The organism is Peribacillus frigoritolerans (genome assembly GCF_030676415.1).
In the GTDB taxonomy this organism is placed as follows: Bacteria; Bacillota; Bacilli; order Bacillales; family DSM-1321; genus Peribacillus; species Peribacillus frigoritolerans_A.
The window spans coordinates 230,686-288,356 of sequence record NZ_JAUUTW010000003.1; the positions used below are offsets into that span (position 1 = coordinate 230,686).

General features: G+C 37.8%; 39 protein-coding genes and 2 pseudogenes (1 of these 41 running past the window's edge). 26 read left to right on the forward strand and 15 right to left on the reverse strand.

The features are described from left to right. Positions 1 to 91: 91 nt before the first annotated feature. The 3 genes and pseudogenes from Q8G36_RS04805 to Q8G36_RS04815 all read right to left on the reverse strand — a co-directional run bounded on the left by Q8G36_RS04805 (position 92) and on the right by Q8G36_RS04815 (position 1,060). Positions 92 to 304 (reverse strand): hypothetical protein, encoded by a 213-nt coding sequence (locus Q8G36_RS04805; protein WP_305159219.1) that lies wholly within the window; start codon positions 302 to 304, stop codon positions 92 to 94. Between the two features lie 140 nt (positions 305 to 444). Further along, the gene (locus tag Q8G36_RS04810; RefSeq protein ID WP_336622949.1) at positions 445 to 687 is read right to left on the reverse strand and encodes a GRP family sugar transporter; all 243 of its coding nucleotides are present in this window, start codon (positions 685 to 687) and stop codon (positions 445 to 447) included. Between the two features lie 5 nt (positions 688 to 692). Continuing rightward, positions 693 to 1,060 (reverse strand): annotated as a pseudogene (locus Q8G36_RS04815) (GRP family sugar transporter). 214 nt (positions 1,061 to 1,274) lie between these two features. Between Q8G36_RS04815 and Q8G36_RS04820 the strand changes: the two are divergent. Further along, the gene (locus Q8G36_RS04820; RefSeq protein ID WP_305159221.1) at positions 1,275 to 1,835 is read left to right on the forward strand and encodes a thioredoxin family protein; all 561 of its coding nucleotides are present in this window, start codon (positions 1,275 to 1,277) and stop codon (positions 1,833 to 1,835) included. Between the two features lie 198 nt (positions 1,836 to 2,033). On the opposite strand, the gene Q8G36_RS04825 is transcribed toward Q8G36_RS04820, so the two are convergent. Continuing rightward, positions 2,034 to 2,579 (reverse strand): helix-turn-helix domain-containing protein, encoded by a 546-nt coding sequence (locus tag Q8G36_RS04825; protein WP_251435558.1) that lies wholly within the window; start codon positions 2,577 to 2,579, stop codon positions 2,034 to 2,036. 404 nt (positions 2,580 to 2,983) lie between these two features. On the opposite strand from Q8G36_RS04825, the gene Q8G36_RS04830 reads away from it, so the two are divergent. From Q8G36_RS04830 to Q8G36_RS04895, 14 genes are all read left to right on the forward strand, one after another. Beyond that, a complete protein-coding gene (locus tag Q8G36_RS04830) occupies positions 2,984 to 3,223 on the forward strand; it encodes a PLD nuclease N-terminal domain-containing protein (protein WP_034305547.1) in 240 nt (79 codons plus the stop codon). Beyond that, positions 3,220 to 4,125, forward strand: a complete 906-nt coding sequence (locus Q8G36_RS04835; protein WP_305159222.1) for an ABC transporter ATP-binding protein — start codon at positions 3,220 to 3,222, stop codon at positions 4,123 to 4,125. The genes Q8G36_RS04830 and Q8G36_RS04835 overlap by 4 nt, the downstream gene beginning before the upstream one ends. Next, positions 4,122 to 4,910, forward strand: a complete 789-nt coding sequence (locus Q8G36_RS04840) for an ABC transporter permease (RefSeq protein ID WP_305159223.1) — start codon at positions 4,122 to 4,124, stop codon at positions 4,908 to 4,910. The genes Q8G36_RS04835 and Q8G36_RS04840 overlap by 4 nt, the downstream gene beginning before the upstream one ends. A 48-nt stretch (positions 4,911 to 4,958) precedes the next feature. Further along, a complete protein-coding gene (locus Q8G36_RS04845; RefSeq protein ID WP_305159224.1) occupies positions 4,959 to 5,675 on the forward strand; it encodes an ABC transporter ATP-binding protein in 717 nt (238 codons plus the stop codon). Further along, the gene (locus Q8G36_RS04850; protein ID WP_305159225.1) at positions 5,650 to 7,242 is read left to right on the forward strand and encodes a hypothetical protein; all 1,593 of its coding nucleotides are present in this window, start codon (positions 5,650 to 5,652) and stop codon (positions 7,240 to 7,242) included. The genes Q8G36_RS04845 and Q8G36_RS04850 overlap by 26 nt, the downstream gene beginning before the upstream one ends. Positions 7,243 to 7,330: 88 nt before the next feature. Then, on the forward strand, positions 7,331 to 7,618 hold the full coding sequence (locus tag Q8G36_RS04855; RefSeq protein ID WP_305159226.1) for a transposase: 288 nt from the start codon (positions 7,331 to 7,333) through the stop codon (positions 7,616 to 7,618). Positions 7,619 to 8,000: 382 nt separating this feature from the next. Then, a complete protein-coding gene (locus Q8G36_RS04860; protein ID WP_305159227.1) occupies positions 8,001 to 8,711 on the forward strand; it encodes a 4'-phosphopantetheinyl transferase family protein in 711 nt (236 codons plus the stop codon). Further along, positions 8,702 to 9,361: a hypothetical protein gene (locus tag Q8G36_RS04865; RefSeq protein ID WP_305159228.1), complete on the forward strand. Its 660-nt coding sequence runs from the start codon at positions 8,702 to 8,704 to the stop codon at positions 9,359 to 9,361. Before Q8G36_RS04860 ends, Q8G36_RS04865 begins: the two co-directional genes overlap by 10 nt. A 12-nt stretch (positions 9,362 to 9,373) precedes the next feature. Then, a complete protein-coding gene (locus Q8G36_RS04870) occupies positions 9,374 to 16,912 on the forward strand; it encodes a non-ribosomal peptide synthetase (RefSeq protein WP_305159229.1) in 7,539 nt (2,512 codons plus the stop codon). Between the two features lie 10 nt (positions 16,913 to 16,922). Next, positions 16,923 to 17,189 (forward strand): phosphopantetheine-binding protein, encoded by a 267-nt coding sequence (locus Q8G36_RS04875; protein ID WP_251435583.1) that lies wholly within the window; start codon positions 16,923 to 16,925, stop codon positions 17,187 to 17,189. Between the two features lie 27 nt (positions 17,190 to 17,216). Then, positions 17,217 to 21,935, forward strand: coding sequence for a non-ribosomal peptide synthetase (locus Q8G36_RS04880; RefSeq protein ID WP_305159230.1), 4,719 nt, complete (start codon positions 17,217 to 17,219; stop codon positions 21,933 to 21,935). Positions 21,936 to 22,016: 81 nt separating this feature from the next. Continuing rightward, positions 22,017 to 29,702, forward strand: coding sequence for a non-ribosomal peptide synthetase (locus Q8G36_RS04885; protein ID WP_305159231.1), 7,686 nt, complete (start codon positions 22,017 to 22,019; stop codon positions 29,700 to 29,702). After that, positions 29,699 to 32,602 carry an amino acid adenylation domain-containing protein gene (locus tag Q8G36_RS04890; RefSeq protein WP_305159232.1) on the forward strand — a complete coding sequence of 968 codons (2,904 nt, stop codon included), beginning with the start codon at positions 29,699 to 29,701 and terminating at the stop codon, positions 32,600 to 32,602. Before Q8G36_RS04885 ends, Q8G36_RS04890 begins: the two co-directional genes overlap by 4 nt. 19 nt (positions 32,603 to 32,621) lie before the next feature. Then, on the forward strand, positions 32,622 to 33,353 hold the full coding sequence (locus tag Q8G36_RS04895; RefSeq protein WP_305159233.1) for a thioesterase II family protein: 732 nt from the start codon (positions 32,622 to 32,624) through the stop codon (positions 33,351 to 33,353). 458 nt (positions 33,354 to 33,811) lie between these two features. Here Q8G36_RS04895 and Q8G36_RS04900 read toward each other — a convergent pair whose 3' ends face one another. Next, positions 33,812 to 35,203 (reverse strand): hypothetical protein, encoded by a 1,392-nt coding sequence (locus Q8G36_RS04900; protein ID WP_305159234.1) that lies wholly within the window; start codon positions 35,201 to 35,203, stop codon positions 33,812 to 33,814. A 314-nt stretch (positions 35,204 to 35,517) separates the two neighbouring features. Between Q8G36_RS04900 and Q8G36_RS04905 the strand changes: the two genes are divergently transcribed. The 3 genes from Q8G36_RS04905 to Q8G36_RS04915 all read left to right on the forward strand — a co-directional run bounded on the left by Q8G36_RS04905 (position 35,518) and on the right by Q8G36_RS04915 (position 37,429). After that, entirely contained in the window at positions 35,518 to 36,582 is a 1,065-nt protein-coding gene (locus Q8G36_RS04905) for a C45 family peptidase (protein WP_305159235.1), read from the forward strand. Between the two features lie 203 nt (positions 36,583 to 36,785). Then, a complete protein-coding gene (locus Q8G36_RS04910) occupies positions 36,786 to 37,076 on the forward strand; it encodes a DUF3817 domain-containing protein (RefSeq protein WP_034305497.1) in 291 nt (96 codons plus the stop codon). 191 nt (positions 37,077 to 37,267) lie between these two features. Continuing rightward, complete coding sequence (locus tag Q8G36_RS04915) at positions 37,268 to 37,429, forward strand: hypothetical protein (protein WP_305159293.1); 162 nt, start codon at positions 37,268 to 37,270, stop codon at positions 37,427 to 37,429. On the opposite strand, the pseudogene Q8G36_RS04920 reads toward Q8G36_RS04915, so the two are convergent. Then, positions 37,380 to 37,746 (reverse strand): annotated as a pseudogene (locus tag Q8G36_RS04920) (response regulator transcription factor); the annotation flags it as partial. The gene Q8G36_RS04915 and the pseudogene Q8G36_RS04920 overlap by 50 nt on opposite strands. Before the next feature lie 377 nt (positions 37,747 to 38,123). On the opposite strand from Q8G36_RS04920, the gene Q8G36_RS04925 reads away from it, so the two are divergent. Next, the gene (locus Q8G36_RS04925; RefSeq protein WP_305159236.1) at positions 38,124 to 39,299 is read left to right on the forward strand and encodes an MFS transporter; all 1,176 of its coding nucleotides are present in this window, start codon (positions 38,124 to 38,126) and stop codon (positions 39,297 to 39,299) included. 74 nt (positions 39,300 to 39,373) lie between these two features. Here the strand turns inward: Q8G36_RS04925 and Q8G36_RS04930 are convergent, their stop codons facing one another. The 7 genes from Q8G36_RS04930 to Q8G36_RS04960 all read right to left on the reverse strand — a co-directional run bounded on the left by Q8G36_RS04930 (position 39,374) and on the right by Q8G36_RS04960 (position 46,081). Further along, the gene (locus Q8G36_RS04930) at positions 39,374 to 40,111 is read right to left on the reverse strand and encodes an amino acid ABC transporter ATP-binding protein (RefSeq protein ID WP_305159237.1); all 738 of its coding nucleotides are present in this window, start codon (positions 40,109 to 40,111) and stop codon (positions 39,374 to 39,376) included. Between the two features lie 29 nt (positions 40,112 to 40,140). Then, complete coding sequence (locus Q8G36_RS04935) at positions 40,141 to 40,845, reverse strand: amino acid ABC transporter permease (protein ID WP_305159289.1); 705 nt, start codon at positions 40,843 to 40,845, stop codon at positions 40,141 to 40,143. Next, positions 40,829 to 41,653: an amino acid ABC transporter substrate-binding protein gene (locus tag Q8G36_RS04940; protein WP_305159238.1), complete on the reverse strand. Its 825-nt coding sequence runs from the start codon at positions 41,651 to 41,653 to the stop codon at positions 40,829 to 40,831. Before Q8G36_RS04940 ends, Q8G36_RS04935 begins: the two co-directional genes overlap by 17 nt. 314 nt (positions 41,654 to 41,967) lie before the next feature. Continuing rightward, on the reverse strand, positions 41,968 to 43,557 hold the full coding sequence (locus Q8G36_RS04945; protein WP_305159239.1) for an S-layer protein: 1,590 nt from the start codon (positions 43,555 to 43,557) through the stop codon (positions 41,968 to 41,970). Positions 43,558 to 44,331: 774 nt separating this feature from the next. Then, positions 44,332 to 44,802: a DinB family protein gene (locus Q8G36_RS04950; protein WP_305159240.1), complete on the reverse strand. Its 471-nt coding sequence runs from the start codon at positions 44,800 to 44,802 to the stop codon at positions 44,332 to 44,334. Between the two features lie 516 nt (positions 44,803 to 45,318). Further along, positions 45,319 to 45,732 (reverse strand): GNAT family N-acetyltransferase, encoded by a 414-nt coding sequence (locus tag Q8G36_RS04955; RefSeq protein ID WP_305159241.1) that lies wholly within the window; start codon positions 45,730 to 45,732, stop codon positions 45,319 to 45,321. A gap of 163 nt (positions 45,733 to 45,895) precedes the next feature. Continuing rightward, entirely contained in the window at positions 45,896 to 46,081 is a 186-nt protein-coding gene (locus Q8G36_RS04960; protein WP_305159242.1) for a hypothetical protein, read from the reverse strand. 223 nt (positions 46,082 to 46,304) lie between these two features. Between Q8G36_RS04960 and Q8G36_RS04965 the strand changes: the two genes are divergently transcribed. The 4 genes from Q8G36_RS04965 to Q8G36_RS04980 all read left to right on the forward strand — a co-directional run bounded on the left by Q8G36_RS04965 (position 46,305) and on the right by Q8G36_RS04980 (position 49,787). Beyond that, positions 46,305 to 47,195 (forward strand): TIGR01777 family oxidoreductase, encoded by an 891-nt coding sequence (locus Q8G36_RS04965; protein ID WP_305159243.1) that lies wholly within the window; start codon positions 46,305 to 46,307, stop codon positions 47,193 to 47,195. A gap of 62 nt (positions 47,196 to 47,257) precedes the next feature. Beyond that, positions 47,258 to 48,436, forward strand: coding sequence for an LL-diaminopimelate aminotransferase (locus Q8G36_RS04970; protein ID WP_336622950.1), 1,179 nt, complete (start codon positions 47,258 to 47,260; stop codon positions 48,434 to 48,436). Between the two features lie 402 nt (positions 48,437 to 48,838). Continuing rightward, positions 48,839 to 49,111: a phage holin gene (locus Q8G36_RS04975; RefSeq protein WP_063234789.1), complete on the forward strand. Its 273-nt coding sequence runs from the start codon at positions 48,839 to 48,841 to the stop codon at positions 49,109 to 49,111. Positions 49,112 to 49,307: 196 nt separating this feature from the next. Then, positions 49,308 to 49,787, forward strand: coding sequence for a C40 family peptidase (locus Q8G36_RS04980; RefSeq protein WP_305159244.1), 480 nt, complete (start codon positions 49,308 to 49,310; stop codon positions 49,785 to 49,787). Positions 49,788 to 49,871: 84 nt separating this feature from the next. Here the strand turns inward: Q8G36_RS04980 and Q8G36_RS04985 are convergent, their stop codons facing one another. Both Q8G36_RS04985 and Q8G36_RS04990 read right to left on the reverse strand, forming a co-directional pair. Next, positions 49,872 to 50,408, reverse strand: a complete 537-nt coding sequence (locus Q8G36_RS04985) for a GDYXXLXY domain-containing protein (RefSeq protein ID WP_305159245.1) — start codon at positions 50,406 to 50,408, stop codon at positions 49,872 to 49,874. Further along, complete coding sequence (locus Q8G36_RS04990) at positions 50,401 to 51,459, reverse strand: DUF2157 domain-containing protein (RefSeq protein ID WP_305159246.1); 1,059 nt, start codon at positions 51,457 to 51,459, stop codon at positions 50,401 to 50,403. Before Q8G36_RS04990 ends, Q8G36_RS04985 begins: the two co-directional genes overlap by 8 nt. A gap of 233 nt (positions 51,460 to 51,692) precedes the next feature. Here Q8G36_RS04990 and Q8G36_RS04995 point away from each other — a divergent pair, with 233 nt between their 5' ends. From Q8G36_RS04995 to Q8G36_RS05005, 3 genes are all read left to right on the forward strand, one after another. Then, positions 51,693 to 52,019: a PadR family transcriptional regulator gene (locus Q8G36_RS04995; protein ID WP_305159247.1), complete on the forward strand. Its 327-nt coding sequence runs from the start codon at positions 51,693 to 51,695 to the stop codon at positions 52,017 to 52,019. A gap of 188 nt (positions 52,020 to 52,207) precedes the next feature. Further along, positions 52,208 to 53,404 carry an MFS transporter gene (locus Q8G36_RS05000; RefSeq protein ID WP_305159248.1) on the forward strand — a complete coding sequence of 399 codons (1,197 nt, stop codon included), beginning with the start codon at positions 52,208 to 52,210 and terminating at the stop codon, positions 53,402 to 53,404. A gap of 181 nt (positions 53,405 to 53,585) precedes the next feature. Next, on the forward strand, positions 53,586 to 57,671 hold the 5' portion of the coding sequence (locus tag Q8G36_RS05005) for a hypothetical protein (RefSeq protein ID WP_305159249.1). 585 nt of this gene lie beyond the right edge of the window; 4,086 of the gene's 4,671 nt are visible here — the first part of the coding sequence; the start codon lies at positions 53,586 to 53,588; the stop codon falls past the right edge of the window.

Below are 57,671 nucleotides of genomic sequence, written 5' to 3' on the forward strand. Positions count from 1 at the left end.
AAAATATTGGTTATATAAAGACCTATTCCTAAATTTGGATATAGGCCTCTTTCTTCTTGTTTTGATCAATTAATCGAGATAATACCCAAAATCATTCCGCTTGCTGAGCTTGTACTGTATTGTAAACCTGATTTACGGAAGATTGGGCTAGGGCGATTTCTTGAGCAGCTTGTTTAATGGCTTCTTGTGCCAAAGTTGGATCAGAGGAAGATTTTTCAATTGCTTGTGAAAGTAAGGTTTGTGTAAGGGTAACGTTTGCTTTTGCTTTATTTAATTGAGTGATATCAATTTGTTGTTGAGGCATGCAGTTTCTCTCCTTATGTCATTATTGGAATTACTCCATTAGGATGACCGTTCTTTTCTATTTAATAAGGAGAAAAAAATATAACGTAGACAGGATGGACTGAAACGGCCAAGTCCATTGGGATAAACAATTTAAATAAACTATGTGAAATTTATACACAATCCAAATTCGTGATAGATACGTAGGAGCAGGGCAGCCAGGAACATGCCAATTGCTTGCGGCAGGATCGCCGACCATCCGTCAACTTCATTCCATCTGACAACAATGACATATGTAACATAACCCACCGTTGAAATGGCAAGGTAAAAAACCCCTTTTTTCATGCTTCCTTCTTTTTTGTCATCACCATCGCCGTAGCTCGTCAGCAAGACACCTGTAACCAAACAGATTATTGCGCAACAATGCCGATGATGATTGTCATCTTGTCATTCCATTCCCTGAAAATGATAACCGCAAAAAATGTATTTCCTAGAATTTGCAGTCCTGTTGAGATAGGAACGGTCTTCGATACCCCGATTTCCTTGACGCTATTGAATTGAAATAACTGCCCGAATGCCCAGCCTATCCCGGAAATGATGCCGACAATCCACACTAGACTGCTCCATTCCGGCGGATTGATGAAAGACATCATGATGGCGAACAGCCGATTGTAATGCCAAGTGTTTGATTATAAGAGTTACCTCCGTGTTTTTCGGAAACAAGCACTAAGCTGCCCCAAGTCAAAGCAGGGAGGAGCGCAAAGAGAAAATCTTCCACAAAATTTCATCTCCTAAACTAGAAAACAATGTTTTAATGAATATAAAATAGGTAGTTAGTAAGCTATTGATTGTAATTAGAGTTTTCCCTTTACAAGGGAAAGAAAAACATGGTTTTAATTTACCAATTTGTCATTTTATTTTTCAGGGTGGAAACAATGAAATAATAAGTGGTTTATGGTACTTTTAATTTAAAAATAGTTAGGAGAAATAGTATGACGACACTGAATGAATGGTTTGAAAAGGGGATTCCTGCTAAAGAATTTGTATTTTCGATGAAAGTTCATAAAGAAAACTTACAATCGATTCAGGAGGGTTTTTCCATTTCTGCAGAGGAACAAGGTTTTTTTGATGAACTAAAGACGAAGGAACTTCGAGCCATTGTCATTACTGAAGACTGGTGCGGAGACGCAATGATGAACATTCCAATACTGCTGAATATATCTGAAGCGGCAAATATTGAAACTCGCATGGTTTTACGAGATCAAAATCTTGAACTGATGGATCAATACTTAACGAATGGAACAGCGCGTTCGATTCCCATTTTTATATTCATTGATAAGAATGGTGAAGAAAAAGCTGTTTGGGGACCTCGTGCACCAAAGGTACAAGAGTACGTAATGGAGTTAAGGTCTGACCTGCCGGCCAAGGATGATGAACGTTTCGAGGCAGAGCAAAAAGCAGTTATTAAAAAGATAACTGCGGCTTTTGCTGAAGAAAAACACCTGTGGGACGAAGTATACAGCAGTATCAAGGAAGCATTGGGGAGCTGCTGACAGCGGGTATATCACTTTCTGACCTGTCCAAAAGCGGGTGGTAAGCCCATTTTGGAGTTTCTTCCATTATGAAGGGCTGTTTCAAAACGGAGACTGCAACCTGATTGGTTGGTGAATATATAGATATGTTTCCTAACAGTTTTTTCTATAGTATTCACGGTTCTTGAGTGCATGGTTTTGGAACAGCCTTTTCATTTTTTATGATTCTGGAATAATTGTAACGCCGATTGTTCGAATAGGAGAGTCTTGTTTGGCACTTTGATTCGTAGCTTTGTAGTATTTTAACATTAAATCGTTCAATTCATTTTGGAAGTTAATAAAGCTTTCATCATCAAGCTTTAGTTCTAAAAGGGAAAAGGTTGAACCATCTTCCGCGCAGTCTTTTTCTTCTAATTTAGTAAGATAGTTTTGATATTGAGTCATAAGCGATAATTGATAATAAGAAAAATAGTTCACCTTTTTCTCATTAGAAGATTTTTTCCATTCTTCCCCGCTAAGTCGCGCTTCTTCTTCATTTAAAACATAGTATTTTTCGGATACGGATCTCACTTTTTTCTCTTTTGCAATACGAATGACCCCTGAATCCAACAAAACCTGTATATGTCTATATAATGTTGCTTGGGGCACATCTTTAATGACTTTTAACATTTCTAATGGTGTTAAACCATTTTCCCTGTTTCTCATTAAAGCTTGGGAAATCTTTATTCGTACAGGGTGCATTAAAATTTCAGCTTTATTAATCATCTTATTCTCCTCACATTGGAAATTATAACTGGATAATTTTTAATCAATTTTAATGTTGGTCATGAATAATAAGTTTAATTCGTCATATATTGTAATGTTTGAATCATTTTCATTTAATAAAAATGACACGGTTCGAAAAATAATATTACCGAAATATGTTTTCGAAGTAAATAATAAGCCTTTTTAAATAATTTTAATTTTAAGAAATTAATTTCTTTATGTAAAACTTAATAAAATATCACTATATTTTTATTATTATTCATTATGATAATATTATCATTATAAATAACAATAAAAACTAAAACAATATTTTATTAAAGAAAAAAATAGGTGCAAAATTCCAATTTAGATGTTATCATTATCGATAATGATAATAATATTTCGTTTTCAAAGGAGTGGTATATATGGAATTGCATTATGGATGGAACGAATTGAAAGATATTGATTTCATGTCTATTCTGCCGATTATTTTACCGGTAATTGCTATTGGAATGATTTTAGTCCTTATAGCATTAATTGATTTATACAGAAATCGAAAGACGAGGAAAAATGTTTTATTGTGGACACTCATCATTATTTTTGCAAATACTATCGGTCCAATTCTGTACTTCGTTATTGGTAGAAAGGACAGTGAGAGAATATGAAATTAGAGATTAAAAATGTTACAAAAAAATTCAAAGAAAAAACAGCGGTCAATAATTTTTCAATGGAACTGCAATCAGGGGAATGTGTTGGATTGATAGGGCCAAATGGGGCTGGTAAATCGACACTGATAAAAGTGATTGCAGATATTATAGATCCAAGTATGGGAGAAGTATTGCTTGATGGTAAGAAAATTTCAAAAATGAAAAAGGAAATAGGCTACTTACCACAATACCCTAACTTCTTTCAATGGATGACTGCGAAGGAAACTCTTACTTTCATGGGGCAGCTCTCGGGTATCAAGAGGGAAGAATTATTAAGCGGCATCCCAGAGATATTGTCGAAAGTGGGGTTGAGCGGGGAAGAGAATTCAAAGGTGCGGACTTTTTCAGGCGGAATGAAACAAAGGCTTGGAATTGCACAGGCGCTGTTACATAAACCAGCATTGATTGTCATGGATGAACCGGTTTCGGCATTAGATCCAATCGGCCGGAGAGAAGTGTTAAATATCATAAAAGAGATAAAGAAAGATACGACAATTTTATTATCGACGCATATATTAAGCGATGCAGAAGAAATATGTGAGAGGTTTGTCATTATAAAAAGTGGTAAAAAAATTGAGGATACAACAATATCGGAATTATTAAACAGGAATAGCGGAAATAAAATCAATGTCGACATAACCTCTAAAAGTCAAAAATGGATTGAAAATGTTAAAAGCTTGAACTTTGTCAAAGGTGTAGAGGTAATGGGAAATAAATTGAAGATAGAAGTGGAAAATATTGAGTCAAACAAGAATATGTTACTGGCGAATGCTTTAGAGCATAATGTTGATCTTGTAAAGTTCGAAATAGATAACGATACATTGGAAGAGATATTCTTAAAATTGGTGGTGGAAAAATGAATAATTTTGCCGTTTTAGCTAAAAAGGAATTTGTTCAGATGGTACGTGAATTTAAAGTGATTTGGCTGCCGCTTGTATTTATATTTTTAGGAATAACTCAACCGGTTGTAAGCTATTATTTACCTTCAATATTAGAGGCACTGGGCGGGGGCCAGGGGATTACCATTGATCCAAGTATGGCTGCCCAAAAAGGCGGAGAAGTTCTTGCTAGTACCTTAGGGTCTCAATTTGATCAGCTAGGGGTCATGATCATCATCGTTTCCATGATGGGAGTCGTACAATCCGATAAAGCGAATGGGATGCTGGCTTTCATTCTTACAAGGCCCGTGACGGTTGGATCTTATATAAGCGGGAAAATCATTTCCAATTATCTGTTTGTTGCCAGCAGTGTAGCATTGGGATATTTGGTTTCATATCTGTATGTAGTTTTTTTGTTTACGAGTGTTGATTTTGCGGATTTAATAGTGGCTTTGCTGTTCTATCTGCTGTGGATCCTATTTATCATTTCATTCACGACGATGATCAGTACCATTTTTAATAGTCAGGGTATTATTGCATTAATTTCGATAGTATTTCTCCTCGGCTGTAGAATCATAGTTGGATTAAGTCCGGTAATAGACAATGTGAATCCAGCAAGCATGAGTAAACATGCCATGGAAGTACTGATTTTAGGCACAGTCAATTCACAGGCGATTTGGGGTGCATTAGCAGCACTTGCGTTGACGGCAGTAGCGATATTGGTAACGAACATATGGATTTCAAAAAAGAAATTCAATAACGAGTAAGTTGGGATGGAAATGTGTTAATCATGAAGTGATGGGAGGATGATAACTTTGTTAAGCATCACAGATTTAGAGAAAAGCTACTCGGCCAAGAAGATTTTGAATGGTGTAAATCTAGAAATCAAAAAAGGGGAAATTTTAGGTTTCATAGGAGCAAATGGTGCAGGGAAAACTACGACGCTGAACATTATTACGGGCATTTTAGATTCTGAAAATGGAAAGGTTGAAATAAATGGCCTGACCAATGAAGACGGCATTGAATATAAAAAACAATTTTTCTTCATCCCTGATACTATCAATGTGTTTAACAATGTTTCGGGATTTGATTGGATTCGTTTCTTGATGAACCTATATGGAAATGATGACAAAGAACGTTTGGGGAAATATATCAATCGGTTTGGGATGCAGGAGTCCATTAAAAAGCCTATGGGAAGTTATTCTTATGGAATGATGCATAAGGTATCCCTGATAGCGGCTTTTACCATTAATCCCCCGATCATCATTATGGATGAACCATTAAATGGATTAGATCCAAACGCCGTTTTAGTTTTTAAGGGGTTAATCAAACAATATGTTGAAATGGGCGGTACAGTGTTTTTCTCGACGCATCTGCTGGATGTGGCAGAGAAAATTTGTAATACAGTGGCTATTTTAAAAGAGGGGAAAATCATCCTGCATGATGAAATACAAAATATAATAGGTGAAAGTTCATTAGAATCTACCTTTATGGAGGCTCAGGTATATGAAGGAAAAACTTCAGTTAACTAGATTTTTCGTTGCTTCCTTCTATAAAATGCCCAAGCAGACAATGTTGCAGGCTGTACTGATAATAGCCGTTTTTTATATGTTTTTGCAGCTGACTGCCGTAAACGCCTTTGTTTATTTTCTTGGAGATACCGAGGTCTTCCTGTTTTATAATTTAACGATTTCTAGCATTCTCGTCTTTGCATTGGTTTGCTATTTGTCCACATCACAAATATTTTCTTATTATGAATTTAAAGTATTGGCACCTCTGCCACTCACCTATAAGGAAATATCAAGGGCTAAGGTTTTAAGTAGCTTATGGGTTCCTATCATCTTATCAATGGTAATCCAAGTGCCAACAATAGGCTTCTTGATAGTCGACCTAAAGTTTATGGAAGCGTTTAAATTATTTATATTTTTACCGATTGTAAATGGTTTAACGGCTTTGCTCCTGCTTTTTATCCTATCGTGCATTAATAGGTATTATTATAGATTCAAAAATAAAGTAGCATACTTAATGGTGAACATTGCCGTTATCCTAATGCTTTTGATTATTTCCATTGTATATTTTGCCGGAAAATCATCAATTGCTATATCAAAGGTCATCTCGGAAATAGATTTGGATTCTATTGAAGGGCTAAAAAACTCGTTGGAATTCATAATGAGGCATATGTTTGAAACCGCGAATATGATACCAGTGATTAAATGGCTACTGGATGCTTTTGTATCAAATGAAATAACTGTTCAATTTTTCATTATTTATATTTCGATACTAGTAATTGGTTTCCTATTGTTTTCATTTATTATAGAAAACATTTCTGTTCATTATTTTAAAAACGGATTATTTGGAAATAACAAAACGAATGTAAAAAATTCAAAGGTTAACATATCCAAAAATCAATGGAGCAACTATTTACAAAGAGAGATATGGATCATTAAGTCTGAAGCATATTTTAAGATGCAAATCGCTTTAGGTCTTTTATTGCCGCCGATCTTTTCACTTGTCATGTTATTGCTGATTCAGAATGAAGTGTTCCCGAATTATTTGAATATAACGAAAGAGGGGGTCTTTGATAAATACTTTTCATATTCGGTCCTTTTCTTGTGTTGTATAAATAATATAAGCGGAACCCCATATTCAAGGGAAGGGAAATACCACTATTTATTGAAAAGTGCCCCTTTTGATGAAAAATATGTTTATTTTTCTAAAGTGATATTTTCATCAATAATCAGTATTATAGCCGTAGTGATCAGCTTTTTGATATTTGCACTATTTGGTTATTGGGAAATGGAAAATGCAGTCATGTTATTAATTACTTCTAGTTTAGTGGTTTGCTATAATCTTCTAACACCATTATATGATATGAAAAATCCTAGTATAGAATGGGAGAACCCATCTGCTGCTATTAAATCAAACCCCAATGTATTAATAAGCCTGCTTTATGGATTGCCATTATTAATCATGGTGACAGCCATTCATTTTGGCTTGGTTTGGTTCAGTGTCCAACCCCTGATGGGAGCTCTCATAATTTTAATGATCGCAATAGCGATCAATGCCATTTTGATTAATAGATTGAAATTAAATTTATGAAAGTCTTTATATTAGAAAAATATTTCCGTTTGATAAAGGAAGTACAGAAAATCGGCACTAAATAAATTTAAAAAAGGAGTGTCTTATTATGGGGAAACACCATGATAAAGATTTTAAAATTTATGCTGCTCGATTAGTATTGGAAGAAGGCAGAAAACCTAGAGAATTGGCCGAAGAACTTAATATCTCCATACCTACATTAAGAAATTGGATCAATATCTATAAAGAAACAAATGAAGAGGGATCGGCAGACTTCAGTAATGGTTTTTCAGTTCTCAGTCTGAAAGAGGAAAAGGATAAAATAATTAGAGATTTACAGGAAGAGAATGAAATATTAAAAAAGGCAATGCACATTTTTACGAAACAACCAAAATGATTGAACAGTATTAAAACCATATTTTATTTTTCACAAATTATAGTGAAAAATAAAATATGGTTTTTTTTAATTAGAAAATTTATTCTTTTCATGTGCATTTTTTAAAGTTAAGTTTTTTAGACCGAATTTCACACGATAAGTCCTATGAAAATACTACTAAAGAGGAGACATGATGAAAATTGGTAAAGTTATTATGTAATGTAGATAATTTACAAATTTTTAATGGACTCGGCAAAATTGTTGTGATAAAGTGTTATCGATAATGATAATAGGTAATAATTAACCTAGAAAATGAAATAATTGTTTAAAAAAAGAAATTTTTGAGGAAAAAAATGGGTTAAAATTGCGAGATTCTAAAAAAAAGAGGGGAGGGAAATTATAATTGATTGAATATTTTATGAATAAGAAAAAAATTTATAAATCTTACATCAAGTTTTATGAAGCGGATTCAGTCAATTTGGACTATATTGAAGATATTTTCAACGAAAAAGAATGGAGTTATCTTAATTTGCAAAATGGACCCAAAAGAACCATCGAAGCAAAGAAAAGTTTGTACTGTGCAAAAAAAGCAATTATGGAGTTTTTAGATATAGGCTTGGATGAAATAAAGAATGTATCCCTGTTGAAAGGAGTCTTTGGACAGCCGGTTATTGTTACTAATTTGTTCTTATTAATGAACATGGGCATATCCATCACACATACGGATAAAACATTCGGAATATTGATTTTTGATCAACTGCATCCAATGGGAATTGATATCGAGACTAAAACGAAATCTGATTCTGAATTTTTGGAGACCTATTTAACGGAATCCGAGAAAAAAATGATTAAGGAAAGTGATGGTGTTTTAAGTAAAGAAATTTTCTTTAGTGCAAAAGAAAGTCTATCAAAGATACTAAAAACAGGATTGACCTCTCCACTTGAAATCTATGAGATTTCCAAGGTGGATATGGATCATGATAACATCTCACTTTTCTATAAAAATTTTTCCCAATATAAATCAACGGTTGTAATCGTGAACGAAGAAATAAGAAGTGTTACCTTTCCAATAAATTCTACGAAAATAATTGAGGGGGAATACCAATGGAATTAAAAATGGAAGCAAATGCTGAATTTAAAAACAATAACAAATTAGTACAATATCTTTTTAAAAAAGAGGATAGAGTTCATAAGTTAATCATTTCGTTATTGATACTCAGTTTAATTGCAGGTATCGAAACGACGCTTTTGTTATATTCTGCAGATCAAAAAGGGATGAATGTATTAAATGGCATGTCCATTTCAGAGATCGGAGCCATGAGTTTTGCCATTAACACAATTGTAATGGGGGCTCTAGGATTATTGGTTACATTTCTCATTCAAATATTAATTGTGTGCCTGTTATTTTTAGTTTTAAAAGAAAGGCCGGTAAATATAAAAAGGATTTGCCAAGCTGTCATAAATGCAGGGATATGCATCGTGGTTGGATCTGGTGTTAATGCAATCATCGCATTATTGGTTAAGAGCAAGGAAACGACATTTACTAGTTTATCCTTACTGGTGCATGATAAAAATTCCATCCTTCACACATTCATGGCTGAGTTTGAATTGTTTTACATTATCAGTTTAATTCTATTCAGTTATAGTCTGGAAAAATTAGCGCTCATTAAGAGAAGAAATGCATGGATCATAACGATTGTAATAGCTTTAATTTCTTTAGTTTTTCATATGTTGACAGTTGCATCAGGCACATATTTAAAATAATGGGGGAAAATGATGAATATGAATTCTTTAGCGAATTTATTTGAAGAAAGTGTTAGGGAATATGGAGACAATATTGCAGTAAGAAATAAGGATATGCAATTTACATATAAAGAAACGAATATCTTGGCAAATAAAATGGCGATATACATAAAGGACAAAGGGGTAAATAAAGGAGACAATGTTGGAATCTATATTGAAAAATCCGAGCATGTTTTATTTTTAATCATAGCACTCCTTAAATTGGGTGTTACCTATGTACCTATCGACCCTAAAAGTCCTGATGAAAGAGTAAAGCATATAATAAAGAATTCAGAATTGAAGTTATTAATTGGGGATAAAAGCTGGATTAACGACATTGATTGTAATTATGTATCCATTGATGAAGTGATAGAGAATTCAAAAGATATGACATGTGAGAATGTACATACCTTAATTGACCCAGAGGATCCAGCCTATATCATTTTCACATCGGGCTCTACAGGAAAGCCTAAAGGAGTTTGTGTTTCACATGAAAATGTAATGAACTTGTTTTTAGGCTGCGATGATTTGTTCGAGTTTAATAATAAAGATAAATGGACATTTTTCCATTCCTACGCATTTGATTTCTCCGTATGGGAGATGTGGGGGGCATGGATTTATGGCGGAGAAGTTGTAGTGGTTTCATTTGAGGAAAGCAGAAATCCAATATCCTTTGTTGAATTATTGATAAGTACACAAACAACCGTTTTTAATTGTACGCCAAGCGCTTTCTTCGAGGTGAGTGGTGAGCTCATAAATCGTCAAAATGAATTAAGTTTAAAATACATTATTTTTGGAGGGGAAGCATTAAACTTCAAGAAATTGGCGCAGTGGTTTTCTCCCGAAAATGTCAGGCTGCCAAAGTTAATAAATATGTATGGAATAACTGAAACGACCGTTCATGTAACATACAAAGAAATCTCTAAGGGTGATGTGGAAAAAGGAATGACCAATATCGGAAAAGTCTTGCCTCATCTTGGGTTCAAAGTGATGAATCCAAATGGAGAAGAAGTAACTGGAGATGAAGAGGGCGAGTTATACGTTTCAGGAAAAGGTGTATCGCTAGGCTACTATAAAAATCCCATGATGAATAAGATGAAATTTACGGATATTGATAATGTCCGCTACTATAAGTCAGGGGATGTAGTGAAACTGTTGGACGATGGTGATCTGCAATATATCTCGAGGAATGATGAACAAGTACAGCTAAGAGGCTTCAGGATTGAATTAGGGGAAATAGAGAGCTCGTATAATGATTTGAAAAACATCAAGAATGCAGTTGCAACAATGGATAAAGCGTTTAATGATGATATGCATTTATTTTTATACTATGTTGCTGATGAAGAATTAGCTGCTGATTATTTGAGGGAAAGTGTAAAAAGCTCATTGCCAGCCTATATGATACCAAGCTTTTTTATCAAGGTGGACAACATCCCCCTAACTGTAAATGGAAAACTGGATAAATCATTATTACCAAAATTCATCATAAAAGACTGTGAAGCTCCATCGAATATCAAGAGTCCAGTAAATGAAACGATAAGTGAAAAAGTAAGAGAATTGGTGGTTAGCATCATAGGCAATGGGGTTATAAAAAATAATCAGTCCCTACTTGAAAGCGGAATGAACTCATTATCGATAATGAGATTAATTGTCAATATTAAAAAGCAATTTCATATTGAAATTGTTCCTTCCGTTTTATTGGATAACGATACGATTATGAAATTATCCCAAGTCATAGAAACTCGTCAAAAAGAAGAGGTAAAGCAAGATTATACACCTATCCATATTAATGCCAGAAATACATACCCTTTAACATATGAACAAGAAAATTTGTGGTTCATTCACCAAACCAATGTAGACAAATCGTTATATAACATCGTTTTTTCGTATGAAATAGCAGGTGAAGTGAATGAAGGAAATCTGGAACTATCTTTAGATAAGCTAAGCAATAAACATCAAATTTTAAAAAGTGTCATTAGAGAAGAAGCTGGAATGGGCATCTTGGCTTTCGATGAGTCGATTCATCATTATATTAACTATTTCGATGTTTCGGATCTTCCTTTAGACATGCAGGAAGAAAAAATAAATCATTTGGTGAAGGAAGAAACGGAACGGCAATTTGATTTAGGAAATGGTCCCCTCTTATCAACTGCGTTAGTGAAGACAAATGAATGTGAATATCAATTATTATGTAACATCCACCATATTATTTTTGATGGTTGGTCGATTCCATTAATGATCAATGATTGGTTTGCCATTTATGAGGAAATCGAGAATGGCGAACGAAATGATAGGGGTAACCAATCAATCCAATATGGAGATTATGCTTTATGGCAAAAAAACTCACCAAATTATGTAAGTAGTAAGGATAATGAGTTCTGGAGTAATGAAATACCTGCATTACGGCAAAAATCCTTATTACAATATGATCATCAAAAAACCGGAGAAGGTAAATGCACTTCCGATATTATCAGCTTTTTGTTACCTAAAGAAATTCAAAACAACCTGGAAAATCTTCATAAAAAAACGAAGTCGACTTTGTTCATGAGTTTACTTACCGCCTATCAAACCTTTTTGTCGGTTTATTTTGATGAAGAGGAAGTAGTCGTCGGAAGTCCTTTGGCGAAGAGAAACCATGTGGATACTGAACAATTGGTAGGATATTTCGTCAACACCTTGCCCTTTAAATTACATGTATCTCAGGAAGATTCATTTGAAGAGATTTTGCGAAAAAATATAAAAAATATTGCAGGTATTTTTGACCATCAAAATTTACCTACTAAGGAAATTTTGAAATATTTATCGGTAGAAAGAACCATGGAAAATACGCCATTGTTCGATACAGTATTTGTCCTGCAAAATAACCAAAAAGAAAAGCTGGCATATAGAAATTTCAAGTTAAAACCGAAAAAAATCAATACCTTTAAAGCTAAATTTGATCTGGTTGTTCAGGCAGAAGAAATGGATGAGGATGAATTAGTCATTTCGTTTGAATTCAACAAATCATTATTTAATAAAACGACGATTCAAAGAATGGCTAGTAATTTTCAGTATTGGCTGCAAGAGATTACAACCCAGGAAGGCAAGCGGATAAAGGACATTACCTACTTGGAGCCTGCACAGTTACAATCAATAATCGAAATGGGTACAGGCAATGTAAATCAAGAAGTGGAAGATCATCGTTTTGAAGATGTAATAACTAGGTTTGGGAATAAAGTAAGTACAAATTTCAATGATGTTGCCATTGTTCATGGTGAAGATCAGGTGACGTATAGCGAGTTGAATGCCCGGGCAAATCAGGTGGCACAACGATTATTCCGGAACCATGTAGATGTAGAGGATAGAATTGGGATTTTCATGGATCGATCGATCAATATGGTTACCGCTATTTTAGCCATTATGAAAGTTGGGGCGGCATATGTGCCTTTGGACCCATCACAACCAGAGTCACGGGTGAAACATATGATTGAGGATGCTCAAATCACATATTGTTTATGTAATGAAGAAGGAATTTCAAAGTATCCCGGTGATGAAGGAAACCTAATATGTATCGAAGACATACTAAAAGAACGAGAAATTGAGTGTGTAGAATTCGATTCAAGAAAGATATCGGAACGTGATCTGGCCTATATCATCTACACTTCAGGAACAACGGGAAAACCTAAAGGGGTCATGATTGAACATGGAGGATTGGCTAACCTCTGTAATTGGCATATCAATTATTATTCTGTCGATGAAAAAGATGCAGCAGTACTAGTTTCGAATACATCTTTTGACGCTTCCGTTTGGGAGATATTCCCTTACCTGGCGAATGGGAATAAACTCTTGATACTGGATTACTATGATTTATTGGATGTAGAAATCCTTTCGGAGAAGTTAGAAAAGGAGAAGGTCACACTCGCGTTTTTTTCAACGGGTCTGCTCGAGCAATTATTTATCAACGATATGAAATTTCCAGAATCAATCAGAGCTATTTTGACAGGGGGAGATCGTTTAAAAACGATACCCGATCGTTTGAGTTTTGATTTATATAATAATTATGGTCCGACGGAGGGCACGGTCGTCGCGACAGCATATAAGGTACTTCCAAGCGATGATACAGTGATCCCGATCGGAAAGCCAATCTTAAATGCAGAAGCATACGTGTTCAATTCCAGGATGATGCCTACTCCTAAAGGTCAAATAGGCGAGCTGTATATCGGCGGGAAAGGCATTGCAAGAGGATATATAAATAATCCGGAGAAAAACGGTGAAAGCTTTATTCCAAATCCGTTCAATCCCTCAAGGAAACTATATAAAACTGGAGATTTGGTTAAGTATGCCGAGGATGGAAATCTACTCTTTGCAGGTAGGGCTGATGACCAAGTGAAAATACGCGGATATCGTATCGAACTTGGAGAGGTCAGTGCAGTTCTAAATAAATGCCCTGGTATAAAGGATTGCTTCATAGCGATAAAAGATGAATCTAAATCGAAGAAATTCATCATGGCCTATTATATCTCCGAAAATGACCTTGAAGAAAATTATATCCTGGATTATATGAAGAATCATCTTCCCCCTTATATGATTCCTTCTTATTTCATTAAAATGGAGTCCTTTCCGCTAACCGTTAACGGCAAAGTGGATGCGAAGAGCTTGCCGGATACAAAAACGAACCCGGAAGGAACTAACAGTAAAAGTGTCATGAATGGAACGGAACAAAAATTGTTGAAGATATGGAAAGAGGTGCTGAATAATCAGGAAATAACCATCTTTGATAACTTTTTCGAATGTGGAGGAGACTCCATCCTAAGCATTCAAATTTGTTCACTTGCCAAGAAAGAAAATCTTCTCATCACATCAAAAAACATCTTTGAAAAACAAAGTATCGAAGAGCTGGCAAAGATTGTGGAATGGACGGGTGATGTAACGATAAATCAGTCTGATGTTTTTGGAAAGGCACCATTTACACCTATTCAAAGTTGGTTTTTCACTCAACAAATAAATAATTATAATCATTGGAATCAATCTGTAACGTTAAAGGGCTACCCGCAATTGAATGAGAAACGGCTGCAAAGAATCATGGCCCATATCGTCAGACATCATGATGGGCTTAGATCAAGGTTCAATAGAGAAGAATCATTTTTGCAAGTAGGAAAGCATATCGACCCGACTGAAAATTGGACTTTGAATTACGTAAATCTATCAAACATGAATAAGGACAAACAGGAACGGGAAATAGCTAGACTCGGGATCGGTGCACAACAGGGCATAAACATTTCAAAGGGACCACTGATGAAAATAGTATGCATCCATACAGGCCAAAATGAGCATGTAATCCTTTGGATCATTCATCATTTACTTGTTGATGGGGTTTCCTGGAGAATCTTGATCGAAGATTTTGACCGGCTATATATTCAAGATATAAACAATCAAGAACTAAAACTGGATAATAAAACGACATCATATAAGGAATGGGCGAATAACCTAAATGAATATAAAAATAGCATTCCTTTAGGCATTAAAGAGTACTGGCTGAATGAACATGACACAGTATACGAAAACGCCCTAGTCAAAACAGGGAATGTTTATGATGGAAAATCATTTGAAATGAAGCTGAATAAAGAGATTACAAACAAAATCTATAATGAAATGACAAAAGCGTATAAAGCATCTATCGATGAAATATACTTATCTATTTTCGCAGCGCTAATCGGGAAATATTTTAATAAAAAAGATATTCATTTTACTTTAGAGGGACATGGTCGCGAAGAATTATTTGCAGGTGTCGATCTGTCCAGGACAGTTGGATGGTTTACGACCATGTGCCCGATTTATATAGAAAATAAAGAATCCATTTCGAACACGATTCAAGGTACAAAGAAAAAGTTAAGGACACTGCCTAATAAAGGGATTGAGTATGGAATCATAACCGAATTATGTGGCGAGACACATATGAAACAAAATAGACCGATCATCAGTTTTAATAATTTAGGTAGATTTCATCAAAACAATGAATGGGCTGCAAAAGAGGTCATCTTTTTTAGTGAACAAGATATTCAACATAATTCCTATACCGAACATGAAGTCGATATCGAATTGCTTGTAGTGAATGAGGAGCAAACTATAAAAATAAACTATAACAGACATTTCGTAAGAGAAGATTTTGAGAAATATATTCAACACAATTTGCCGGAATTGTTACGGTCATTGGAAGAAGAAACAAAATTGGGAAAACAGATGTACCGCCCGGAAGACTTTCCATTGGTGGATATGCCTGAAGAGGAACTTAACCAACTATTGCACAAAGAAACAGGAATTGTTGATATTTATGAATTGACGGCTTTGCAAAAAGGGATGTTGTACCATAGCTTGTTTGATAGTGAAAGCAGCCAGTATAAAGTGCAGCTCATTTTTGATATTAAAGGTTTTCTGGACGTCGGGAAATTAAAGAATGCCATTGTGACAACTGCAGGGAAACATGACATTTTAAAAACCAAATTATATTCAAGCAGAAAAGGGGTATTCTACCAACTGTTAATGAATTCCATGGATACCGAGATTGAATATGAAGAAATAATCGATCATCAAGGGAAGTTGGAAAAGTTGTTAGCAGATCAATATAAGATCATAGATATCGAGAACAATAGGTTGAATCGCTTCATGATCGTTAAGCTTGCGGAAAATGAATACCAATTAATATGGACATTCCATCATATTACTATGGATGGTTGGAGTTATTCGATGGTGATTAATGACATTTTTAATTCTTATCATTCAATAACACCATCATCATCCGTGAGTGCTCCATTTAAAAAGTATGTTGAATATATGAAAGATTATACGAGTAATAAGGAGCTGCGGGACTATTGGGCAAGGAAATTGGAAGGTGCTCGCAATTCTGGATCTAGTTTAACGGGAGTGTCGGAAGGCGAGGGATACATTGAGAGTAGCTACTTGAAAGTATTGGATGAGGAATTGAGTGATTCCATTCAACGATTCTGTCAGGAATACAAGATTACCATGAATACTTTCTTTCTAACCATTTGGCTAGCCACTTTAAAAGAAGTAAAAGGTACGGAAAATGTTTGTTGCGGCGTAGTGACATCCGGCAGGAATATCCCTGTCCAAAATATTGAGGCTATGGTTGGTCCATTTATCAATACTGTGCCGTTTATAAAGCATATCAGCCAAGAAAAGACCTACCTGGAAATACTGGATGAAGTTCAAAACGAATTTTTGGAATTAAGTTCTTACGAGAATACACCATTATCAGAGATTTATGAGTGGGCTAATTTGGAAAATCATTTGTTTGAATCATTATATGCTTTTGAAAACTATCCCATGCTATTAGCTAATAATGATGAAATCAATGTGAGTTTGAAAGAAGGAAGGGAAACGACCCATTATCCAATCGTCATTATCGTCACCCCTGGTTCAAGTGTTCAAATTAAGTTTAATGAGGCAGCGGTCAATCAAAAGTTAAGGTCATCAGTCATTTCCATATTTAATCAAATCTTAGGCCAAATGTTAGAAAAAATGAAAGTTAAGTGAGGGGATATATATGGAGACAACAATTGCGGTGAAGGAAAGGTTAATTGAGGAAAAGCTTATTGGATTTTGGAAAGAGATTTTAGAACAAGAAACAATAGGTGCAGATTCCAACTTCTTTGACTTAGGAGGGAATTCCCTTTTAGCCATGCAATTTATTCAAATGGTGAAGAATAACATGGGAGTGAGATTACCAATAAAAGTGATGTTCGAACAATCCACCATCCAGGAACTATCTGTACTCATCAAACAATTGGCCGATATGAATAAGTTAAGTTGAATGGAAAAGAATTGAGGTGTTTTTTCTATGAAAAGGATAATCAGTGAAACGGAAGATAGGCTATTAAACTTGATTTCAATTGTTATCGAACCTTTTAAACTATCACTAGTAGAGGACATGAATGAATCACTAAGCACAAATGAAAAAAAAGATGAGTTTTTGACTTCGATAAAACGGGAGTTTGGTATTCAATTAACACCGGAAATCATTTCAAGTCAATGGAATATAGAAAAGCTGGCAAGTTTTCTGGACATGCTTCTCGACATGAGGGAAGTCGAGGTAAATAAGCCTTATAAACGTGGGAAAAGTGAAGGGATGCTTTCTCATAATCAAGATCGAATGTATCTGTTTGACAGCCTGAATGTAAGGAAAACGCTCTATAATATGCCATTTAAATTCATTTTAAATGGCGTAGTGGACATTGATGACCTACAACAGGCCTTAGATTTCATGATTGAACGCCATGAAACTTTGCGAACTAATTTCAAGGGTGAAGAACATCAAATCTTTCAATTCTTATCAAAAAAAAGGAGAAACATAATTGCCTATGAAGACTGTCGGGAAGTAGATACCGAAGTCAGTAATATAATGGTCACCTCCCATCTTACTGAAGAAATGGAAAGATGCTTCGACCTGGAAAATGATCATTTATTTAATATGAAACTATTTCGAGTTGATGAAGAAAAACATTATTTGGTATGCAATTTTCACCATATTATTTTTGATGGAGTATCGTTTGTCACCTTTTTCGAAGAGTTAATGGAGATTTATGAAAGAATTCAAATGGGCAGGGTTGGGGATATTCCTCCTCTAGACATGCAATATTTAGATTATGCTGCCTGGCATAAGGAGTGGGTCAAGGAAAGTACGCCAAGCCAAAGGAGGTTTTGGGAAAGTTATTTAGATAAAGAGGAAGAAGCATTAGAACTTCCATTTGACTTTCAACGTCCAAAATCACCTTCTTACTCAGGTGGAAGACTGGAAATGACCATAACGGATGAACTTCGTGTATTGATAGACAGGATTTTAAAAGAGAATGGTACGACTTTATATACTTTTATGATGACCGCCTATCAAGTGTTTTTAAGTCAGTATACCGGGAAGAATCAAATCATTGTCGGGAGTACCGTGGCAAACCGCGGCCAAGAAGAATTTGCCCGGACAGTTGGATGCTTTGTCAATACTCTGCCATTGAAGTTAACAGTGGATGCCACAGAATCATTTCATGAAATATTGAACCGAAATCGTAAAGTGATTTTGGATGTATTGGAACATCAGGCTTTTCCATTTGAAAAAATCGTAGAAATCATTAATCCAGACAGGGATCTCAGCCATTCCCCATTGTTCCAAACAGCTTTGGCAATGGAGGAAAGCTTTGATGGGAACTTTAGCAATTCATTCTTCACTCTTGAACAAGACAAATTCGACATTCCTTATTCAAATTATGACCTTACTATAAAGGTAAAGGGTTCTCATGACCTAATCCTGGAATTCGAGTATTCCGATGAACTTTTCAGACGGGAAACGATTGAAAGACTCATGTTGAGTTTCGAAAAATGGTTATTCCAAATTTGCAGAAATGCGGATATACCTATCTGTCATTTGGAGTATTTAGATGACAATCAACTGAATCAATTGTTATTTGAGTGGCAAGGTGAGGTTTCGGATGCACATCAAAATGAGACGATCACCTCCATATTCGCAAGAATCGTCAAGAAGCATTCAAACAAATTGGCCGTAGCTGATAATGGTAAGACCATTACCTATTCGGAATTAGATCAAAGATCAAATGTGATTGCGAAATTGGTTAGAAATAATATCGAAAACGGCTCTAATAAGGTGGGCCTGCATGTAAACAGATCGATTGATATGGTAATTGGCATGTTGGGAATCATTAAAGCCGGATGTGCATACATTCCGCTTGATCCTATGCTGCCAGCTGAAAGATTGGAATATATCATCAATGATTCGAAAATGGATATATGCATTACGAATCAAGTTGAGGTCCCTGCCATTAAAAAAATAGCTAAATTGATTGATCTAGAATCCATACATTACGTGGATACCGAGTGCTGTAACGAATACATCGCACCTTCCGATCTGGCTTACATAATCTATACTTCGGGAACGACAGGAAAACCTAAAGGTGTCATGTTATCTCATAGAGGAGTAGTGAATTTAATAATAAGTCAAAACAAGTACTTACAACTTGATGAGACCTCAAAGGTATTACAATTTGCCACTTTTAATTTTGACGCTTCTATATATGAGATTTTTGGAAGCTTATTAAATGGTGCAGAGCTGCATATCGGGAATAATAAGGAGGAAATGTTTGATTTATTCGCATTGGAAAATCAAATCAAAAGTGAAAAGTTAACGCACCTAGTATTGCCGCCAGCAGTATTACAAGAGCTCAATATAGAGGGATCTGATGTGAAATTCGCTGGTTCAGCCGGATCTGAATGTCCAATAGCTTTGCTGGGTCGCTATCAAAAAATAAATTTTTATAATGCCTATGGTCCAACGGAATATTCAGTATGGACCACGATTGAAATGTTTAAAGCGTTTGAAAACAATGAAACTACTACTAATAAAGTATCGATCGGCAAACCAATCCTGAATACTGACGTCTATTTATTAAGTCCAGAGCAAAGACTCGTACCAATAGGTGCTGCAGGGGAAATATATATTGGTGGTGAAGGGTTAGCTGTTGGATATGTGAATAATGATGATTTAACAAAAGAAAAGTTCATTCAACATCCTTTTAAAGCTGGAAAGCGTTTGTATCGCAGCGGTGACCTTGCAAAATTCACGAGCGATGGTGAGTTGATTTTCCTGGGGCGTAAAGATAATCAAGTGAAAATAAGAGGTTTCCGTGTGGAAGTTGATGAGATTTCGGTCAATCTCAATGCGTATCCGCAAGTTAGTGACTCATTCATTAAGGTTCAGGATCAGCCAAACTTAAATAAACAAATAATCGCTTATTTCACATCAAAACAACAAGTTGATTACGATCACTTAAAAGCATTTTTAAAAGAGAGATTACCAAGTTACATGATTCCTTCATTCTTTATGCAAGTGGACAAATTTCCGTTAAATGCAAATGGGAAAATTGATTCAGCGCTTCTTCCGGTACCGGTAACTAGAAGCAATATATTGGAAGAACCAGAGACGTTCAATGAGAAAGTGCTTCTTCAGATTTTTAAGAGTGTCTTAGGCTTAGATGACATCAGTATCCGAGATAACTTTTTTGAACTTGGCGGCGATTCTATTCAGAGCATTCAAATATGTTCTCTAGCAAGGCAGGAAAATATAATCATTAGTCCAAAATCAATTTTTGAAAATCAAACGGTAGCAGAGCTGGCAGCGATCGCGAAAACCGAAAACAAGGTCATGATTCAACCTATAGCTACTAGAGGGAATGTGGAACTGACCCCCATCCAAGAATGGTTCTTTGCAGAGCACACTGCTTCCATCAATCATTGGAACCAGTCCATTGTTTTTAGTAAAGATTCCTGTGCTCAAATGGAGGACATTGAAAAAATTCTATCACATATCGTGGAACATCATGATGGATTGTTAACCCTATTTGAAAAACGTGACAATAAATATATCGGGCATATAGACTCCGAACACAAAACATGGGAGTTAGTCTATAAGGATATACATCATTTGGATGAGGAAACGCGAATAAGGGTGAGAGATGAATGGGAAAGTAAGGCTCAAGGTTCATTGGACATAAGTAATGGACCGATCATGAAAATGCTTGTTTTAAAAGAACAGCCGAACAAGTATCGCTTCTTTTGGGTAATCCACCATTTATTGATTGATGCCGTTTCCTGGAGGATTTTACTTGAGGATTTCAATACTCTCCATGATCTGGCATTAAACAATCAAACAGGAAGGCTTGCTCATAAAACGTCATCATTCAAAGACTGGTCAAACTTCTTGAAGAAATACAATGAATCTTTGATGGACCCTGAAACACTCCGTTATTGGGAACAAAAAACAAAAAGTGAAATAACGGGATTTAAGATAGCGGAAGACTTTATAGCTAAAGAAGAAAGAACGATGGAGAAATCATTCAGTGAAGAAGAAACTGAATTCTTGATCCAGGAATTATCAAGGCAATCAAAAGCGACTGTAGAAGAAGTATTGTTGTCATTAATTGCAAAGAGTTTGAAACAATCTTTTGAAGTGAAGAACTTCTGGATTGAAGTAGAAGGGCATGGCAGGGAAGTGGTGGACGAAACAATGGATGTTACTAGAACCGTTGGCTGGTTTACTGCGATGTATCCCATATTGCTGCATTCAGATGAAACGTTTGCTAGCACTTTAAAATACACGAAGAATGCAATAAGGGAAATCCCAAATAAAGGTTTTGATTATGGCGTCATCAAGTATTTACGACCTGGGGTCATTCAGGAGCCGGACATATACGTTACTTTTAATTACTTAGGAAGATTGGATTCTCAATTTGAATCATCCAATAGCAGGGACTTTGGTGAGTTTGAAAATAAACCAAAACTGCATTTCCTGGCATTGATCCAGGATGGAAAACTAATCATAAAAATAATTTCAAAATTAGCTGAAGAAAAGATGGGCCTAATAATAGAAGCTATTGGTAAAGTCGTCATGGAAATCAAGGGGACTGAATTTGACCAAGGTTCTTTAATAGAAAGTGATTTCCCGGATGCGATGCTCACTGAGGAAGATTTGTTTCATATATTGAATTCTAATAAATAAAGTGATTACTGGTTTAATAGAAAATGATTGTAATCTGCGGGTATGGATGACACGAAGATAATGGAATCGGGAGGCGCAAAATTGGAGAAATCTATTCAGAATATCTACTCATTAACTCCGCTTCAAGAAGGAATCCTTTATGAACTGGAAATGAACAATTCAACAAAGAACCTTTACATTTCTCAAATGCGAATCAGGATAACGGGCGCTCTTGAAGTGAATGCATTGTTCCAGGCATGGAGTCAGGTAGTGGAACGTCATGAAGCATTAAGAATGAAGGTCATCTCTAAAAAAATAGAAAATAATGTTCAAGTTGTATTCAATACAATGGATTATCAACCAGAAATAATTGATATGACAGGGTTAAGTGAACATGAACAATTAAATGAAATTAAGAGAGTGACTTCCGAATCCCAGGAGATGGATGTAAATAACTCTAATTTGATGAAACTCCAGTTAGTGAAAATTGAAGAAAATCAGTTTATCTTGATTTGGACTCATCACCATATAATTTTGGATGGCTGGAGCACCAGCATAGTCATCGACGAACTCTTTGTTATTTACAGCCGAATTGTAGGAAAAGACTCCAAAGGACTTATTGAAAAGCCAAAGCAATATGGAGATTTTATCCGGTATATGAATAAAACCGATGCGGAAGATCAAAATCGTTTTTGGAAAGAGCTGGCAAAGGATATTGAACAGCCGACGATCACATTTCCCGTCATGAAACATGTGAATGGAAACCAGCAGGAAAATGATCTATTTTGGGAGCTGGATAAAAAACAGAGTAAGCTTTTAAGAGAATTTGCCGCTAAAAACCATGTAACGATTAATGTATTATTGCAGTTAATTTGGTCAATCGTCCTAAAGGAAATGTCCAATCGAAATCGAATAGTCTTTGGAATTGTGAGCTCTGGCAGGTCGAATAATTTATTCAAATCGGAGGAAATTGTTGGGCTGCTCATTAATACGATTCCTATGATAGCTGAAATAAACGAAACAGACAGCGTTACTGATTTACTGAAACGGTTCCAGGAAACATTAAACAATATGCTGGATTACTCCCAAATTTCTTTAGTGGATATCAAAAGGCATACGAAATTAAAGAAGGAAGATCCGATTTTCGAAACTTTATTTGTTTATGAAAATTATCCGGAAGCGAAAGATGAAGGCTTTAGCATTAACTGGGAGGTCGAAGGCGGAAAAGAATCGCATAGCTTTCCGTTATCATTACAAGCCCAGGATAATAAAGAAACGATTAATTGCAAATTGTATTTTAATCCCCGTTTCTTAGAGCATTCACTAGTAAATGATATCCAATCAGCCTTCATGCAGATTGCCCATCAAATTACTAAAGCTCAGCAAATTGATGAAATATACGTGGATGTTGATTTTTCAAAACTAAAACATAAAGTGAGTAAAGACGATCAAGCTACAAGTAACCATTCGATCAGATCCACATCGGTTAATCAAGGACTTAAAGAAATATGGCAAGAGTTTTTCTTGAACAGGAAGATTAATGAGGATTCTGATTTCTTTCAATTGGGCGGGCATTCGATAACAGCCATGAAATTGGTGTCTAAAATAAATAAAAGGCTTGAAGCGAATATGAAATTAGCTGATTTGTTTGAAAATCCTACATTGAAAATGCTAAGTCATAAGGTCTTTCCGGAAATGGTTACACTTCCGAGAAATGAAACGCAGGTAGTATCATCTTTTGTGGAAAAGACATTTTTGGAAGTCTTATCAATAAGTGAAATCGATAAAGATGCCGATTTTTTTGAAATGGGCGGACACTCGATTTTAGCCATGAAGTTATTGACAAAATTAAACAAGGAATACAATCAAATTCTAACTTTGAAAAATATTTTTCAAAATTCAACAATCGATTCGTTGACGGCCTTCATCATTAATGAAATTTCAAATCATGACATTGGGCACATAGAAGTGCAACAAAAAAATCACGTTCTATCCAGTAACCAAGAGGCTTTGTGGTTTAACGAAAAACTCAATGGCAAGACAACCAATTATAATATCCCTCAGAAATATAAAATTACTGGTACAGTGGATACTTCAATACTGGAAAAAGCCCTAAATCATGTCGTTAATAGACATGAGATTTTAAGGACCACCGTCCGTGAAAAATCCGGTAAAGGCTATCAGGAAATCCGGGAAGATTTGTACATTAAAATAGGTGAAATTGACCTCTCTGTGTTAGAGACCGAACAGCAAACGACTCGTATGCTGCAAATCGAAGACGATGTCCAATCGGAAATCCTGGAAATTGAAAAAGGTCCCCTCATGACAGTGAAACTAGTTAAATTAAGTGAAAAAGAGTCTGTTTTATTTGTGAATCTCCACCATTTCGTTTTTGACGGATGGTCAGTGAGTGTATTTTTAGATGAATGGTTATCGTTTTATGACAGTGAAGTGAATGAAAAGGAACTTATCCTTGGAAGCGACTTTAAACAATATAAGGATTTTGCCTTTGAGCAGAAAAGCTGGTTGGAAAATAACATGAAAGAAGAATCGCTATTTTGGGAAACAAACTTATCTGGGGAATTACCTAAATTGGAGCTTCCTTTAGATACGATACGTACAAAAGAAAATCACAACGAAGGCAGTAGTTTTATAGTGGAACTAACAAGTGAAGAGCTCCAGAGTTTAAAGCGGATGTCCCTGGAAAAAAACTCGACATTATTCATGACACTGCTAACGATGTACCAGTCTTTTCTAGCAAAATATACAGGTCAAAACGATATCATCGTTGGAAGTCCTTTGGCGAATAGAATGATTGAAGGAACAGAAAAATCGATAGGTTATTTTGTCAATACACTGCCCTTTAGATTAAAGCTGGGACATGAGGAAACATTTGAAGAGATTCTTCAAAGAAATACAAACCATATCATCGACATCTATGATCATCAGCAAATGACATTGGAGAAGATCGTTGAAGTCATTAACCCTGAAAGAAATTTAGCAAGCACTTCTTTATTTCAAACCGTCTTCATTTTACAAAATAATGCCAAAGCTGCATTTGAAAGTGAATACATAAAGATAACGCCTGAAGTAATAAAATCAAAGGTAGCAAAATTCGATTTGAGTTTAGCTGCAGAAGAATATGAAGATAGGCTTTTATTCGCTTTTGAGTATAATTCAGGGATCTTCAATGAACAAACCATTCAAATATTAGCTGAGAATTTCTTAGAGTGGATTAGGAAAATTACCTATCAGCCTGAACGGTCGATTGACAATGTATCCGTCGTGAGTAAGAAGCAGGAGAAAGTATTATTGGAAGAATGGCAGGGAGAAACCATTCGCTTTGAGGGAATCAATGACACAATCCCACAAGCCTTCCATAAAATTGTTGAGCGATTTCCTGATAAGATAGCCATTGTTGATGGTTCCAGAACCATTACATATCGCGAATTGAATGATAAGAGCAATCGGCTTTCACACTATTTACTAAGCAAAGGGATTTCTAAAGAAGAAAGAATCGGAATTTATGTGAATCGATCAATTGATATGGTGACAGGGATGTTGGCAGTAATTAAAGCTGGTGCTGCGTATGTTCCATTGGATCCTCATTATCCTAATGAACGATTAAGCTACATGGTTGAAGATTCGTCCATTTCCTATTGCTTGAGTCACAAAGAACTCGGAAAGAATGATTTGATTGACCCATCCAAAATAATATATTTTGAAGATATTGAAAATGAATCGGATTTGTTAATGACAGAGAATCTTCACATTGCGGATCAGAGAGACTTAGCATATGTCATTTATACCTCAGGAACGACAGGCAGGCCAAAAGGAGTCATGTTGGAACATAGAGGAATCATTAACTTAGTTTATAACCAAAATAAAATGATGTGTTTAGATACATCAGCTAAAGTGCTGCAATTCGCTACGTTTAATTTTGATTCATCCGTCATAGAGATTTTCAGCACACTATTGTTCGGTGCCGAGCTGCATATAAGCGTAGATAAAGAAAATCAATTTGACTTGAGTAAACTTGTTGAACAAATTAAGCGTGAAGGAATTTCTCATATCATTTTACCGCCTGCTGTGTTGAAGGAACTGCCAATCAATGAATTGAGCACGATTAAAGTGTTGGGATCTGCAGGTTCTGAATGTCCAGTCGAGCTCGTTTCGAAGTTTAAGCATATATCGTTTTTCAATGGCTACGGGCCTACGGAATATTCGGTGTGTACAAGTTTTAAAATGTTTCCCCCGAATGAGGATGCTACAGATGAATTCGTTGTTTCAATTGGGAAGCCACTGACTAACACGGTTGCACTTGTGCTGGATGAAAACCGGAAACTAGTGCCGGCAGGAGCGGTTGGTGAACTTCATGTCGGAGGAATTGGGTTAGCGAGGGGATACCTGAATAATGAGAGCCTGACAAATGAAAGATTCATACTTAATCCATTCAACCCTGCTGAAAAAGTATACAGAACCGGGGATTTAGTTAAGCATAACAAAGCTGGGGAATTAGTTTATATAGGCAGAGCGGACGACCAGGTGAAAATAAGAGGATACCGTGTTGAACTATCGGAGGTTAATGTTTCATTACGAAAACTAGCAGAAATCAAAGATAGTTATGTAACGGCAATGGAAGATGGATTTGAGAATAAAAGGCTAATTGCTTATTATACGGTGAATGATGAGGTTTCGGTGGATTCTATCAGAAGAAGACTGAAAGAAACACTGCCTGCTTTCATGATTCCTGCTCATTTTATGCAACTGGATAAATTCCCTTTGACGCCGAATGGAAAAGTTGATCGGAAATCCCTGCCGAAATGGACGGAACAGTTGGATGAGAGGAAGAAAAAAGTGCCGGATGTGCAAGAACTGTCCAAAACTGAAACAGAGCTTCTGACAATATGGAGAGATGTTTTAAACGATCCCGCTATAGGACCGGAAGATAACTTCTTTGAATGTGGCGGTGATTCAATCATCAGCATTCAAATATGCTCGGCTGCAAAAGAAAAAGATCTATTTATAACGCCTAAAGATTTATTTGAATACCAAACGGTCCGTGAGCTAGGGAATATTGTAAATGAGCTGGAACAAAAACAAGTGGTCCAAGAAAAAATATCAGGTTATGTACCGTTGACGCCTATTCAATCTTGGTTTTTTAATGAAAATCATGACAATATCCATCATTGGAATCAGTCAGTCGTTTTGATGAAGGATAATACGTTGGCGACTGAACAATATAAAAAAATCATCATGAAATTACTTGATCAGCACGACGTATTAAGGACATTATTTGAAAAACATGGTGATTCATATATTGGCAATATTTCAAATGCTGATAAGGCATGCGGTTTTTACGAGTATCATATTTCAAGTTTTAAAGATGAAAATAGTCTGAAAGTAATTAAGGAGCTAGAAGAAAACGCCCAACAAAGTTTAAACATACACAATGGCCCCATGATGAAGTTCCTTCTATTCAGGGGTCAAAGGGAGGTAAGGATTTTTTGGGTGATTCATCACCTTGTGGTTGATGGTGTATCGTGGCGGATACTTCTCGAACATTTCGAAAGATGCTATCAACAGATAAAGAATGAACAAGAACCATCACTCCCTTTAAAAACGACTTCTTATAAACAATGGTCCGAGAAACTGAACGAATACCAGAACACTGACCTACCGGAAGAGGCCGTTCAATATTGGGAAAAGGAAATGAATATTCCAGTTTCTCCGCTGACGGAAAGCTTAGGAGAAACGTGTGATTTTGAAAACATGTACAAAATACAAGTGAATGAGGCCCAAACACAAAACCTCATTAAAAACACTTTAAGAAAACATAAAACGACGATTGATGAAGTTTTATTATCCGTTATCGCACATGCATTTTCCAATCGAATGGGAATCAATGAGTTTTGGCTCGATTTAGAAGGACATGGCAGAGAGGATATTGAGGATGATATTGATTTATCAAGGACGGTAGGGTGGTTCACCTCCATTTATCCAGTAAGGATAAATGGAATGGCGTCTTTGGGCTCAACCTTGAGAAATACAAAAAACAGATTAAGAAGTGTGCCAAACAAAGGGTTTGACTTTGGAATCCTAAAGTATATTTCCACTCGGAATCATAACTATCCAGATAGCCTTGTGAGTTACAACTATCTAGGTCAGTTTAATAACACTGGTGATATGGAACAAACCAATAGCAGCAATATCGATTTAAACTATAAATTTCCATATAAACTCAATTTTGTCGCCAGCATCGTAAATAATAGACTCATGCTGAATATTATTGGCGATAGCAACAATGAAAACTTCCAAATGATATGTAAAGAAGTTGAAGTACACTTAAACAAAATTTTAAGTGGAAGTGCAGATTTGAATGACTCTATTGTCGAAACGGATTTTGAAGCTGAGAAAATAGTCGATGGAAGTACGATCACCCATTTCATTAATAAGTTTCATAACATTGAAGAGATTTACCCAGTGACATCACTTCAAGAAGGGATGTTATTCCATAGTGAAGTAACTCAAAGTCCTGAATATATTTCACAGCTATCCATTGATTTAATAGGTGATCTGGACTTGGTTAAATTAGAAGAAGCCTGGAATGAAACATGTAGAAAATACGACGTTCTAAGATCTGTTTTCAGGCGCAATCAATTGGGGGACCGTTATCAAATCATACTGAATGACATTTATTATGTGTTTAATCATGTGGATCTAACGATGTTTAGTGAAGACGAGTCAGAATCCAAGATAGAAAATCTTTTAGAGCATAGCAAAAACAGACAAACGGATTTAGAGAATGGTCCGCTCATGAACATCACCTTGATCCAGCTCTCGGATCATCGCTATAAATTCATATGGACACATCATCATGCTTTAATAGATGGCTGGAGCCTGCAAATTGTCATGAATCATTTTTTGGATAATTATCGAAACCCATCGAATACAGCAAAAGACAGTGATGAACATAAGAATGCTTATAAACAAGTCATGAATCATGTCAGGAATATTAATAAACAGGATGAAGCAGCTTTTTGGAATAAAGAATTGAGGGATTTCGAACAAGTAAAAGCACTAGTGAGTAATAAAACGGATATGGAAGCTTTTACATCGGATAAAGTTATGGAATATAGCTTACCTGAAGAGCTTACCGAAAGATTAATAGAATTATCCAAGCGGCATAGAAAGACAATTAATACTGTAGTTCAAGGAGTTTGGGGCATCGTTCTATCCTACTTCAGTGAAAGCGACTCAGTATGCTATGGGGTGACAAGCTCAGGAAGGAACCTCAGCATTCCGCATATTGAATCAGCTGTAGGCTTATTGATCAATACTCTACCATTCTCTTTGAAAATCGATTGGGATGATGATTTACAATCCTATCTCACTGCCATTCAAAACAAGCAATTACAAATGAGAGAGTATGAGTTCAGTTCACTTACGGATATAAAGCGATACGCTGAAATTCCATGGGATAAGGAATTGTTCCAACATATATTTGTATTCGAAAATTATCCGGGCACAGAACTGGCAGAGGATTCGCGAATCATGATTAAAAATTCAGTTGGAAGTGAATCGACCAATTTTGATCTTACGTTCTCCGCGGCTGTAGTGCAATCCAAGCTGCATTATAAAATCATTTATAAAGCCAGCAAATTCGATGAAAATGAAATTTTACGTTTTATGGATTCCATGCAAGAAATATTCTTAAAACTAACAGAAGATGAAACACTACTATCTATTGGTAAATTAATAAATCACTTGAAAGTTGGGGCACGATGATAAGTAAATCGATGACGATGAATAAATTGATGTCAATAACTGAAGCTTTAAAAAAAACCGCGGAAGATAATCAATCAAAAGCGGCACTTTGCGAAAATGAACGTCAAATTACTTATAAAGAATTAGACATTCTTTCAGATAATCTTGCCAAAAGGATCATTAATTTGGGGATTCAAGAAGAAACAATGATCGGTATTCCAAGCAAAAGGTCCATTGAACTGATTATAGGGATGCTTGCCATAATAAAGTCAGGCTGTTGCTATGTTCCAATCGACGAAAAGTACCCATTAAAAAGATTGGAATATATGCTTGCAGATACGGATATGAAGTTCTTCTTATCGTTTAATGGTCAAGAAGGGAAGCTAAGTGAATTGGATATTGAACCAATTCATTTTGAGATTGATGAACTAAGCAGGGAAGGGCACATTCCCGTTAACCGTTCTTCGGAGAATGGTCTCGCATATGTTATCTATACATCAGGTACGACCGGTGAGCCAAAAGGCGTAATGATAGAGCATAAGAGTGTAGTCAATTTAGTATTGAACTCTGAAATACTTGAAATAAACGAAAATAATAGAGTGGCTCAATTTTCCAACCCATGCTTTGACGCGGCAACTTTTGAGATATGGGGAGCTTTATTGAATGGCGCAACTTTATTCTTGATGTCGAATGAGTTCACTTCTTTTGATGATTGGAAAGAAGCGATATCCATTGGAAAGGTGGATGTAGCTTTTTTTACGACAGGTCTTTTCAATGCAATGGTTGATGAGGATCCATTAATTTTTGAAGGATTAAAGAAAATCGTTGTTGGCGGAGATAAAATCTCGGTTTCCCATGTGAGAAGATTGAAACAAACAATCGGTCATTTTTCCTTGATTAATGGGTATGGACCAACTGAATGCACAACTTTTTCCATTTGTCATGAGGTCGAAGACAAAGATGTAGATGTTATTCCCATTGGAAAACCATTGAGCAATGTAGAAATCAGGATTCTATCTGAAGGACTAGTCGAAGTAGAAAATGGGGAAATAGGCGAAATCTACATTGGCGGCCAAGGGGTCATGAGAGGCTATTTAAATCAGCCGCAATTAACGGAACAAGCTTTGATCATGGATGGTTTGAATCAGGCGAAGTGGTATAAAACAGGTGATCATGGCATCCGGTTACATAATGGTGAGATCCTGTACAAAGGTCGAAAAGACAGTCAAGTGAAAATTCGCGGCTTTAGAATTGAACTGAATGAAATTCAAGACAAGCTTGATAAATACATGAAGGTTGAAAGTTCAGTAGTTGCTGTTAAAAACATCAATGATGAAAATTATGTTATCGCTTATTACAAACATAAAGATGAAAAAGCGGAAAACGCTGAAAAGGATATTAAAGATTATCTGAACAATGAATTGCCGAATTATATGATTCCCCACTTTTTTGTCAGAGTGGATGATTTCCCGCTTAATGCCAACGGTAAAGTGGATAAAGAGAAATTATTGAAAATGGATATCATGCAAAATGAAACTTCCTTAGCCAATCAAGAAAGTGGAAAGAAAAAAGAAGTATTGGAGATTTGGAGAAATGTATTAGGAAATCAAAGTCTAGGATTGGACGACAACTTCTTTGAAAATGGAGGCCATTCCATTTTAGCCACAAAACTGGTCTATGTAATGAAGGAAACTGTACTTCCTGAAGCCACTTTACAAATATTATTGGAAAATAATACAGTGAATAAATTTGTTGAGTCACTTGAAGTAGATTCAGCTGGCAGCATGGAAGCAGTGATGGAGAAGGATTCAATGCTCGATCAAGAGTTGATGGAGAAAATAAGGGAAATATCCACTAAACCAGTTCAAATTGAAAAAAATATGATGATTACAGGTGGAACAGGGTTTTTAGGAGCACATCTATTAAACAAATTGTTACTGGAATTGGAAGATGTCAAAATCTATTGTTTGGTTAGATTTCCTTCAAGAAATAGATTGAAAGATACCTTAATGAAATATGGTCTTTGGCAGGATGATTTCGTAAGTCGAATCGTTGTAATTGAAGGGGATCTTAGTAAACATCAATTCGGTCTGGATGATATGACATATGAGAAATTAAGCAATGATGTTTCTCATGTGTATCATGTCGGTGCCGAAACGAATTTCTTCGAGCCGTATAGCAAATCAAAAGTTTCAAATGTGGATGGTGTAGTGGAGATCATTAAGTTTGCTTCATCATACAATCGGAAAAACATTTATTATGCATCAACGCTTTCTGTCTTGACCGGCGAAAGGAAATGGGACGAGGAAGACGAATTGGTTTACTCCCCCGATTTAATGATCGGGTACAGCCAGTCCAAATGGGTTGCCGAGAAATTGCTTCTTCAAGCAAGGGAACATGGACTGTCAATCGATATTTTCCGATTAGGCAGGATTTCATCTAATTCAAACGGGGTTTGGAACGAGAAGGATATGTTGTACAAGGTTTTTGAATCATTTATTGAACAAAGGATATTGCCATTTAAAGAGGAAATTCATTTTGAATTGATGCCAGTCGATTTTGTAAGTGAGTTCATTTACAAAATATCAAGATTGAATGGGAATCAGAAGCTCGGGATCTATCATATGTTCAATGATCAGAGAGTTTCAAGTGAATTCGTGACCTCCTTCTTCGAAAAAAATGAAATACCTTACTCCAATATGGAATTGGAAGAATGGTTACAATCTTTAAAAGAAAAGACACAATCTAACGAGATTCATTCATTAAGTGCTTTGTCCCAGTTAATTGATGAATCAACAAAATTAAAAGAGTCGGAAATCCTGCAATCAAAAACCAAGAAGGAATTAGAATGGCTATCAATGAAAATGCCGGAAATTGATTCAATGTATGTTGAAAGCTTTATGAAGTACATGTTGAAATAATTGATCGTGGAGAAGGGGGATGAAACGGCTGAAGAAAACACTTTTTTGTTTCCCTTATGCTGGGGGAAGTGCATCTTTTTATAGAGAATGGAAATTTGATGATGATGTGATAGAGGTAGTCCCGCTGGAATACCCTGGACATGGCAGTAAATATAGTGAACCATTGTGTGACCATATGGCGGAATTGACGGATATATTAATGAAAGAAATGGAAAAGAAACATCAAATGAAATCATTGGAAAACATCTCTTTGTTTGGACATAGCATGGGCGCGATCGTAGCCTATGAAATTGCGGCGAAATTAGAGGAGAGATATGGTAATAAAGTAGAACATATATTCATTTCAAGTAAATCGTCTCCAGATTATAAAGTAGATCAAATCGATTGCTCTAATGCGAAACATTTAAAGCAATCGCTTGAAAAAATCGGTGGAACGAACAAGGAACTCCTAGAAACGGAAGATTTCATGAATATATTCCTACCGATAATACAGTCGGACTTGAATGTATTAGCCAACTATCACCATGAAAAAAAACGCGGGAAAAAGGTGGGAAATAAAGCCGTTTTGCTATTGGGATCGAATGATACCGTGACGAAGGAAAGTATCGAAAGCTGGAATGAATATATTGAACATATTGAAGGATTGCATATATTAAAGGGTGATCATTTCTATATAAAGCAAAACCAGGATTTTGTTTTAAAAATCATTCAAGAGTATTTACTCAATAGTCGTTGTGATGTTCTGATTTAAGTTTGCGGGATGTCTACACAACCGAAATTTGCTCCGCCAATTAATTTCAGAAGTCAAAATAATTTAATATAATGTGAGTTTCAATATCAGCTTGGATAAGCATGAAACCCGATCTTCACCTAAAAAAAGGACTGATTTATTCAGTCCTTTTACACTGTAGACAAATTAAAATAGTTCCAGTTGATTTCAGAAATCCACTCCCTTTCCGCCGACTGTCAGCCAAGCCTCGTCAAAGCAAGCGTCTGTGGGGGTCCCGGCTAGCCAGTTATTCGGCAGGAGTGTCGCAAATTTCTTCAATCTAATAGTTTTCATCCGAATGAAAAAGTGAAAATATGAAGGATATCCAAGTCTTGTTCAGGGTTCGGGGTGAGACCCAATCGAACATCCGTTTAATTATTGGAATGGAAATTGAGATGCCCTTCCGTAATTTAGAGTCCACACAAATCGGCGCAAATCGATTAAATGAGAAACATCGCGACTATCGTAGTCACTGCTAAACCAATGGTTACTGGCAGCAGATTCCGGCGCGCAAGTTCAAAGGGACTAACGTTACATATTGCTGCGGCTGGTATCAGTGCCCATGGAATCAGGGTACCTCCGCCAACCCATATAGCAGTTATTTGTCCGAGTGCAGTCAAGGTGGCGGTTCCGCTTCCGATTGCCGTGCCAAAAAGTTTGGCGACAGATCCCGCTAAAGAAATGCCTGAGAAGCCCGATCCATCCAAGCCAGTAATGGCACCGATGCCCGTTAATGTGACGGCGGCTATTTCTTTCGTTAAAGGAACGGAGGCTGCTAAGGCGGCACCGAGGTCATTGACGATGCCGAGGGATGTTTTTGGTAAGTAGTCACCGATGATCTGGTTGAATCCAGAATCACCTAAATAGAAGAATGCGGCAATCGGAATGACGGGTCCGAATACTTTAAAGCCAAATTGAAAACCCTGAATTAAATAGGCCGTTGATTTTTCAAGTCCTTGTTGTTTATGTGCGACAAGGGATAAAATCAGCAAAATGAAAACGGCTGTACCGCCAACCAACGCGGTTGCATCTCCGCCTTGCAACTTCAAAATCGACAATGCCACAACATCCAACAGAAAGGCAATCGGAATGAAAACGGCAAAAAACTTCTTTTGTGCCAGTGTAAGCAGATCTTCACTCATTGTTTGATCTTGGACGATTCCCTCATTATCTGCCGCCTTGATTCTTCCATGCTTCATATCCCGCTTTAAAAGGATAAAGGCGGAGATGGTGGTGACGACCCCCATTGTAATGACAAGGGGTATGCTCGCAGCGATGACATCACCGACTGGTATGGAAGCGGCATCACCCGTTAGTTTAGGGGCAGCCTGAATGATGAAATCCCCTGATAATGCTATTCCGTGACCAAAAAGGTTCATCGCCATCGCCACACCAAGGGCAGGTAAACCAGCCCGTAAGGCAACGGGGAGCAGAACAGCCCCAAGTAAGGCAACGGCAGGTGATGGCCAGAAAAACCAGGATATCATCATCATGACGATTCCAATTACCCAAAAGGCAAGTGTAGGATTCTTAATGAATTTCGCAAACGGTGCAATCATGACATCATTAATGCCAGACCTCGTTAAAACCGTGCTCATGGCAACGATGATGGAAATGATTAATATCGTGGACATTAATTCCGTGATTGCGAAAATGAAGCTGTTGAATATTCCGCTTATGGAGGATGCCAAACTGCCTGTTGCCACTAAAGCCAAAAGGAAAATACCAATTATGCAGATGAGGGTAGTATCACGACGTTTTACCATAAACCCGATTATCAATGCAATAAATACTACATAAATCCAATGGAGTGCCGTTAATTCCATCTCCATGATCCGTCCCCCTCATAAATGTGCCTAGTTACAGATTATGAGGGAGGGGCGGGGTGGTGAGTTGTTTCATAAATTTAAAGGCTTATCTTATTTTTGATGTCACGAAAATCATTCGAGGAATTTACTAAAATAAAAGAGGACGGCATAAAACCGTTCCTCCTTAACTAACACCGTACTATCACGTAATTGAAGCAGCCCTATCTGGGTCTTCTTATCTGAACTAATGATATGGGAAGATTTAAGGCTTATCTTCTTTATTTTCAACAATTCTTCAAGTATTCTTAATAGCAACTACTGTAAATGAGGGATAAGCCGTGAAGCAAATATATAGTGATGTCATACAATTTCGGGGTACACATTATGAGTTTGGATACATGCAAGGGGAGGAATTAAAAGATTCACTAACGGTAAAAAATCGTGAAGATCAGTGGAAGATCAGGCAGCCGCGGTTTACGGTTGAAGAAGAAGAGGTCAAGACAGCAATTACACAATTCGCACCTGGAGTTTGGGAAGAATTACTTGGGTTGCAAGATGCGCTGAAATGGCCAATCGACCGCGTGCTGCAAGAGTTCGGTGGATACCGATTGGATTATGTTCGGTCGGGATGCTCCATCATGACAGGCGATGATTATCTCATTCGCAATTATGATTACCACCCAAAGACCTATGAAGGACGCTATGTCTTATTCCAGCCAACCGATCAAGGGTATTCAAGCATCGGCCCGAGTCAGCGAGGGACTGGTCGAATGGATGGAATGAACGAAAAAGGGTTGGTGATAGGCTATAACTTCATGAATCGCAAGAACCCTGGTGATGGTTTCATTTGTTGCATGATTGGCAGACTGATTGTTGAATCTTGTGCGAACGTTCAGGAAGCGGTCGCGATGCTGAAGGAAATCCCGCATCGTCATTCTTTCACTTACGTCGTCTATGATAAAAGCGGAAGTACCTATATTGTGGAAACCTCCCCGAGAAATGTAGAGGTGCGCACGTCAAATGCCTGTACCAATCACTTTGAAATCATGAAGAATGAAAACCGGAACCATCTTATCGATTCGAAACGCCGATTGGAGATTATACAAGATCATGAAGGGAGACTTTCATCTGCCTACGATGCTTATAGGTTGTTTAATGATACCAACCAAGGAGTCTTTTCGGATTTATATAGCAGTTGGGCGGGAACGATTCATACATCCGCTTATTTACCTAAGGAGATGAAAGCTTGGATTGCATTGGGAGGGAACCAGGAGCCGACTTCAATAGATTTTGCGAAATGGCTCGAAGGGGAAGATGTTGAGATAGAACGAATCAAAGGTGTAATTGATACGGATATTCCCTTCGTGCACATGGATGAGGGAGCGAATTGGTTTCGGAATTGAAGGTCTTTAAGTAAATTTGAACCTTAAGTTGTTAACAGTCCAATCCTTGGATTGGGTTTTGTTGTTCTATTTTTAGGCAAACCTGGTACTATTTATTAGTGGATGTCACAGGAATATAATATGATAGAGTAACAGATTTTGGATTGGGGACAAGAAGCTGGATTTGTGTGCCGTACTTGTACAATGAATAAGGGGATGAGCGAATGTTTTCTACAGCTATTGGATGGTTTCGGTTTATTACAATAATTGAGGGAATCTCATATGTTCTATTGCTTGCTATTGGTATGCCCATTAAGTACATATTGGATATTGGGGAAGCAACACTCATTTTAGGCAGCATCCATGGTTTCTTATTTGTCGTGTTTGGGCTTTTATTACTTTATGTGAGCATCATATCAAAATGGTCCTTTTTAAAGATGGCGATGATTTTCATCGTTTCATTCATCCCATTTGGGAATTTTGTAATCGACCGCAGGCTATTGAAGCAAAGTTAAATGATAAAGAACCTGATATCGTATTTATTCAGTACTTTTACTTTTGAAAAATCCATAAAAAAAAAACGTCTTCCTATTTAAATGGAAGGCGTTTTTTTATGGATTTAAGCTTGCTGTAAGGTTGGCACAAAGATGCTGTAAGAATGAGCATGTAAAGTATAAGTATCAACAATACTGAAGAGGTGAAACAAATGGAACCATTATTAAAAGTGGAAAATATAAAAAAAACATATGGTAAATCAAGCGCTGCCTACACAGCGTTAGAAAATATATCTTTTGACATTCATGAAGGGGAGTTTGTAGGGCACGCCTCAGCTGCGCCTTTACCCGATATGCGACTTCTTTTGGACTGAATGGTTTGGTAATATAATCATCCCCGCCAATCGCCAACCCTAAAAGCTTATCAATTTCCTCGTCCTTTGCTGACAAAAATAAAATGGGCACATTCGACACTTCACGAATTTGCTTGCATAAATCATAGCCTTCACCATCTGGCAGCATAATATCTAGCAAGACTAGTGATGGGTCGAACTTCTGAAACTTTGCCCACCCATCCAAACGTTCCCGCCTTAACAATATTCGGGATACCTTCTTTATGTAAAACTGTCTCCATGAGACGTGCCAAATCTTCTTCATCGTCAATAATTAAAATCCTCTGATCATTAGACATTCTTCTACCTCCCAAACATCAATCATACCCTACAGTATAGAGTACCCCTTAATAAAAAATAAGGGGAGGGAAAGATTTTTAACGAACTCATTCCATTATTTTCACGAAACAGAGTGGAAAAAACTAAGTACCATGACATGAAAAATTACTGTAGAGATCAGGAGTCTGATGCCTGGTTCTTATTTTGTTAAGGGAGTTTCCGAAAGAAGATCATGCTTCATACTGATTTGGTAAAGGTTGTATGATAAACTGTTTAAAGTATTGTTAGGAAGATTATGCTAAGTAATATGATTAAGGAATTCGTTGCTGTTCTTTTGACCCCAATCTTTCTATAAAAGTATGTAGCGAATGTGGAAGAATAAAAGGAGAAAAAAATAATGGAAACAAAAAAGGTCTTACCCGTTCTTTTTTTAGTGATGTTTTTAGTCATGGTCGGATTTGGGATCATCATTCCCGTCATTCCGTTCCTTGCCGAAAAGGTTGGTGGCAGTCCTACTGAGCTTGGACTTTTAATGGCTGTTTATTCATTAATGCAATTATTTTTTGCCCCGATGTGGGGACGTATATCTGACCGGATAGGACGTAAGCCTGTCATGATAATCGGGATTGCTGGACTGTCCCTTTCGTTTTTCATCACGGCTTCGGCAGATTCCTTATGGGTATTATTTGTAGCCAGGATCATTGGCGGAATTTTGTCATCGGCAAACATGCCAACCGCAATGGCGTATGTGGCTGATATCACGACGCCGGAAGATCGGGGAAAAGGGATGGGAATCATCGGGGCCGCTACAGGGCTTGGATTCATCTTTGGACCTGCGATTGGCGGGGTATTCTCCAAATCAAGTTTGAATTTACCGTTTTACATTGCTGGAATTTCCTCTTTGATTACTTTATTCTTAGTGATTGCGATACTAAAGGAATCACATACAGTTGAAAAAAGGGCCCAACAGTCAAAAAATAAAGAGTCCATGTGGAAAGCCTTTAAGGGGCCTCTTAAAACCATGTTCTTCCTGCAATTGATCGTCACTCTTTCAATGGCAGGACTCGAAACGACTTTTGCCTATTTTGCAGCCAAAAAGGCCGATATAAGTCTTGTCCAACTAGGTTATATCTTTATGATCATGGGGGTTGGCAGTGCGATCGTTCAAGGTGGATTAGTGGGTAGGATGACAAAGAAATATGGGGAAGGCGCGGTCATCCGAATGGGAATCATCGTATCGGCAGTTGGTTTCATTCTCATCCTGTTTTCTTCCGGTTTTTGGACATCGGCGGTCTTCCTGACGATTTTCGGAGTGGGTAATGGGTTCATCCGGCCGGCAATTTCGGCGCTGCTGACCAAAAGTTCCATGACGGGCCATGGCAGTGTCACTGGACTACTATCTTCCTTCGACTCGTTCGGCAGGATTGCAGGTCCTCCGATAGGAGGTTGGTTATTTTCGATTTCAATTGATTTACCATTTATATCGGGCGCGATCCTTTCCGTTTTTGCTTTGATTCTTTATCAGTTATACCATGTACGGACACAGACTAGACAGGTCCAAGCATCTCATTAATTTAATGATTGGCAAAAACCCCCCATTTCTAAAAAAATGGGGGGCCGCGAGCGGTGCTTGAATAGCACCGTTTTTTATTGAATCATATTGAGGAATTTACGTGTACGCGCTTCTTTAGGGTTTGTGAAAATCTGCTCGGGTTTTCCCCGCTCCATTATTTTTCCTTCATCCATGAAAATGACTTCGTCGGCGACTTCACGGGCGAAACGCATTTCATGGGTTACCACGATCATTGTCATGCCTTCTTCTTTCGCCAGGTCTTTCATGACCTGTAATACGTCTCCGACTAATTCAGGATCTAAAGCGGAAGTAGGTTCATCGAATAGCATGACCTTCGGCTCCATGGCCAGTGCCCTTGCAATTCCGACTCGTTGCTGCTGTCCGCCGGACAATTGAAACGGATAAAAGTCGATTTTTTCACCTAAGCCCACTTTCGTAAGCAGGGAAGCAGCCGTTTCTTTCGCTTGATGTTTGGCTATGTTTTTTACAATGATGGGTCCTTCCATTACATTTTCCAATGCTGTTTTGTGGGGGAAGAGGTTATAGCTTTGGAAAACCATCCCTGTCAAACTGCGAAAAGATGTAATCGAATTTTTTCTAACGGTTTTTTTGAAGTCCATTATGGTTTCATCGATTTCAATAGTCCCGTCCGTGGGTACCTCAAGGAGATTCAAACAACGAAGAAAGGTTGTTTTACCTGAACCCGAAGGACCGATCAATACAATGACTTTACCTTGCTCCACTTCCAAATCGATGCCCTTCAATACTTCAAGGTCACCAAACGATTTATGAAGATTCTTAATGTTGATCATTTTAAAATCTCCTTTAACTACTGCGGTTCTTATTTTGCTACATAACGATTTAGTCTGTCCTCTAAACTTCCTTGAATGAAAGATAGAATGGTACACAAAATCCAATATAAAGCAGCTGCTTCCATGTAAAGTAGTAGAAATTCATAGTTTTTTGCAGCGATTTCTTGAGCTTTACGGAATAATTCCGTTACAAGAATGAGTGATGCAAGCGATGTATCTTTTAAAAGGCTAATGAACGTATTGGATAATGGGGGAATCGATACACGGGCTGCTTGCGGCAAAATGATTCGCTTTAAAGCTTGGGTATATGTCATCCCGATTGAATAGCCTGCTTCCCATTGCCCTTTTGGTATGGATAAAATGGCTGCTCTTATAATTTCCGAAGCGTATGCTCCCACATTTAAAGAGAATCCTATAATAGCCGATATGAAAGGATTGATGGTTACACCTAAATTTGGAAGTCCATAGAAAATGATAAATAATTGCACAAGTAAAGGTGTCCCGCGGATGATTGACACATATACACGCGCAATTATTTGAAGAATTCTAATGGAAGATAATCTAGCCAATGCTGTGAGTACAGCAAGAATAAGGCCGAGAACGAATGTAATCAATGTTAGTGGAATCGTATATTGAATAGCTCCCTCTATCATAGGATAGAGGGAGGTTTGAGCGATGGAAACAAGCTGGTTCATACGCTCGGGGTCGGCGAAGATATTACTTAGGAGAAACATCTTCACCAAACCATTTATCCGAGATTTTCGCGTACGTGCCGTCGTCTTTCATTGCTTTAAGTGCTTTGTTTACTTCTTCCACTAATTTGCCGCTGTCTTTTCTGAACATTAAACCACTTGCGACTCCGCTTTCTTCCTCATCAGCCACTTTGATAGGTGCATCCGGGTGTTGCTTTTTATAATCAAGGTACGATAATTTGTCATTGATCGTGGCATCTACACGTTTGGAACCAATAAGCTGTACGGATTGAGAAAATCCTTCAATACCTGTAACTTCAGCACCATGTGATTTGGCTAGATCATTGTAGTTACTCGTTAAAGATTGTGCAGAGGTCTTGCCTTTCAAATCATCGAAGGATTTAATATCCGAATTATCTTTGTGTACAAGCAATACGGCTCCTGATTGAATATATGGGTCAGAGAAATCATATTTCTTTTGACGGTCTTCATCGATGCCCACTTGGTTTGCGATCATATCAAAACGTTTAGCATCCAATCCTGCAAACATGCCGTCCCATTGTGTTTCCTTGAATTCAGCTTTCACTCCAAGGCGTTTTGCCACTTCTTTAGCAATTTCAACATCAAACCCCGTTAGTTTATCTGAATCATCGTGGAATGTGAAAGGAGGGTATGTACCTTCTGTTCCAACAGTTAATACGCCATCTTTTTTGACTTTATCATATAGACTTTCTTGTGAAGAAGATTTATTGTCGTTATCGTTTGCCTCATTTTTAGTATTGGTACCACAAGCGGTAAGTACAACCGTGAAAGCTAACAATAGCGATAAAAGTGCAACCATTTTTTTCATTTGGGTAAACCTCCTAGTAATCTGATAGGGATTGATACACTGTGATACTATACAAGAAAAGGAAAAAAGTCAATGAAAATAACTTATATGATTAGTGTTAATGAAACTTGGTGAATTATACGGATTTTCACGCATTGAAGTGAAATAAAACTAAAAGAAAGGTGCATCGTTATCCGAGGAAGGAACTTAAAGAAAGGGAAGTAATCATTAAGAATCTAAGGGGACAAAAAGCCCCTCATCCACGTCGATAATTAGCTAAGTGGAGGAAGGGCTTGTTAAGGCCGTCCAAGAACTATTGCAGGATTCTTTTTAACTTAGTGTTTATCATGATTTCCATCCTCTACGCTGACGAAAATTGGGTTCGAATAGAACCAAAGGTCTTTATAGTTACGTTTGTTTATTTCTGAAAAACGCGTTTCGTTATCCTCGATTTCAGTCTTTGCATCGATCAGCGGTTCACCGTCCAGCGTTTCTCCAGAGACATTTTCCCCTAGATTCGTGCCTCGCAAACGGAAATATTGATCCTTATTTGCTTTGACTTTGTAAGTGATGGTATGAAAACCATCGCGATCTGTTTTCCAGTCTTTACTTGTAAAGCGTTTAACCACTTTTGTCGTATCATTGGTGGCTTTATTATAAGCAGGTGTTCCAGGCACTGCTTTCCCGGTTACTTCCCCGGAAATTAGATCTACGTGATCCACCTTGACGGGGTCTCCGTTATTGTTCTTTTTGGGGCTCTTAAATCGGATGGTGATCTTGACCATCTGTCCTTCCTTCACTTTCACTTCGCTCCCCATTTCTGCCTTGTTGTTTCCGTTTTTAGCTTGGAAATCAAGGGCATCGATCAAGTCACCAAAAACGGAAAAGGATTTTCCTGATCGCATGCCATCAAGGACAGATTGCATCGATGAACCATTTACCCATGTATAATTCTTGGAATATTCCCCTGGCCAGTAACCGCTGGAGTATAGGCGGTTTTCACTGATTTCAAAATGGGAGTCCGAATTGGAAAAATTCCAGAACTTACGACCTTCCCCAAGAAGCGCATCCCATGCACCGCCTACCTTAGCAAGCATGTAATCGGAACCGCCATAGGTCCGGTTTTCCGGTGTTGTCAGATTTAAACCGCCTCTATCTGGTTCCATCTGGTTACCTGGCATGCCTTCAAATCCGAACATGACATCCGGGGCGATATTGTTGAAGTCGCGAAAATCAGATATGTTGTACACCCTTTTTCTTGATGGGTGGTTCAATATGGCATAACTTGTATTCTTATAATTTTTCTCAAGCCATGCCAATGCTGTTCGAGCATCCTCGGATGTCTTATTTGCTCTTTGATCCTGTGCTTTCCAGACGGCTACATCCGCAGGATCAAACATCTTTTCATCCTGGTTGGTGAACAGATATTCAAACTGATTGCCAGCTTTCAGACTTTTAGGTGAGCCCGGCTGATCTCCTAAAATACCTATGCCGACATGCTCGTATGTAGGCATGTCCCATTCGAAGCCTGAAAAGATGATTTTATTTTTAAATTTGCCCTCTTTTTGCAGTTGTTCCATTTTCGGGGCTTGATATTGAATGATTCCCTGAGACAGCGGTATCGGCCCGCCTGGAATCAAATGTCCCTCATCATCCCTTGAAGACATCCTCAAGTGGTCAGAAATTCCCATCCAATCCATGCCATACTTATCAAATGCGTTATTTAGCAAGCTTTCAAGGCTCTGTGATCCCTCGGCATCATCGGACTGAGTGGTATGGGCATGATATTCCCCCTTCATCCATCTGCCTCCCGGATTTGTCTGATGGTCTTCTGCATCTTTTGCAGCAACCGCGCCCGGAAGACCCTGAAAAAGGATGGCCATGCATAGAACCGATACTGTGAAAGCCCTGAACTTATTAATCATTTTACCGACACCTCCATATATTGAAATAATGTTGAACAAGCTAATTTTATTGTAAAAATATTAAGAATCCGTTTGGGGTGAGTATGGTTTATGTAAATGAAATGATCGGTTCGCTTCCATTATGTATTTTGGGGCGGTGACAGCGGTTTGGAAGTTGAAAGGGAAAGAAGGGGGAGGGGCTTGAAACAAAAAAGGTTGCAGAGAAAACTTCCTTTCTCTACAACCTGCAACAACTATTTTGCCGTAAATATCATTTAGCTTCGAGTAGATTGATATGATCTACAGTTTGATCTTCACCAAAAATGAACCCAAGTTCATAATTTCTTGTCCTTGTAAATGTAGTTGATTTCATTCGTATTGGAAATATGGCTTATTTCGTCAGCATTGCCGAGTTGTTTTCCTAAAACTTTAGGTGTGATGCTACTTTTCCACAATTTTCTTACATGAAACATTTCCTTGATGCTCAATTGGATTGTTTTATTATGGTGGAGCATCAGGGAATATGGTTGGGTTGTCTACTAAAGAGAAACTATTTGAAAACCGCTCCCCGGAGCTCCAGGTTTATGGATCAGGGACAATTCACAGCCTTTCATCATGTGAAAATGGCTGGACTGCGTGACTTACACATTTAGAGAATATATAACCAAGATTATAGATTTGATTAGGGCGGAGCTGTTTTTGAACTCAGGTTATAGTCAATGAGGGATGTTTCATGCAGTCGGAAAAATGAAAAGGGTGCTTCACCACGATGAAGCACCTTTGAAAATGATGCAGTTAATCCCAAACGCTGATTCTAGGGACTCCAGCAGTTCTTAAATAGTCCAATAATTGACCAGTATGTACCGACTCATGATAAGCGATTCTTAGCAACATGTCTCCTAAATCCCTGATATATCCTACATCAGAGCGATCAATTTTAATATTGGATAAGTCGTTTTCGCTGAAGGATATGATTGTTTCCAAAAAATCACGCCTGTAAGGTTCAGCAAAGTTTAATTCCGCTTCTACAGAGATAAGTGGCTGTTTTTCATATGGTGATTCATAAACGGGTAAGCTGCCTTGATTTTTAATAGATAAATGATAGTAATGCTCACTATCAAGGACATGTCTAACCATTTCTAAACAGCTCATTGCCTTGTCGTCCGGTTTCCAATGGAGTGTGCCTTTAGGTATTGAAGTCCATAGTTTAATGTTTCTTCTTCTAACCTCTTCCAGATTTAAGATGATTAGTTCTATCGATTTCATAGTATCTCCCCTTTTAGCAGGTATACACACACTATAGCACGAATGAATGCCGGAAATATGGAATCATTTTGAAAATATAGAGAATTTAACGATCAACTTGAGGTAGTTAATTTATGGCGTATTCCTTCTGTTATCTATAGTGCCGCTCCAGTTAATTCAATAGATAACCGTATGCTATGCCAGTTTTTACTGGTTGCCATTTTTAAAAAGTGATCTTAAATTGCAAGTGATGGGGGTTTTAAAGAAAGGTTGATGAGACGACCGGGAAAATGCCTATAATCCGTGTAGAATTTACAGGCGATTTCATTCCCTAGTTTTGTAAGGAGGAACACATGATTCATATATCCGTATAATACTAATATCTCTTATTAGTATTATTATCAGACAGAGAAGGCCAGTTAATGAAGGGTAAAACAGATGAATGATTCGTATTAGTTGTGCACTGTATTACAAGATTAGAATGTATTTTGATCGATCTTTCTTCTTATTTACGCTATAAGCTTCAAGAGACCCTTCTTAAATCAGTGATTGAATTAGAATGTCATCATGATAAATTAAAATCGGTTTAAAACCAAGGGCTCTAAACTTTTGTAATGCTTCAGGGTTATTTTTGTTCACGAAACCGGACACTACAAGGATCCCTTTTTTTCTCACATAAGTTACTAGTTCTGGTAAAAGGGATTGCAAAATTCCCTTTCCTCTATATTTCTTGTCAAGTACTACATAATTAATATGAGCCACTTTATATAAATAAAGATTATAACAAAGAAATCCTACTACTTTACCTTTATCATTACAAATCACGAGTACCTTGTGTGACTTTTTCAGAATTTCATTCACTTTATCGGACGAAACCCGAAAATTTTTTACCGTAATATCCGTTAATTTCTTTATATCCTTTTTAGGATTCCAGTCTCGAAAAAAATACATCATAACTTCTCCTTTTATCTCTATTAGATATAACAGTTATTCACTAGAAATATATAGCCGGTACATGTAAATACATAACCAAAATTCAGAAAACTGGATTCAACACGGAATCCCTTTAGATTAGTCCAAAGGGATTCCATGTTAATCTTAAAAAAGCAACCTTCTAATTTTCAAATTCTTTGACAGAAGTGGGTTGCTTGATAGAAGTAGGTTCCTTAATTGAAGTACCTCTATTATTGTTTAATAAATTTTCTAAGACTCTTCTCAAGGCAGACCTAAGGCTGCTATTGCCATTTCCAGAATTGCTATTTCCAGAATTACCAGTTCTTCTTAGCTTTTTGTTTGACACTGAAATCATCCCCTTTGTTTTATAAATTTCCACATTACTAAATTATGTGTTAATATTCCTTTTTGCTTGGACAAGTTCACCAATTGCACAGTGGTATGTTATGTATTCTTGCTACTATTTAATGTAATAATATGGTATAATTTTGTGAATTACTTCACATAAAAAGGGTATCACTCGTTATTATTCGTACTATCTAACTCATAAACGAAAGAGGGTTGGTTATATGCTGAAGAAAGTGGTTTTAGCTGGAGGGACTGGTTTTGTCGGTCAATACTTTGAAAAGCATTTCAGGAATTTGGGATATGAGGTAAGGATCATCTCCAGGCAAACCCCGCATACTGGCTGGGAAGATAAAGAAGGAATAATTGAAACGATCGATAATTCGGATATGTTAATCAACCTAGCAGGAAAAACGGTCAATTGCCGCTACAATGCCAAGAATAAGAAAGAAATATTGGATTCACGAACTGATACGACTGAAGTGCTGGGTAAGGCGATTGAACAATGTGAAAATCCTCCTTCATTATGGATAAACTCAAGTACGGCAACGATATACAGGCATGCTGTAGATAAACCAATGACGGAGGAGGATGGTGTAATCGGTTCAGGCTTTTCTGTAGATGTTGCGAAAGCGTGGGAGCGCTCATTTTTCGATTTCCGATTACCTAAAACGAGACAAATTGCTTTACGAATCGCCATTGTATTGGGAGATGGGGGAGTGATGACCCCGTATAGGAATTTGGTTAAATTCGGACTGGGAGGCCATCAAGGATCAGGAAGTCAGAAATTCAGTTGGATACATATAGAAGATTTATTTAACATTGTCCTTTTTCTGAGAAAGAATCAGGAGTTGAGCGGGGTGTTCAATTGTTCATCGCCGCATCCAGTAACAAATCGTGAATTGATGGCTCATTTGAGAAAGTTCATGAATATTAGGATAGGACTGCCCTGTCCAACACCCATGCTTGAAATGGGGGCTTTCTTTATGGGGACCGAAACGGAATTGATATTAAAAAGCCGGTGGGTCATACCTGAGAGATTGGAAAAAGCGGGGTATGCATTTAAATTCCATCATCTTGATGAGGCTCTGGAACAGATACTGATGAATTCTTAAAATAATCGAGATTGATTGCTATAATGATAGATAGAAAATCATTAATGGAGGGGAATAGTAGAATGAATATGACTCCATCCGAAAAAGTCGGAAGATTCACAACAGGGATATTTTCAGAGTTGGCGACCCGCAAGCAGGATGCAATGAAACGAGGGCTGGATGTTATTGATTTGAGTGTAGGAAGTCCGGATTTACCACCGCCTGATTTTGTAGTGGATACGCTAGTGAAGTATGCGCAGGATCCCAATTCCTACGGGTATACGTTAAAAGGTACGCCTGAATTCCATGAGGCAGTCCGGTATTTTTATCGGATGCGTTATGGGGTGGAGCTGGATGCAGAAAGGGAAGTCCTCCAACTGATGGGATCGCAGGATGGCCTTGCACACTTGGCAACGGCGATGATAAACCCTGGAGATTATGTGCTGGTGCCAGATCCGGGATATCCAATTTATGAAGCGAGTGTAAAGCTTGCCGGCGGAATCATTCATCCGATGCCGCTTACTGCCGAAAATGGATTCCTGCCGCAATTCGACGGTATTCCGGATGAAATAGTGAAAAAGACCAAAATGATGATCATCAGTTATCCAGGAAATCCTGTCACTGCCCTTGCTGATGAAGCTTTCTTTTCGGAAGTCATAACATTTGCGAAAAAGAACGAGATCATGGTGGTTCACGATTTTGCTTATTCCGAGTTGATTTTTGATGATCATCCGCAAATTAGTTTTATGTCCATTCCTGGTGCCAAGGAAGTGGGGATTGAATTTAACTCACTTTCCAAAACTTTTAATATGGCCGGCTGCCGCATTGGGTATGCAGTGGGCAATCGAGAGGCGCTGAACATCCTGGGAACGCTGAAATCACACATCGATTATGGGGTTTTTTATCCTATTCAAAAAGCTGCCGAGATGGCGTTAACTTCCAATCTTTCGCTGCTATCCGAACAGGTTAAGGAATACCAGTCCCGACGTGATGCCTTGATATCAGGACTTGCGGAAGGGGGATGGCATGTGCCGAAAACCGCAGCTACCATGTTTATTTGGGCCCAAATTCCTGTTGGCTGGAAATCACGGGATTTTGCCTATGCATTGATTGAAAAAGCAGGGGTAACGGTCGTCCCAGGCGATGCTTTTGGGAAGCAGGGTGAAGGGTATGTCAGGATGGCCTTGGTCCAGCCGGCCGAGAGATTGACAGAAGCTGCTGAACGGATCAGATTGTTTTTGGAGGAAAAAATTGGAGTTTGAAAAATCCAGCATTTAATATATTCAGGTTTTAAGAACGCTCGATCACGGATCGGACGTTCTTTCTTTTTATTTTCCCATTTTTATGGGGCAGTGACTACCAATTCAGCTATAGAGGCAGAAGCTTATTTTCTAAAGCAAGGAATCAACTGGCACGCTGAGGAGTATATAGAGCTTGAGGAAGTTGTTACTTACTTTGAGGCGCTCTCTAGTGTTTTAAAAAAACTACTTTGAAGTTTAAGAGAAGGTCCATCCTCGGATGGGCTTTTTTATTGTTATGAATACTAGAGCGATAGATTATTAATGGAATTGCCGAACGTAAAAAGGACAAGCCGCATAATATATAGCAAGTTCGCAACAATCTTCAATGAAGCGGACTTAATTTGATAGAGAGGGGGAAAAGCAATGATCAACTGGAAAGTGCGTCTTAAGAATCCGACGTTTATATTCACGGTACTCCTTCCTGGGCTATTATTATTGGCGCAGATGGTTGCCGCGTTCATAAACAATTTCATTACCCCTATAGGCTTTACCATTACTGATGATGCATTGAACGGGGCTTTAGGCATCATTAACTTCATAGCGCTTACATTCTTTGGGGTCGGCGGTGTGGTCGATCATACCACTAAAGGTCTAAGCGACAGTGAGAATGCTCGACAATACAAGGATCCTAAGTAATGGGCACTATTCTTTCATATATTGAAGAGTAGAATATACCAGATAACACCGTACTAGTTACAAAACGGTGTTATCTGGTTATTTGTTTTTTGGCAGAGATGATGATGGCCGAATTAAAAATGATTTTTGGTCTGAAAACCGAAATGCAACATACATTTAAAATTGTGGTTCATTTTCAGTTTGGGGAGGAAAAAGAATGAGTTATAGTTTACCAGTTTCAAAATGGTTTGCAGCCATAGTTTTAATCGGAGCATTATTGACGGCATTCATATTCAGTCCGGCTAATGCTTCAGCCTCTATCAATTATGGTGATGAAGTTGCCGCTTTGGCAAAGAAGCAGGTGGGAAGCAAATATAAATATGGGGGGACGACACCAAAAGGATTTGATGCTAGCGGTCTTACCCAGTATGTATATAAAAATGCCGCCACAGAAATGAAGATTCCAAGAACGAGTGCGGAACAGTATAAAACCGGAAAGGCCGTGAAGCAAAAAGATTTAAAAGCGGGAGATTTGGTCTTCTATGCGACAGGTAAGAAAGGGCAGGTCTCTTTTGTGGGAATCTATTATGGAAATGGTACATTTGTCGGAACCACCACCAAAGGAGTCAAGGTGGTCAAAATGAGTGATAAGTATTGGAAAGAAAAATATATAGGGGCAAAACGAGTCATTAAGTAACAATCTGATGTTCATATGAAAAAAGTCCAGCAAAAAGAGCATCGAAAAACCGATGCTCTTTTTGCTAGTCATCTCCGGGGTCCATCATTCAATGATGATATCCGTTAAAACAACATGGCCATTACGAACCTTTACTACGGCCACTGAAGGATTGGCCAATGCGTCCTTCTCCATTTCCTTTGCCTTTTCTTCGGATGCGAAATAATTGTCCAGACCGTATCTGATCTGAATGGTTTCAGCATTTTGCAGGTCATATGGGATTTCCAATTCCCCTTTTAGGTAAACGCCTTTGCCGGGTTTTTCTTTTGTTACGTAATCGACATCGTATAGTCCATCAGTGTTTTGTTTTAAACGTACATATACCTTTTTATAATCACCCATATTTCTTGTATTGAACTCGGTTTTAATCGAGTCATCGACTTGTGATGGCTTAACGGATTCAATTTCGTATTTCAAAGCCACATAGCTTCCCCTAAACAAGTCAGTCGGGTCGACCGGGGCTGTTTTGATCTTGATTACATCACCTGTCATTGTTGTCCAGACAGGAGGAAACGCCAAGACTAATAGAATCAAGACTGGTATGGAAAATACGATGAGTGGCCGGAATGATGGATTACTCATTGAGTTCCCCTCCTTTTTTTCGTTGATTTTCAAAGAAGAAGCCAAAACCGATAAGCATGATTCCACCGATGATGAATGTAAGCGATTTTGGCAGGAAGTCAAAGGAGTAGATATAATATCTGAAAATCAATGCACATATTATCACGATGCTGGTCAAACTGCCTTTAAGAATGAGATAAAGCAGGAAAACGAAATAAGCTAAAGGAAACCAGATTGAAAAATCAAAGGTAAGGAAGAGTGCGGTAATACCATGTAAGATATGCCCTTGGATGTGTGTGATATTTTGTAATTTGGCTCTTACCGGAATATAGGCAAGCACGATTCCCAGTACAAACAGAATGGAAAGCACAATCGTATTCGAATTTTCAAAACCGGACTTCGGCACGAATTCCATTAGAAATAAGGCAATTGTATTGATGGCTAAAGCGTTAATGAAAAAGGTCAGATATTTTGGGTAATCGAATTTCTTTAACAAAATGTATAAAGCCGGTAGAAATACAAGAATGGCAAGCGGATAAGATGTTTCATCAACGAATATACTTCCGTTCATATAAATGAAAAGCAGGAAAGATGTAAAAAGGATGATAAAGACATCCTTCAAATAGTATCCAATGAATACCGTTCCTATCGCCCATAATAAAAAGGAACTGTTGAAATTGATGCTAATGTTAAACATCTGCTCGATTAGAAAAATCCCTGCACCAAAGATCAGAATACCTGCATAATGCAGACTTCGTGACGTTTTGGGAAAGCGTACCTGCACCTTCACGCCAGCAAAGTTCACTCCGATGAGGCATGCAATGATAAGCAGGAATTTAACCGCTTTACTTAAATAGATCCAGTTACTGGCTACGAAGGTCAATACGCCTAAACCTAAAAGAAGTGCCCCAATGGATAATAGAATAGTGATGAAGCTCAAATTACCTTTTACATCATAGGAACCTAACATCCTCACTTTCTCTTGCTGGGAGATGACTCCTTCCTTTTCAAGGTAATTAAATTCATGTTCAAGAAACTCGAATTGCTTTTTTGTTATTTCTTTATTGGCCAAAGTAACTCCCCCTTCCACATTTTACTATTATACATCGTATTCTTTTGCAGCTTTGAATATAATGTTAATTTTCTTCTACCCTTATTGGAATGCATGTAAGACCAAAAAAACATTTTCAGTACCTTGCAATGAACAGTACCATGTGGTAAATTATTTACATAAGATGTATTGTTCGGTGTTCAGTACTGTTTATTGAACTATACTAAAAGACTCTTGGAAGGAGTGATGGTGCTATGAATGTACAATTTAAGAAAGGTGTCCTGGAACTATGTGTCCTGGTCTTATTGGATAAGCAGGATCGCTATGGCTATGAACTTGTACAGAAGATTTCGGATCAAATTGAAATATCGGAAGGGTCTGTATATCCACTTTTACGACGATTGACGAAGGAAGAGTATTTTACGACTTATTTGCAGGAATCAACAGAAGGGCCTCCACGCAAGTATTATAAGTTAACCGACAAAGGCCGGAGATACCTTCAAGAGCTGCTGTTGGAATGGAATGAATTTTCGAATGGGGTCAACCAATTAATCAAGGAAGGTGTGAACCGATTAGTTTGAATACGGAAGGTAAGTGGACGGAAATGATCATGTCAGCTTTTCATTATGAATGTTAAAGGAGGAGCCCGGTGTCATACTGGGCTTTTATTTATATATATATATTTAGGTACACGAAATAAATCATTCGCTTATTTTAACCAATTTTAGTAAACTGGCAATGACTATTATAAATTAGAAGGTGAAGGGATATGAGGGAAACCTTAGTGGATGAACGGGTAAGAGGGACTGATAAAATCTGGACACGTGATTTCATCATGATCTGTTTGGCAAATATGTGCATCTTCATGGGATTTCAAATGACGATGCCGACTCTCCCGCTGTTTGTAGAACAGCTTGGCGGTGATGACCGCCTTGTGGGGGCTGTCCTTGGAATCTTCACTTTTTCGGCCTTGCTTGTTCGGCCAATTGCCGGCAGGTTATTGGAGACAAAGGGAAGGCGCATCGTTTTTCTTGCCGGGTTAGCCATTTTTGCATTGTCAGTGGGTTCCTTCGGTTTTATGGGGAGCATCGGTTTGTTATTCATGATGCGGATTGTACAGGGCGTCGGCTGGGGGTTTTCTTCAACGGCTTCAGGAACGATTGCTTCCGATATAATCCCTGCGAAACGGCGTGGTGAGGGGATGGGGTATTACGGATTATCGGGTAACTTAGCACTGGCATTCGGGCCATCATTGGGTCTTTTTCTAGTTACGGTCCTTCCTTTTCAAGAGTTGTTTTTGATCTGCTCATTATTAGGATTGTTTGCCATCATTGCAGCATCACTTATTCGGCATCAAAAAGTGGAAAGTGATCCTCCGGCGGCTGTCAGAGCCAAAAGGTTTGATATATATGAAAAAAGTGCCCTTCAGCCATCTTTGCTCATTTTCTTCATCTCGGTTACATTCGGTGGAATTGCAACCTTCCTTCCCCTGTATACAGCGGAAAAAGGTGTAGATGGGATTCAGTGGTACTTTTTAGTATATGCAATGGCTCTCATGGTCACGAGATTATTCGCGGGTCGATTATATGACCGAAGGGGACATCGAGCCATATTCGTGCCTTCAACAGTACTCATCATGGCTGGGATGCTGCTGCTTGCGTGGATGCCGAGTGAAGCGGTCCTTTACATTGCGGCAGTGCTTTATGGATTTGGATTCGGTTCTGTCCAGCCGGCGCTGCAGGCATGGTCGATTGAAAAGACGGCACCCAATCGGAAGGCGATGGCGAATGCAACATACTTTTCATTTTTCGATCTTGGAGTGGGCATAGGTGCCATCATGTTCGGGCAGATAGGCTTCCTCTTCGGCTATAGGAGCATCTATATCACGGCAGCCGCTTCGATTTTCATTTCAATGATCGTTTATTTATGCATTATCAGGAGCGAGGATAAAGTAAAATCAATATAAAGACGTTGAATGGCTTCGATGGAAGTCATTCTTTTTTTGAGTCAGGAGGAACACCACTGGAATCGTTGTTTCATCAGTGTATTATCCTAAATATTTAAAAGATGGAAAAACTTTGTTATTATCGAAAAGAGAATGTACATAAGATGATAGAAGGTCTATATGAAGGAAGGGGAATCTTGGGATGAATGATTCTTCAAACGAAGAAATGACATTAGAAAGAAGGAAGCGTATTTTCCAAGAAGAGCTGGATGTTTTATGGGAAAGGCGGCTCATCCCTAAATCAGAATATATCCGGATTAGCAGGGCATACAATCGGCATTTCCAATTAGCCCTCCATAAACAAAAGCGCTTAGAGCATGAAAAAAAGAAATCCAGCCAAGGACATGAAACAATTATCGGTGAAAGTGCCGAGATGAAGGTTCAAGATAGCCTGATTGAAGAATCTTCATTGAAATCACGGGAATCTGGTAAATTGAAAGAATCGATAATGAAAGATGAGAATGCCGGGTATGATCCTATTGAATCCGTTTTGGAGGATAGTCTTGAACCTGTCAACGAGATCACTGATAGGAAACCGGTTATTCAACAGCAGGCCATCAAGCGGGAGAAACCGGCAAAACCGGCAAAACCGAAGAAAACACCTGAGCAAATCAGGGAACGGAATATCTCTGTCATTCTGCTCACTGGGGTCATATTGCTTCTGTTTGGCGGGTTGATATTAGCAACCACTTCATGGGGGAATCTGAATGCGGTCCTGAAAGTTTTCTTCATTGGAATGGTATCCGTCATTTTTGCAGGGATGGCCTTCATCGCTTCGAAGCTGAAAATTAAACAGACCGCCTTTGCATTTCTGACGCTAGCGGGTTTATTCATTCCGATTACAATTTTATCAGCTTCATATTATCGGATTTTTGGAGATTACCTTTCACTTAATGGTGGTGGACGGGGGCTTCTGGGGTTTCTTGGGGGATTACTTTGCTTAGCCATTTATTGTAAGATTGCTGACTACTTTAAGTCGAAAATATTCATTTTCATTTCAATATTCACGTTTGGCATTACCTGCTATTTCGGATTGGCTTTTGTGACGCCGACTATCGAGTGGATGTTTTTGGCGATTGGCATACTTAATTTAATACTATTATGGAATATTGAGCAATTGAAAAATCAAAAAGCATTAACGTTATTCAAACCATACATTTTTCAATTCATCCAGTTTAAGATCATCGTGGAAGCCTTTGTGATCCTGACGTTATTTTCAAGTAACTTGGAGTATTCGCTAACGTTGATGGTCTTTTCTGTTTTGTTTTTAATTTTTTCGGTCAAATTCCAAAAAAAATATTATGAAATGGCTTTTAGCGCCGTTTTCACGTATGGATATATCCATTTTATTTTTAACTCATTTTTAAGTGAGTATATGATCATTGCTTTTGCATTTGTACCAATCATTTTTACTGTGCTATCGAAATATCTGGCTAAATCCAAAATGACTAAGCTTTCCAAGAACTTCATGTTCACCAGTTTGATTGAGAGCGGGATCGTTTTCTTATATAGTAACGCGATGGTGTACCAGGAGAACTATGCGCAAATATTCATCGCGCTCATGATAGTATCCGCTCAGCTTGTCCATGTTTCCCTTCATTCGAGGAATTCAAGCTTCACGTACCCTGCTGTTGTTGTTTTCGACTTAGCGTTCCTATATCTTTTCTTTGCCTTGCCCGTCTCTTTTTCTACCATTTTAAATCTGTTTTTTGTTGTTCAGGTCATTCAATATCTTGGAGTATATTTATATAACCGTCACCCAAGGTACAGCCTGTTTAAGAAGAGTATCTTACTTATCTCCCCAATGATCATGTTAGTGATACTGACCAGTAAATTCAGCGAAATGGATTGGCTTGCAGTTAGTGCAGCGCTCGCCATGATCTCTTGGCTTTTTTTCATCACATATATAAAAGACGAATCAAAGCATATGAAGGAAAACGCCATATACGGATTTCCAATCACTTTCGTACTGGCTTTGATTGCTTTCTATCCATATTTGATGGAGAGTTTAGAGTGGGTCCGATCAAATATAATGCTCAGCGTCTATTTAATGGGGGTTTCACTGATTTCCATCGGTGCAGCTTACACATTTAAAAAGGGATATCATAAATTCTTCCCTGTTTTTGCATATAGCGGACAGATTCTCTCCTTCCTTTCCTTGATATCGATTCCATTCGATTCACTTAATCCTTTGGAGGCAAGCGGAGTCATTGCCATAGCTACTGCAATAAATGGCTGGTCCGTCCATATACATCGGAAGCACATATTCTGGGTGCCTGTCGTGATTACAAGTGCCGGCCTATATGCTTCACTATACGATGTTTTTGATTTTGGTTTAATGGTGTTGAAGATTGCGTTTGTTCTGCTAGGTCCTATTATCTTTTTCCTTTTAGGAGAATGGCTTGGGAAATATTCAAAAAGTGGGAAATTGTACTTCCAATATGCTAGTCACCTTGCCAATTTACTGGCGATTCCCGTTGGATATTTGCTTATAGTCCATACGGAAAGTTCACCGTTCCTATATGTTTCACAACTGATGATTTATATTTTGAGTGCTTTAAGGGCACATGTGAAATGGGAAAAATACGTTTATACGTACCTGGGATTTTCGACCCTTTTCCTGCAGGTACATTTATTTTTTGCAAACATGGGGCAAATGGCATTCATTACATCAATATGCATGATGATAACAGCAGGACTCATAACCATTCTGTGGACGGTTTCCAATAAGAATTGGAAAGGCATCATGGAGTATTATCTTATTCCAATCATTCATTTAGGAATAAGCATATCCATATTGGAAATGGCAATCCGGGATTTTCCGCTTAACAGGGAATTGGTCTGGGTAGGAGTGATGACTGTACAGTTCTTGTTTGCCTGGTATCTGCTCATGAAAAGGAATTGGCGGAACTATGTGGTGGTTCCTCTAAGCTTGGCGTTCATCTTCTATAATATGTATGTAAATACATTACCTTTGGTTATGGCGATTATCGTATTGCTTGTATGTATGGCTGTGATGGTGATGGCTAGCAGACGCCATTTCAAAGGATTGGTCGACCAAGAGGGAACGAAGAGAGTCATTGATTATTATCGGATTTTTGGCTTGTTATATCTGTGTACTCTGAATCTGGAAGTGTTTGTAAGCGATACAGGTTCTGCGATTTTGGGGATTTTCGTTACCCTGCTGTTGCCTAGCTACTTCATCCTTATGGGAAGATTCACGATCTATAAGAAAGAAAAAAGCATTTACTCGGGAATAGCGGCCATCATCGGCCTTTTCCCGTTCATAAATATCATAGACTTTGCCCATACACTCCCAATCGTCACGAGTTTGGCAGTTCTTTTTGGCTGTATGGGAGGAATGTTGTTGTTAAGCAGGCTGTATTCCAGCGGGTTACTCAAGAAAAATGGATCAGGCATCATCAACTTTGATCCTTTCAGGATCTATGGTTTATTCTTTTTGATCGATATGAATGTGGAGGTTTTTAATGATACTAAACAACAGTTACTCCAAGTCTTTGTATCGCTTCTGTTAACCGCTTATTTCATTTTCCTGAGAAGCTTAACAGCTGAAAAGCTAGAAAGGAAAATCTATGCCAATATTGCTGCACTAGTCAGTCTGTATCCCTTCCTAATCATTGTCGGGTATGCCGACAGCCTATCGATTGTAATGGAATTGATGTTCCTTTTCGGCTGTATGTCAGGGATGCTGCTTTTAAGCCGGCGTTATTTCGATGGCTTAATCAAAAAGGAAGAAACAGGTATTACCATTGATGCATACAGGATATATGGCCTGTTGTTTTTACTAGCCATGAATAGGGGAATTCCTGTAACTGAAACATCAAGCCAGTTACTCCAGGTTTTCGTCTCGCTCTTGATCACAGTTTACTTCATATTGATTGGAAGTTTCACAAAGGATGTAAAAGAAAAGGGCATCTACGTTTGGCTGACGGGAATTCTCAGTTTGTATCCGTATTGGACCATTATCATGTACGCGGACACATTACAGCCTTTCGTTGGAGCGGCAGTCCTTTTTGGGTGTACGGCCATAATGGTACTGTTAAGCAGGAAATTCTTTACAGGCTTGCTTGATAAAGGCCCGGCAGGACTTCAATTGGATTTTTACAGAGTCTATGGTCTGCTTTTTCTTCTTGCCATGAACATGGATGTTTTGACGGGGGGACCGGCACATTTCATTTTGGGAATCTTCGTGGCACTTCTGATTCCG

What these genes read in the sequence shown, in the direction of transcription:
- Q8G36_RS04955 (WP_305159241.1), bottom strand. Translation starts at nt 45,732, where the DNA reads ATGTATTTTTTTCGAGACTGGAATCCTAAAAAGGATATAAAGAAATTA.
- Q8G36_RS04915 (WP_305159293.1), top strand. Translation starts at nt 37,268, where the DNA reads ATGGAACCATTATTAAAAGTGGAAAATATAAAAAAAACATATGGTAAA.
- Q8G36_RS04850 (WP_305159225.1), top strand. Translation starts at nt 5,650, where the DNA reads ATGAAGGAAAAACTTCAGTTAACTAGATTTTTCGTTGCTTCCTTCTAT.
- Q8G36_RS04895 (WP_305159233.1), top strand. Translation starts at nt 32,622, where the DNA reads ATGAAACGGCTGAAGAAAACACTTTTTTGTTTCCCTTATGCTGGGGGA.
- Q8G36_RS04935 (WP_305159289.1), bottom strand. Translation starts at nt 40,845, where the DNA reads ATGTTTCTCCTAAGTAATATCTTCGCCGACCCCGAGCGTATGAACCAG.
- Q8G36_RS04940 (WP_305159238.1), bottom strand. Translation starts at nt 41,653, where the DNA reads ATGAAAAAAATGGTTGCACTTTTATCGCTATTGTTAGCTTTCACGGTT.
- Q8G36_RS04985 (WP_305159245.1), bottom strand. Translation starts at nt 50,408, where the DNA reads ATGAGTAATCCATCATTCCGGCCACTCATCGTATTTTCCATACCAGTC.
- Q8G36_RS04965 (WP_305159243.1), top strand. Translation starts at nt 46,305, where the DNA reads ATGCTGAAGAAAGTGGTTTTAGCTGGAGGGACTGGTTTTGTCGGTCAA.
- Q8G36_RS04875 (WP_251435583.1), top strand. Translation starts at nt 16,923, where the DNA reads ATGGAGACAACAATTGCGGTGAAGGAAAGGTTAATTGAGGAAAAGCTT.
- Q8G36_RS04825 (WP_251435558.1), bottom strand. Translation starts at nt 2,579, where the DNA reads ATGATTAATAAAGCTGAAATTTTAATGCACCCTGTACGAATAAAGATT.
- Q8G36_RS04945 (WP_305159239.1), bottom strand. Translation starts at nt 43,557, where the DNA reads ATGATTAATAAGTTCAGGGCTTTCACAGTATCGGTTCTATGCATGGCC.
- Q8G36_RS04995 (WP_305159247.1), top strand. Translation starts at nt 51,693, where the DNA reads ATGAATGTACAATTTAAGAAAGGTGTCCTGGAACTATGTGTCCTGGTC.
- Q8G36_RS04975 (WP_063234789.1), top strand. Translation starts at nt 48,839, where the DNA reads ATGATCAACTGGAAAGTGCGTCTTAAGAATCCGACGTTTATATTCACG.
- Q8G36_RS04820 (WP_305159221.1), top strand. Translation starts at nt 1,275, where the DNA reads ATGACGACACTGAATGAATGGTTTGAAAAGGGGATTCCTGCTAAAGAA.
- Q8G36_RS04925 (WP_305159236.1), top strand. Translation starts at nt 38,124, where the DNA reads ATGGAAACAAAAAAGGTCTTACCCGTTCTTTTTTTAGTGATGTTTTTA.
- Q8G36_RS04835 (WP_305159222.1), top strand. Translation starts at nt 3,220, where the DNA reads ATGAAATTAGAGATTAAAAATGTTACAAAAAAATTCAAAGAAAAAACA.
- Q8G36_RS04840 (WP_305159223.1), top strand. Translation starts at nt 4,122, where the DNA reads ATGAATAATTTTGCCGTTTTAGCTAAAAAGGAATTTGTTCAGATGGTA.
- Q8G36_RS04870 (WP_305159229.1), top strand. Translation starts at nt 9,374, where the DNA reads ATGAATATGAATTCTTTAGCGAATTTATTTGAAGAAAGTGTTAGGGAA.
- Q8G36_RS04805 (WP_305159219.1), bottom strand. Translation starts at nt 304, where the DNA reads ATGCCTCAACAACAAATTGATATCACTCAATTAAATAAAGCAAAAGCA.
- Q8G36_RS04950 (WP_305159240.1), bottom strand. Translation starts at nt 44,802, where the DNA reads ATGAAATCGATAGAACTAATCATCTTAAATCTGGAAGAGGTTAGAAGA.
- Q8G36_RS04865 (WP_305159228.1), top strand. Translation starts at nt 8,702, where the DNA reads ATGGAATTAAAAATGGAAGCAAATGCTGAATTTAAAAACAATAACAAA.
- Q8G36_RS04830 (WP_034305547.1), top strand. Translation starts at nt 2,984, where the DNA reads ATGGAATTGCATTATGGATGGAACGAATTGAAAGATATTGATTTCATG.
- Q8G36_RS04980 (WP_305159244.1), top strand. Translation starts at nt 49,308, where the DNA reads ATGAGTTATAGTTTACCAGTTTCAAAATGGTTTGCAGCCATAGTTTTA.
- Q8G36_RS04890 (WP_305159232.1), top strand. Translation starts at nt 29,699, where the DNA reads ATGATAAGTAAATCGATGACGATGAATAAATTGATGTCAATAACTGAA.
- Q8G36_RS04900 (WP_305159234.1), bottom strand. Translation starts at nt 35,203, where the DNA reads ATGGAGATGGAATTAACGGCACTCCATTGGATTTATGTAGTATTTATT.
- Q8G36_RS04880 (WP_305159230.1), top strand. Translation starts at nt 17,217, where the DNA reads ATGAAAAGGATAATCAGTGAAACGGAAGATAGGCTATTAAACTTGATT.
- Q8G36_RS05000 (WP_305159248.1), top strand. Translation starts at nt 52,208, where the DNA reads ATGAGGGAAACCTTAGTGGATGAACGGGTAAGAGGGACTGATAAAATC.
- Q8G36_RS04970 (WP_336622950.1), top strand. Translation starts at nt 47,258, where the DNA reads ATGAATATGACTCCATCCGAAAAAGTCGGAAGATTCACAACAGGGATA.
- Q8G36_RS04855 (WP_305159226.1), top strand. Translation starts at nt 7,331, where the DNA reads ATGGGGAAACACCATGATAAAGATTTTAAAATTTATGCTGCTCGATTA.
- Q8G36_RS04910 (WP_034305497.1), top strand. Translation starts at nt 36,786, where the DNA reads ATGTTTTCTACAGCTATTGGATGGTTTCGGTTTATTACAATAATTGAG.
- Q8G36_RS04930 (WP_305159237.1), bottom strand. Translation starts at nt 40,111, where the DNA reads ATGATCAACATTAAGAATCTTCATAAATCGTTTGGTGACCTTGAAGTA.